Raw genomic sequence first — 56,647 nt, 5'->3', positions numbered from 1 at the left:
AAGGTCAGCCCCGAGCTCTACAACCACCTCGACCCGGCCGTCGTCGGCAATGACATGCGCATCCTCGTGACCGAGATGGCCGGCCGCGCCTCGGTCGAGCTCAAGGGCCGCGAGCTCGGCGTCGACCTCGACGGGCACGCCGACGTCGTGGGCGCGGTCGTCGACCGGGTCAAGGCGCTCGAGGCCGGCGGCTGGTCGTTCGAGGCCGCCGACGCCTCCTTCGAGCTGCTCCTGCGCTCGCAGCTCCCGGGCGCGCCCGAGCCGCTGTTCGAGCTGGAGAGCTACCGGACGACGGTCGAGCACTGGGGCAACGGCGTCGTCGTCAGCGAGGCGACGGTGAAGATCCACGTCGACGGCGAGCGGATCATCAGCACCGGCGAGGGCAACGGCCCCGTCAACGCCCTCGACAACGCGCTGCGCCAGGCCCTGGTCAGCCGCCACCCGCAGCTGGCCGACGTCTCGCTGGCCGACTACAAGGTCCGCATCCTCGGCTGGAAGGGCGGCACCAGCGCCACCACCCGGGTGCTCATCGACACCACCGACGGCGTGGGGGAGTGGACCACCGTCGGCGTCCACGACAACATCGTCGAGGCCTCCTGGCACGCCCTGGTCGACGCCCTCACCTACGCCGTCCGCCACCGCTGAGGCGACTACACCGTCGGCCTACCGGCCGACACCGCGGCCAGGTGCGGTCCCCCAGGTGCGTTGAGCCCAGCCACGGCGTCCCGGCCGGGAGCCTCCGGCCCCGCGACCGGTCCGACGTCCTGCGCAGGGCGGCTCGCGGTCAGTGGTGGGCGTACTCGTCCACCCGCCACCACATGGCCAGGGCCATGGCCGGGAGCATCAGGACGTGGCCGGCGGTCATCAGCACGCCGCCGGACACCGCGCCCAGCCAGAACGGCACCAGCAGGAGCGCGAACGGCACGTACATCGCCGCCGACATCTCCGTGATCGCCGGCCACGAGTGGCCGCGGAAGCGCATCCAGGCGGCCATGCCGATCGCCATGTCGGTCGCCATGACCAGCGCGGCGACGTCGGCCCGGTCGTCCAGCCCGGGCCAGAGGAACCCGTGCACCGGGCCGAGCACGACCATCCCGGCGAGCATGGCGACCACCATCTCGAGGTAGTGGCGGACGAGGTGCCGGGTGCGCCGGCTGCGGGGGGACTGCGTCGTCGTCATGACGGGGAGCGTCGGGCGCGGCGCCGTCCCTGCCAGGTGCCGGAGGTCACGGTCGCCGGTCACGGTCCGGCGTGACCGGCCTCAGATCAGCTCGAGGGCGCGGGCGTGCAGCGCGGCCTGCGTGCGGTCCCGGGCGCCGAGCTTGCCGAGCACGCTGGTCACGTGGTTCTTGACCGTGCCCTCCGCGAGGAACAGCGCGGCCGCGATCTCCCGGTTGCTGCGGCCGTCGGCGAGCAGCCGGAGGACGTCGAGCTCGCGGTCGGACAGCGGCACGACCAGCGGCTGCGGCCGCCTCCGCGGGGCGTCGAGCTGCGCGGCGTCGAGCTGGGCGAAGCGGGCCACGACCTTCGCCGCGACCGAGGGCTGCAGCACCGACTCGCCCCGCGCGGCCGACAGCACCGCCTCGACCAGGCGCTCGGAGGACACGTCCTTGAGCAGGTAGCCCAGCGCCCCGGCGCGCAGCGCGGCGAAGACGTCCTCGTCGTCGTCGAAGGTGGTCAGCGCCAGGACGCGGACGCCGGGCTGCTCCACGCGCAGCCGGCGGGTGGCGCCGATCCCGTCGAGCACCGGCATGTGCAGGTCCATGAGCACGACGTCGGGGCGCAGCGCGGCCGACCGCTCCAGCGCCTGGTGCCCGTCGGCGGCCTCGCCGACCACCTCGACCTCGGGCCGGGCGCCCAGCAGGGTCACCAGTGCCTCGCGGAACAGCGCCTGGTCGTCGACGACGAGCACGCGCACGGGGCTCACCCGGGCACCTCCACCAGCAGCTCGGTGCCCGCGCCGGGCGCCGGCCCCACGGTCACGCGCCCGCCGACCCGCGCCGCCCGTTCGCGCAGGCCCACGAGGCCGAAGGTGCGGCGGTCGGCGTCGGGGGCGCAGAGGCCGCGGCCGTCGTCGCGGACGGCCAGTCGCACGGTGCCGTCCGCGCCGTAGGCCAGCGTCACCCGCGCGCACGTGGCGCCGGCGTGCTTGCGGACGTTGGTCAACCCCTCCTGGGCCGACCGGAACAGCGACTCCTCGGCCTCCTGCGGCAGCGGACGCTCGGGGCCGGTGACCTCGAGCGTGGCGTCCAGGCCCGCGGCCGCCGCCTCGCCGGTCAGCGCCTCCAGCGCCGCCCGAAGCGGCGGGCGGGCGGCCGGCTCGCGCAGCGTGGCCACCGACCGGCGCACCTCCGCCAGTGCCTCGCTCGCCTGGTGCTGCGCCTTGGCGAGGACGGCGTCGGCGCGCGCGGGATCGGCGCCCATCACCGCGCGGGCGGCCTGCACCTGCATCTGGACGACGGTGAGGTGGTGGCCCAGGCCGTCGTGGATGTCGCGGGCCAGCCGGTTGCGCTCGCGCGTGGTGGCGAGCTCGGCGGCCTGTGCGGCGTACCCGCGCAGCAGGTCGTTGGCCTCGGCGAGCTCGGCACGCGCCCGCTGCGCCTGCTGGAGCAGGGCGGTGACGACGGCGGTGAACACCGCGGCGCCGAGCAGCCCGAGGGCGTTGCGGGCGAAGTCGGCCCATCCCATGCCCAGGTGCACCAGCGGCACGACCGCCGTCACCGCGGCCGCCGCGGGCAGCGGGAGCAGCAGCACGCACTGGCTGACCAGCACGAGCAGCAGCAGCGTCGCCCCGACCGCGCCGTGCGCCGCGGCGAACAGCAGCACGCCGAGCGGCAGCTGCAGGCCCACGTGCGCGGCCGTGAGCCAGTACCGGCGGGGCGCCGGCTGGCGGGGGAGCCACCACAGCGAGGCCAGCGCGTGCGCGGCGTACGTCGTCCCGAGGGCGACCGCGAGCAGCGGGTGCGGATGGGCGGTCGCCTCGACGGCGACGGTGAGCAGCGCGAGGCACGTCAGCACCGCGAGGGCGCGGGTCACCGGCCCACTGTCGCGCCGACGCCCGCTCCCGGTCAACGACCCGGACGGGTCACCGCCGCGGCTGCACCTCGCCCATCGGGCCGAAGCCGCTGACGTCGGGGGTGTCGACGTAGATGATCTGCGGCTGCTCGGCGACCAGGTCCGACATCCAGTCGAACGCGGCCTTGGCGTGCGGGGTGGCCACGTGCGAGGCGCCGGCGTCGGAGTCCCGGAAGCCCTCGATGCAGACGAAGGTGTTCGGGTCGAGCACGCTGCGGGACCACTCGAAGAACAGGCTGCCCTCCTCCGCGTTCACCGCCGCGGCGTACTCGTCGGCCTTGGCGCGGAACTCGTCGATCGCGTCGGGCCGGACGGGGAACTTGATGACGATCAGGATCACGGGGACTCCTCTGGTGTCACAACGGGTGGAGCCGGCGGCGCAGCAGGCAGAACGGGTTGCCCTCGGGGTCGGCGAGCACGTGCCAGCTCTCCTCCCCGGTCTGCCCGACGTCGGCGCGGGTGGCGCCGAGGTCCAGCAGCCGCTGCAGCTCGGCGTCCTGGTCGCGGTCGGTGGCGTTGAGGTCGACGTGCAGGCGCGACTTGGCCGTCTCGTACTCACCGACCGGCGTGAAGACCAGCGTCGGGGCCGCGCCGCCGAACCCGGCCTCCGGGCCGATCTCGACCGCGCCGTCCTCGTCGCGGCCGAGCACCCGGTAGCCGAGCACCTCCGCCCACCACGCGGCCAGCGCCTCGGGGTCGCGGCTGTCGATCACGAGCTCACTGAACCGGGCGGCCACCCGGTCACCGTAGGGCGGGCGGCGGGGACGCGCGGGGTCAGTAGCCTCGACGGCGTGCGCATCGTCCGCTTCGCCTCGCCCTCGGGCATGTCCTTCGGAGTCCTCGACGGCGACGGCCAGGTCGCCCAGATCGAGGGCCACCCGTTCGGCACCATCTCCTTCACCGGCCAGCGCTTCGCGCAGGCCGACGTCCGGCTGCTCTCACCGATCCTGCCGAGCAAGGTCGTCTGCGTCGGCAAGAACTACGCCGACCACGTCAAGGAGATGAACACCGGCGACGCGCCCGAGCGCCCGCTGCTGTTCCTCAAGCCGTCGACGTCGGTCATCGGCCCGGGTGACGCCATCCGCATCCCCGCCGGCAGCACCAACGTCCACCACGAGGTCGAGCTCGCCGTGGTCATCGGGGCCCGCGGCGCGCGCAACCTGACGCCCGAGCAGGTCCCGGGCAGCGTCTTCGGCTACACGATCGGCAACGACGTCACCGAGCGGGACATGCAGAAGTCCGACGGGCAGTGGACCCGCGCCAAGGGCTTCGACTCGTTCTGCCCGCTGGGCCCGTGGATCGAGACCGACCTGCGCGGCCTGGGCAAGGACCCCGCCGACCTGGAGATCACCTGCACCGTCGACGGCGAGCCACGCCAGGCCGGGCGCACCAGCCAGCTGCTGTTCGACGTCCCGACGCTCGTCTCCTACATCTCGCAGGTGATGACGCTGCTGCCCGGCGACGTCGTCCTCACCGGCACCCCGGCCGGCGTCGGCCCGATCCGGCCCGGCCAGCGGGTGGAGTGCGCCATCGAGGCGCTGGGCTCGCTGACCAACTCGGTGAGCGGTGCCGACACCGCCTCCACCGCCGGGAGCGCCCGATGAGCACGGTGCGCACCCGCTTCTGCCCCTCGCCGACGGGCATGGTGCACGTCGGCCTGCTGCGCACCGCGCTGTTCAACTGGGCCCACGCGCGGCACACCGGCGGCGCGTTCGTCTTCCGCATCGAGGACACCGACGCCGCGCGCGACTCCGAGGAGTCCTACGGCCACCTGCTCGACTGCCTGCGCTGGCTGGGCCTGGACTGGGACGAGGGCCCCGAGGTCGGCGGCCCCCACGGGCCCTACCGGCAGTCCGAGCGCGCCGAGGTCTACCGCGACGTCGCGGCCCGGCTGCTCGAGGCCGGGCACGCCTACGAGTCGTTCTCGACCAACGAGGAGGTCGAGGCGCGGCGCCGGGCCGCCGGGCAGGACCCCAAGCTCGGCTACGACAACGCCGACCGCTTCCTCACCGACGCGCAGAAGGCCGCCTTCCGCGCCGAGGGCCGCGACCCGGTGCTGCGGCTGCGGATGCCCGACGAGGACCTCGTGTGGACCGACCTGGTCCGCGGTGAGGTCCGCTTCGCCGCGGGCTCGGTGCCCGACTTCGTCCTGGTGCGCGGCAACGGCGCGCCGCTGTACCCCTTCGTCAACCCCGTCGACGACGCGCTCATGGGCATCACCGACGTCCTGCGCGGCGAGGACCTGCTGCCCTCCACGCCCCGCCAGCTCGCCCTCTACGCGGCGCTGCAGGACGTCGGCGTCGCCAGCCGGACGCCGCGCTTCGGCCACCTGCCCTACGTCACCGGCGAGGGCAGCAAGAAGCTGTCCAAGCGCGATCCGCAGTCCAACGTCGACGTCTACCGCGAGCGCGGCTTCCTGCCCGAGGGGTTCGCCAACTACCTGGCGCTGCTGGGCTGGTCGATCGCCGAGGACCGCGACGTGTTCTCGATGGCGGAGATGGTCGAGGCCTTCGACGTCACCCGGGTCAGCGCCAACCCCGCCCGCTTCGACCTGAAGAAGGCCGAGGCCATCAACGCCACCCACGTGCGCGAGCTGCCGGTCGAGGAGTACGTCGACCGCGTGTTGCCCTTCCTCGCCGGCGCCGGCCTGGTGTCCGACCCGCCGTCGCCGGAGCAGGACCGCGTGCTGCGCGCGATCGCGCCGCTGGCGCAGGAGCGCACGGTGGTCCTGTCCGACGCCGTCGGCCTGCTCGGCTTCCTCTTCACCGACGACGTCGCCATCGACCCCGCGGCCGCCGCGAAGAACCTGCGGCCCGAGGACGGCGAGGTGCTCGACGCCGCCGCGGACGCGCTGCGCGACCTGGCCGACTGGAGCGCCGCCGGCATCGAGCAGGCGCTCAAGGCCGCGCTGGTCGACGGGCTGGGGCGCAAGCCCCGGCAGGCGTTCGGGCCGGTGCGGGTGGCGGTGAGCGGGCGCACGGTGTCCCCGCCGCTGTACGAGTCGATCGAGCTGCTCGGCCGCGAGCGCACGCTGGCGCGGTTCGCGGCGGCCCGGGCCTCGACGACGGGCACGCCGGGGTGACCGTCCCGCCCTGGGGCGGCCCGCCCCCGGCCGGCCCCGCCGGCTGGGACGGGGAGCCCTACACCGGCCCGCCGCCCACCGGTCCCTACGGGGCGCCGCCGCTCGTGCCCGGCACGCCGTACGGGCCCGGGGGAGGGCCGTGGGCGCCGGCCGGGGGCGGAGGACCGGGCCCGGTGCCGTGGCCGCTGGGGCCGGTGTCGCTGCCTCCCGGCCCGCACGGCCCGGCCGGCCCCGCGCTGCTCCCGCCCGGCCTCAAGCTCGCCCCGCCGCCCGGCACGCCCCCGCACGACGAGCCGGTGCCCTTCCTGCGGGCCATGCGGGCGCGGGACTGGGCGTGGTGGCGGCCGCTGCTGGGCCTGCTGCTGTTCGGTGTCGCCTACGGCGTCGCGGCGTTCGTCGTCGTCCTGCTGGTCGTGCTGACCGGCGTCTCCCCGGACCTGCAGCTGCTCGACCTGGTCGACCCCGGCGTGCTGCTGCTGACCAACCTCTCGCTCATCGTCGCGATCCCGATCGTCTGGCTGGTCTGGGTGGCCGCGCACGGCATGCGGCCGGGGTGGTCGTCGTCGGTGCTGGCCCGGCTGCGCTGGCGGCTGATCGCGCCGTTCACCCTGCTCGCCCTGGGCACGCTCGGCGTGGGCATCGTCGCGTCGGTGGTCCTGGGCTTCCTGCTGGGTGACTCGGGGGTCACCGGCCCGGTCGACGACGTGGGCTGGCTGCTGCTGGTCGTGGTCCTCACCACGCCGCTGCAGTCGGCGGCCGAGGAGTACGTCTTCCGCGGCTACCTCAGCCAGGCGATCTCGGGCTGGATCCGCAGCCCGCGGGCCGGCGCGATCACGGCCGCGGTCGTCACCGCGGCGCTGTTCTCGCTGGCGCACGCACCCGGCGACGTCGTCACGTTCCTCGACCGGTTCGCCTTCGGCCTGGCCGCCTCCGCCGTGGTGTGGCTCACCGGCGGCCTGGAGGCGGCGATCGTCCTGCACGCGGTGAACAACGTGCTGGTGTTCGTCCTGGCCGGGTTCCTCGGCGACGAGGTCGCCACCGAGGAGGTCCCGGCCGGCGTCGGGGTGCTGTACCTGCTGCTCACGCTGGCGTCGATGGGGGCCTACGTCGCGCTGGTGGCGGCGTCGCGCCGGCGGCTGCACCCGGAGGTGCTGACGGAGGCCCGCGACCTGCGGATCCCGGCGGGCGACCCGCGGACCCGGGGGTGGTGACACGTCGCCGTCAGGCGTCGGGTATCGTTCTCCCCGGCGCCGCGAGGTGCCGGCCAAGCCTTGGGGTATGGGGTAATTGGCAGCCCGACGGATTCTGGCTCCGTTAGTCTAGGTTCGAGTCCTGGTACCCCAGCGAGGAAGCACCACCTCCTCAGCACCACCGCACGACCAGCACCACAGCACCACCGCACGGCCCCGTCGTCTAGCGGCCCAGGACGCCGCCCTCTCACGGCGGTAGCGAGGGTTCGAATCCCTTCGGGGCTACAGCGCAGCGAGAGCCCCCGGTCACCGACCGGGGGCTCTCGCCGTTCCGTGACCGATCGCACGGTCGCCGGGAGCCGGCCCCCGTCGGGCCGCCGCCGGCGCCATGGCAAAATGGAGCACGTCCGGCCCCGTCGTCTAGCGGCCCAGGACGCCGCCCTCTCACGGCGGTAGCGAGGGTTCGAATCCCTTCGGGGCTACAGCACAGCAGGGCCCCCGGCCACCCGGCCGGGGGCCCTGCTGCGTTCCGTGCCCCGGACGGCGGACCCCGAGTGGCCCATGATCGCCAGCGGGCATAGCGTTCCCAGGGCCCCTCCCCAGGGCCGGGAACGGAGGCAGAACTGGTGATCCGGACGAGTCGCCGGCTGGCGGACGGCCGCGAGATCCTCTACTTCGACGCCGACGGCACACCCGCCCGCACGGCCGAGGACACCCGCGACCTCCCGCCGGTGGGCACCCGCTCCCAGCTGCGCTGGGACGCCCTGCTCGGTGAGTGGGTGGTGATCGCCGCCCACCGGCAGACCCGCACCTTCCTGCCCCCGGCCGACCAGTGCCCGCTGGACCCCTCCCGGCCCGGCCGGCCCACGGAGGTGCCGGAGAGCGACTACCAGGTCGTCGTCTTCGAGAACCGCTTCCCGTCCCTGGCCACCGGCGTCGACACCGACGTGGCACCCACCGCGCCCGGCGCCGCGCTCGCCGAGCTGCGCCCGGGGTTCGGCCGGTGCGAGGTGGTGCTGTTCACCAGCGAGCACGACCAGCACTTCGCCGGGCTGGGCCGCGAGCGCGCCCGCCTGGTCGTCGACGTCTGGGCCGACCGCACCGCCGAGCTCGGCGCCCTCGACGGCGTCGAGCAGGTCTTCTGCTTCGAGAACTCCGGCGAGGAGATCGGGGTGACGCTGTCGCACCCGCACGGGCAGATCTACGCCTACCCGTTCGTGACGCCGCGGGTGGAGAAGGTGCTCGCCTCGGTCCGCCGCCACCGGGAGGCCACCGGCGGGGACCTGTTCGCCGAGGTCGTGGAGTCCGAGCGCACCGGCCCGCGGGTGGTGGCCGCCAACGAGCACTGGGTCGCCTTCGTCCCGGCCGCGGCGCGCTGGCCCTACGAGGTCCAGCTGTTCCCCACCCGCCGGGTGCCCGACCTGCCGGCCCTCGACGACGCCGAGCGGGACGCGCTGGCCGAGGTCTACCTCGACGTCCTCGGCCGCTTCGCGCACCGCATGGACACCCCGATGCCCTACATCGCGGCGTGGAACCAGGCGCCGGTGCGCACCGGCCGCGAGGACTGGTGGCTGCACCTGCAGCTGTTCTCGCTGCGCCGCGCACCGGGCAAGCTGAAGTACCTCGCCGGCTCGGAGTCGGGCATGGGGGCGTTCATCACCGACACCAACCCCGAGGACGTCGCCGAGCAGCTGCGCACCGTGGTGGTCCCGTGAGCGAGCTGCCGACGGACGAGGAGGCGGCCGCCCGCGCCGCCGAGGCGTTCACGACGCGGTTCGGCGGCGCCCCCGAGGGCGTCTGGGCCGCGCCGGGCCGGGTCAACGTGATCGGCGAGCACACCGACTACAACGGCGGTCACGTGCTGCCGGTCGCGCTGCCGCACACCACGCGCGCCGCGCTCGCCCGCCGCGACGACGGCCGCGTCGTCCTCGTCTCGGCCCAGCACGCCGACGCCGACGCGGACGTCGCCGTCGTCGACCTCACGCCGGGCACCCCCGGCGGCTGGGCCGGCTACCCGGCCGGCGTCCTCCACCAGCTGCGCGAGCACCTGCCCGGCGGGCTGAGCCTGCTCGTCGACGGCGACGTCCCGGCCGGGGCCGGGCTGTCCTCCTCCGCCGCGCTGGAGTGCGCCGTCGCGCTGGCGCTGCGCGACCTGCTCGGCCTGGACCTCGGCCCCGGCGACCTCGTCGACGTCGCCCGGCGGGCCGAGAACGACTTCGTCGGCGCGCCCACCGGCATCCTCGACCAGTCCGCGTCGGTGCTGTGCACCGCCGGGCACGCGCTGTACCTCGACACCCGCGACCGCAGCAGCGAGCAGGTGCCCCTCGACCTCGAGGCGGCCGGGCTGGCGCTGCTGGTGGTCGACTCGGGCACCACCCACGACCACGCCGCCAGCGGCTACGGCGACCGCCGCCGCGAGTGCGAGGAGGCCGCCCGCCGGCTCGGCGTCGGCCTGCTGTGCGACGTCCGGGACGTCGCCGACCTCGCGTCCCTGGACGACGGCAGCCCCGAGGGCGCGGTGCTGCTGCGCCGGGCCCGCCACGTGGTCAGCGAGGACGCCCGCGTCGAGGAGGTCGTCGGCCTGCTGCGCGCCGGCGGCGACCCGCGGGAGGTCGGCCCGGTGCTCACCGCCGGGCACGCCTCGCTGCGCGACGACTTCGAGGTGTCGGTGCCCGAGCTCGACGCCGTCGTGGAGGTGGCGCTGGCCGCCGGTGCGCACGGCGCCCGCATGGTCGGCGGCGGCTTCGGCGGCAGCGCCGTCGCCCTCGTCGACGCCGCTGCCGTGGACGACGTCGCCGCCGCCGTGAGCGAGCGCGCCGGCGCCCCCCGTTCCTACGTCGTCGTCCCCGCCGCGGGGGCCCGGCGCCTGTCGTGACCCGACCCGAGTGGAGGCCTGAGTGGACGATCTGAGACTGGACGCGACGTTCGTCGACTACCTGCTGGTGGCCGCCTACTTCGGCGTCGTGCTGCTGATCGGTGCCGCCGCGCGGCGGCGGGTGTCCGACAGCCTGGACTTCTTCCTGTCGGGCCGCTCGCTGCCCGCGTGGGTCACCGGGCTGGCGTTCATCTCGGCCAACCTCGGGGCCGTCGAGATCGTCGGCATGTCGGCCAACGGCGCGCAGTACGGCATGAGCACCATGCACTACTTCTGGATCGGCGCGGTCCCGGCCATGCTGTTCCTCGGCATCGTGATGATGCCCTTCTACTACGGGTCGAAGGTCCGCAGCGTCCCGGAGTTCATGCGCCGCCGGTTCGGCACCGGCGCCCACCTGGTCAACGCGCTCAGTTTCGCCGTCGCCCAGATCCTCATCGCCGGCATCAACCTCTACCTGCTCGCCACCATCGTCGAGGCGCTGCTGGGCTGGCCGCTGTGGCTGTCCCTGATCGTCGCGGCGGCCGTGGTGCTCAGCTACATCACCCTCGGCGGGCTGTCGGCGGCGATCTACAACGAGGTCCTGCAGTTCTTCGTCATCGTCGCCGCGCTGCTGCCGCTCACGCTCATCGGCCTGCACCGGGTCGGCGGCGTCGGCGGGCTGGTCGACAAGGTCACCGACGCCGGCCGCGCCGAGGAGCTCACCTCCTGGCCGGCCACGGAGCTGTCCGGGATCGACAGCCCGGTCCTGTCGGTGATCGGCATCGTGTTCGGCCTCGGCTTCGTGCTGTCCTTCGGCTACTGGACGACGAACTTCGTCGAGGTCCAGCGGGCCATGGCGACCAAGACCATGTCGGCCGCGCGGGCGACGCCGGTCATCGGCTCGTTCCCGAAGATGTTCGTCCCGTTCATCGTCGTGATCCCGGGCATCATCGCCACGGTCCTGGTCCCGGAGGTGATCGAGGCCCGGGCGGCGTCGGACACCGAGTTCGACTACAACAACTCGATCCTGCTGCTCATCCGCGACGTCCTGCCCAACGGCCTGCTCGGCGTCGCCCTCGCCGGCCTGCTGGCGGCGTTCATGGCCGGCATGGCGGCCAACATCTCCGCCTTCAACACCGTCTTCAGCTACGACCTGTGGCAGCAGTACGTGAAGAAGGACCGGCCCGACGGCTACTACCTCGCCGTCGGCCGGTGGGCCACCGTCGGCGCCACCGTGGCCGCCATCGGGACGGCGATCATCGCGTCCGGCTACACGAACCTGATGGACTACCTGCAGACGCTGTTCGGGTTCTTCAACGCCCCGCTGTTCGCCACCTTCATCCTCGGCATGTTCTGGAAGCGGATGACGCCGACGGCGGGCTGGATGGGCCTGGTGTCCGGGACGCTGGCCGCGGTCGCCGTCGCCTTCCTCAGCGAGGACGCGTTCGGGACGGCGTCGCTGGGCGTGCTCCCGATCGGCGGTCAGGGTGCGAGCTTCGTCGCCGCGAGCGCCGCGTTCGTCGTCGACATCGTGGTGAGCGTCGTGGTGAGCACGATGACCGCGCCCAAGCCGGTCGCGCAGCTCGCCGGCCTCGTCTACTCCGAGACGCCCAAGGAGCAGCGGACCGACCCCGACGCGCACCGGCTGCCCTGGTACCAGTCGCCGACCAAGCTGGCCGGTATCTCGCTGGTCATGGTCATCATCCTCAACGTGATCTTCCGCTGACGTCAGGAGCACGGTCATGAGCAGCAGCAGCAACCGCTCGGCACCGGCCAAGCAGGCGGCCGGGGCCTTCGACGTCCGCAACGTCATCGCCGCCCTCATCGGCTTCTACGGCGTGGTGCTCGTCCTCGCGGGCATCTTCGGGAACTCGCCGGAGGAGCAGGCCAAGACCGGCGACGTCAACGCCAACCTGTGGGCCGGCCTCGCGATGGTCGTCTTCGCCGCGGCGTTCGCGCTGTGGTCACGGCTGCGCCCGATCGTCGTCGAGACCCCGCCGGACCGGCAGGACCCCGAGGACGACGGCAGCGGCACGACGGCCGGCCCGTCCGTGCGCAAGGACTGAGGGCCGGCCGCCGTCGCGCGGGTCAGCAGGTCGGGAGGAAGGACATCTGGATCGTCATCACGCCGCCGCAGCCGCTGCGGTCCCAGTCCGAGCCGGTGCCCGGCGTGTTCGTCGTCGCCCCGTCGCCGAGCACCACGGCGAGCGCGACGGCCGCGGCGGCGGCCAGGACGACGGTGACGGCGACGATCGCGAGCAGCATGCGGTGGGCGGCGGCCCAGGCGACGGCGGGGGAGTGGACGGCGGTGGTCATCGGGAGCCTCTCCGGGCGCGGCGCGGGACCGCCCCTGGTGGTGCCGGACCCGGGCGGGACGACCCGGTAGCGGCGACGTTCCGCCCCGGCGGGGCGTGGCGGAATACGTCGACGTGCGTATCCCGGAGGCACCCGCGTCCGCCCTAGCGTCGCTCCCACCGGCCGACGGGGGGTGCTGGCCCATGGGCACCGGTCACCTGCACGCGCACGACGCCGACGACCTGCTGACCCTGCTCCGGGCCGCCCGGTCCGAGGACCCCGGACCCGTGCTGCCCTGGGGGCTGCTCGAGGGGCTGGTGCACCTGGTGCCCTGTGCCCTCGTCGTGACCTGCCGGCTGCTCGACCACCGGGACCGCCGGACCGTCGTCGTCCAGGGGGTGCTGGCCGACGGGACGCGGGGTGTCGAGCACGCCGACGCCCGGGCGCTGGAGGGTCCGCACGGCCGGCTGCGCTCGCCGCTGACCGGAGGACCGCGGTGCGTCCGCGCCCTGCGCCGCGCGCTGACCTCCCCGTTCCCCCACCCGGCGAACGGAGGAGGGCCGGCGCACGCGGCGGTGCGGACCGACGTGCCCGGGGAGCTGGTGGTGACCATGCGGTCGCCGGCGGGTCCGGTGGCGCACCTGCTCCTCCTCCGGACCGACGGCGAGCCGTTCCCCGACCGGGACCCCGCGCTCCTGGAGCTGGCCCGCCCGCACCTGGTGGAGGCGTGGACGGCCGCCGAGCGGCGCCGGGCCGGGATCCCGCCGCTGACCGCGCGGGAGTGGGAGGTGCTCGCGCTCGCCGGGGCCGGACTGGTCCCCGAGGAGATCGCCGCGGCCCTGTGCATCGCCGTCGGCACGGCGCGCAAGCACGCCGAGCACGTCCGGGAGAAGTGCGGCGCGCACACCCTGGCCGAGGCGGCCGCGCGGTGCCTGCCCCAGGGCCCGGGGCCCCTGTTCCCGGCCGCCCGGGACGGGCTCAGCTCTCCAGGACTCAGCGCTCCAGGACGGTGACCGGCACCCGCTGCACCAGGTTGTTCGCCATCCCCTGGCGGTTCCACGGCTGCTCGACCGGCTGCAGGCCCTCGGCGTCGGCGGCCCGGACGACGACCTCGTACCTGCCGGGCACGGCGTCCCACGGACACGTCCACGCCCGCCAGGCCCAGGGGTGCGCGGGGTCGGCCGGCGCCAGGTCGGCCGGCGTCCAGCTGTCCCCGCCGTCGGTGCTCACCTCGACCGCGGTCAGCGCGGCGCGGCCGGACCACGCGCGGCCGGTCAGCGTCACCGTGCCGGGGGACACGAAGCGCTCGCGGGTCATGAAGTCGGGGTAGCCCGGCGGGGCCAGCAGCGCCCGCGGCGCGATGCGGGTGACCGGGGCGCCGGCCTCGTGCGCCTCGGTCTTCACCCGATAGGCCGTGGCGTTCTGGAACCCCTCGAAGGGATGCTCGAGCACCTCGACGCGGGTCAGCCACTTCACGTGCGCCATGCCGTACCAGCCGGGGACGAGCAGCCGCAGCGGCGCGCCGTGCTGCGGCGGCAGGGGAGCGCCGTTCACCGCCCACACGAGCAGCACGTCGGGGCGCATCGCCTCGGCCACCGGCAGGCCGCGGGCGTAGTCCTGCTCGACGCCGCGCTCGACGCCGTGGTCGGCGCCGGTGAAGACGACGTCGACGGCCCCGGGGGACACCCCGGCCTCCTCCAGCAGCGGCGCCAGCGGCGTCCCGGTCCACTCGGCGTTGCCCACCGCCTCGAGCAGCCACGGCTGGCTGACCGGGCGCGGCTCGAGCCGGGCGCGGCCGTTGCCCGCGCACTCCAGCAGCACCCGCGCGGTGACGGCCGGGCGGCGGCGCAGGTCGTCGAGGTCCAGTCGCAGCGGCCGCCCGACCGCGCCGGTCACCTCCAGCCGCCACTGGTCGGGGTCGACGGCGGGGATGTCGTAGTGCGTGAGCACGTAGTGCAGGCCCGGCGGCGTGACGTCGTAGCGCAGCGCCTCCAGGGGCAGGCCGTGGTTGCGGGTGGCCAGGGCGAGCTCGTCCAGCCCGATGCCCTCGCCGGGGCCGGCGATCCGGGCGCGCCCGCGGGTGGTCGGCTCCGTCGTCGTCATGCGGGCAGTCTCCGCCCGCGCCCGGACGGGGTGAACCCCTCCGGCGGCGGGTCTCCCGCCCGGCGCCGCGGCGGCCTACCGTCGACGGACACGGGCCGACGGCGGGAGCACCCCATGGGCACCGGTCAGCTGCGCGAGGGCGACGCCGACGCCCTGTCCGACCTGCTGCGGGCCGCCCGGGGCGAGGACCAGGGGCCGGTGCTGCCGTGGGTGCTGCTCGAGGGCCTGCTGCGGCTGGTCCCGTGCGACCTCGACGTCACCTACCAGGCGCACGACCACCGGCACCGGCAGTCCCTGCTGGTCCAGGGGGTGATGCCCGACGGCACCCGGGGGGTCGAGCAGCCGGAGCCGACGGCTCCCGACGACCGCTTCTGGCAGCTGTGGTGGTCGTCGATGTGCAGCTGGCCCCAGCGCACCGGCGACCTCGCCAGCGTGGTCCACACCGGGGACTTCCACCCGACCGAGCGGGCCCGCCGGGCCGACCCCATGCACGCCCAGGTGCAGACCGACGTCACCGCGGAGCTGATGGTGTCGCTGCCCGCGCCACCGGGGGAGGCCCGGCGGCTGCTCTTCATGCGGTCGTGCGGCACGCCGTTCGACGAGCGGGACCGGCGGCTGCTCGAGCTGGCCCGCCCGCACCTGCACGAGGTGTTCCTGCTGGCCGAGCGCCGCCGGGCGGGTGTGCCGCGGCTGACCCGCCGGGAGTGGGAGGTGCTGGCGCTGGCCGGGGCGGGCCTGTCCACCGAGGACATCGCGGCCGCCCTGTGGATCTCCCGCGGCACCGTGCGCAAGCACGCCGAGCACATCCGCGAGCGGTGCAGGACGCACACGCTCGCCGAGGCCGCCGCCCGCGCCCTGCCGCACGCGCCGGCGGCCGTGGCGCAGGGGTGACGACGTGCGCTCAGCAAGCCGCTCGCGCGATGGCGGCCGCCGTCTCCAGCACCGCCCCCACCACCTCGGGGCTCGGGCGGCGGCCCAGCCGCTCGACCGGCCCGGAGATCGACACCGCGCCGAGCACCGCGCCCGCCGGGTCGCGCACCGGCGCCGACAGCGAGGCGACGCCGGGCTCGCGCTCGGCCACGCTGTGCGCCCACCCGCGACGGCGGACGTCGAGCAGCGTGCGGGCGGTGAAGCTGGCCTGCGGCAGCAGCGGCGTCACCTCCTCCGGCGGGGCGAAGGCCAGCAGCGCGTGCGCCGCCGAGCCCGCCGTCATGGGCAGCCGCGCGCCGACCGGGACGGTGTCGCGCAGGCCGTGCGCCCGCTCCGCAGCCGCGACGCACACCCGCGAGCCGCCCTCGCGCACGTAGAACTGGGCGCTCTCCCCGCTGGCGTCGCGCAGCGTGGCCAGGTGCCGCCCGGCGACCCGCGCGAGGTCGGCGCTGCCGTGGCTGAGCTCGGTCAGCGCCGGCCCGGGCGCCCAGGTGCCCGCCGGCGTGCGCCGCAGCAGCCGGTGCCCCTCCAGCGCGACGGCCAGCCGGTGGGCCGTCGCGCGCGGCAGGTCGGTGCGCGCGACGAGGTCGGCGAGCGACGCCGGCTCCTGCGCGACGGCGCGCAGGATGGCCACTGCTTTGTCCAGCACGGCAACGGGGTTAGGCTGTCCCACACAGCGATACTCCCATCCCACGTGATGAGACACCACCGTGGGATGACCCGAACCCGGGAGGGACCCCGTGCCGAAGACCCTGGCGGAGAAGGTCTACGACGCCCACGTCGTGCGCAGCGCCGCGGGTGAGCCCGACCTGCTCTACATCGACCTGCACCTCGTGCACGAGGTCACCAGCCCGCAGGCCTTCGACGGGCTGCGCGCCGCCGGCCGCCGGGTCCGCCGCCCCGACCTGACGATGGCCACGGAGGACCACAACGTCCCGACGCTGGAGGTCCTCAAGCCGATCGCCGACCCGGTCAGCCGGGCGCAGGTCGAGGCGCTGCGCCGCAACGCCGCGGAGTTCGGCATCCGGCTCGCGCCCATGGGCGACCGCGACCAGGGCATCGTGCACGTCATCGGCCCGCAGCTCGGGCTCACCCAGCCCGGGCTGACCATCGTCTGCGGTGACAGCCACACCTCCACCCACGGCGCCTTCGGCGCGCTGGCGTTCGGCATCGGCACCAGCGAGGTCGAGCACGTGCTGGCCACCCAGACGCTGCCGCAGTACCGGCCGAAGCAGATGGCCGTCACCGTCGAGGGCGAGCTGCCCGAGGGCGTCTCGTCCAAGGACGTCATCCTCGCCGTCATCGCCAAGATCGGGACCAACGGCGCCGCGGGCCACGTCATCGAGTACCGCGGCAGCGCCATCGAGGCGCTGTCGATGGAGGCCCGGATGACGATCTGCAACATGTCGATCGAGGCCGGCGCCCGCGCCGGGATGATCGCCCCCGACGAGACGACGTTCGCCTACCTGCAGGGCCGCCCGCACGCCCCGCAGGGCGCCGACTGGGACGCCGCCGTCGCGTACTGGCGGACGCTGCGCACCGACGAGGGCGCGGTCTTCGACACCGAGGTCGTCATCGACGCCACCGAGCTCTCGCCCTTCGTCACCTGGGGCACCAACCCGGGCCAGGGCCTGCCGCTGACCGAGCGGGTGCCCGACCCGGCCGACCTCGCCGACGACAACGAGCGCCGCGCCGCCGAGCAGGCGCTGGCCTACATGGGCCTGACGCCGGGCACCCCGCTGCGCGAGATCGAGGTGGACACCGTCTTCCTCGGCTCCTGCACCAACGGCCGGATCGAGGACCTGCGCACCGCCGCCGAGCTGCTGCGCGGCAAGCGGATCGACGCCAACACCCGGATGCTCGTCGTCCCCGGCTCGATCGGCGTCAAGGCGCAGGCCGAGGCCGAGGGCCTGGACCGCGTGTTCACCGAGGCCGGCGCCGAGTGGCGGGGCGCGGGGTGCTCGATGTGCCTGGGCATGAACCCCGACCAGCTCAAGCCGGGCGAGCGGTCGGCGTCGACCAGCAACCGCAACTTCCAGGGCCGGCAGGGCAAGGGCGGGCGCACCCACCTGGTGTCGCCGTCCGTGGCCGCCGCGACGGCCCTCACCGGCCGCCTCACCGCCCCCGCCGACCTCGCCGAGACCGTGCTGGCCACCCGCCCCACCACCCCGACGGGAGTCTGAGCCCGATGGACGCCTTCACCACACACACCGGCACCGCCGCCCCGCTGCGCCGCAGCGCCGTCGACACCGACCAGATCATCCCGGCCGAGTACCTCAAGCGGATCACCCGCACCGGGTTCGAGGACGGCCTGTTCGTCGCCTGGCGCACCAACGAGCCGGACTTCGTGCTCAACCAGCCGCAGTACGCCGACGCCACGGTCCTCGTGGCCGGCCCCGACTTCGGCACCGGCTCCTCGCGCGAGCACGCCTGCTGGGCGCTGCTCGACGGCGGGTTCCGCGTGGTCATCAGCTCGCGGTTCGCCGACATCTTCAAGAACAACTCGACCAAGTCCGGCCTGCTCACCGTCGTCCTCCCGCAGGCCGACGTCGAGGCGCTGTGGCAGGCGGTCGAGGCCGACCCGACGACGCCGGTGACGGTGGACCTGCAGGCCCGCACGGTCACCTACGGCGACACCACGGTGCCGTTCGAGGTCGACGAGTACACCCGCTGGCGGCTGCTCGAGGGGCTCGACGACGTCGGCCTCACCGAGCGGCACCTCGCCGACATCGAGACCTTCGAGGCGCAGCGCCCGTCCTGGCTGCCGCGGGCGCTGCCCGCCCTCCCTGCCTGACCGACGACCCCGGCGCGCCTACGTGGGCGCGTCGGGGTCGGGGCCGAGGTCGCGGTAGTAGTCGGCGAGCAGCGCGCCGGGACGGCCGCCGAGGGCCCACACGCTGCCCTTCGCCGCCGGCGGGTGCAGCCGCCCGGCGACCCCCTCCCAGCGGACGCCCAGGCTCATCAGCACCGACGGGATCGCCCCGCCCTGGCTGCAGACCACCGCGACACCGGGCTGCTCGCGCGGCTCCAGCAGCCGCTCGATCGCGGCCAGGCCGGCCTGCGGGTCGGCGCTGAACTCCTCCTCGCCCAGCTCCGGCAGGGAGCGGACCGGCAGGCCGGTGCGCTCGGCCAGCGGCTCGAGGGTCTGCCGGCAGCGGACGCGCTCGGCGCTCAGGAGCTCGCACGGGCCGAACACCGGCAGGACGTCGGCGAGCTGCCGCGCCTGCCGCCAGCCCCGGGTCTCCAGCGGCCGCTCGTCGTCGGGGCCGTCCCAGTCGCTGCGGCTGCCGGCCTTGGCGTGGCGCACCAGCAGCAGCGTCGGCGTCGGCGGGACGTCGTCGCGGACGAGGTCGGTGACCACCCGCCGGTCGTGCTCGTGGGTGACCAGCGCCGCGGCCTCCTCGACCGGCAGCCAGCGCAGCTCGTCGACCTCGTGGTTGGGCACGAACGGCTGCTCGGTGCCGACCGCGCGCATGAGCCAGTAGTCCACCTGCTTGGGCCCGGTGGCGACCTCGTAGCGCGTGCGCAGGCTGCGCCGGCCGGCCACCACCTGCAGGCCGGTCTCCTCGACGACCTCCCGCACCGCGGCGGTCAGCGCGTTCTCCCCGGCGTCGAGCTTGCCCTTGGGCAGCGACCAGTCGTCGTAGCGCGGGCGGTGCACGACCACGGTCTCGACCCCGCCGCCGGCGGCCGGCCGCCACACCACCCCGCCTGCGGCCGCGACGACCGCGCCGCGCTCAGTCGGCATGCTCGGTGACCAGGCGCATGAGCCGTGCCTGGTGGTCCCGGGTCCCGGTGCGGGTCCAGCGGCCCTCGGGGCCCAGCTCCCAGCAGCGCACGCCGGGGGCCATGGCGTCGTCGAACATCGCCTGCAGCTGGCGCTGGGCGGTGTCGTCGCAGACCCGCAGCAGCACCTCCACCCGGCGGTCGAGGTTGCGGTGCATGAGGTCGGCGCTGCCCAGCCAGAACTCCGGCTCGCCGTCGTTGGTGAAGGCCATGACCCGCGAGTGCTCGAGGAACCGGCCCACGATCGAGCGCACCCGGATCGTCTCCGACAGGCCGGGGACGCCGGGCCGCAGCGCGCAGATGCCGCGGATGAACAGCTCCACGGGCACGCCGGCCCGGGAGGCCTCGTAGAGGGCGTCGATGACCCGCTCGTCGACCAGCGAGTTCACCTTGATCCGGATGCCCGCCGGCCGGCCCTCGGCGGCGTGCCGCGCCTCCCGGCGGATCTTCTCGACCAGGCCGCTGCGGACGCCGTGCGGCGCCACCATCAGCTGCCGGTAGGCCGTCTGGCGCGAGTAGCCGGTGAGCACGTTGAACAGGTCGGTGAGGTCGGCGCCCACCCGCGGGTCGGCGGTGAGGATGCCGAGGTCCTCGTAGAGCCGCGCCGTCTTCGGGTTGTAGTTGCCGGTGCCGATGTGCACGTAGCGGCGCAGCACGCCGTTCTCCCGGCGCACCACCAGCGCCGTCTTGCAGTGGGTCTTGAGCCCGACCAGGCCGTAGACGACGTGGCAGCCGGCCCGCTCCAGCGACCGGGCCCAGGTGATGTTGGCCTGCTCGTCGAAGCGCGCCTTGATCTCGACGAGGACGACGACCTGCTTGCCCGCCTCGGCGGCGCTGATGAGCGCGTTGACGATCGGCGAGTCCCCGGAGGTCCGGTAGAGCGTCTGCTTGATCGCCAGCACGTGCGGGTCGGCGGCGGCCTGCTCGATGAACCGCTGCACGCTGGTGGCGAACGAGTGGTACGGGTGGTGGACGAGCACGTCGCCCTCGCGCAGCGTCGCGAAGACGCTCTTGGGCGTCTCGCCCTCGGACAGGCGCGGGTGGGTGGCCGGCACGAACGGCTCGTCCTTGAGCTCCGGGCGGTCGATGTCGTACAGCGCCCACAGCGACGAGAGGTCCAGCAGCCCGGGCACCGTGACGACGTCCTGCGGGCTCATCTCCAGCTCGGAGACCAGCACGTCGAGGATCTGCGGGTCCATCGTCTCGGTGACCTCGAGGCGCACCGCCGGGCCGAAGCGCCGGCGTGCGAGCTCGCGCTCGAGGGCCTGCAGGAGGTCCTCGTCGCGGTCCTCCTCCACCTCGAGGTCGGCGTTGCGGGTCACCCGGAACAGGTGGTGGTCGAGGACGTCGAGGCCCGGGAACAGCTGCGGCAGGTGCGCGGCGATGAGGTCCTCGAGCGGCAGGAACGTCGCCTCGGAGTCCACCGGCCCCACGGGCACGAACCGCGGCACGTTGTTGGGCACCTTGAGCCGGGCGAAGCGCGGGCCGCCGGTCTCGGGGTCGCGGACGACGACGGCGAGGTTGAGCGACAGGCCGCTGATGTAGGGGAACGGGTGCGCCGGGTCCACGGCCAGCGGCGTGAGCACCGGGAAGACCTGGTCGCGGAAGTACTCGCGCAGCCGCCGCGTCTGGGTCTCGGCGAGATCCTCCCAGTGCACGATCCGGATGCCCTCGGCCTCCAGCCGCGGGGTGACGTCCTGCTGGAAGCAGACCGCGTGCCGGTGCACGAGCTCCTGGGTGCGCTGGGTGACCCGGGCCAGCTGCTCGCGGATGGTCAGCCCGTCGGGGGAGCGCACGGTCAGCCCGGTGCTCTGCCGGCGCTTCAGCCCCGCGATGCGCACCATGTAGAACTCGTCGAGGTTGCCCGCGAAGATCGCCAGGAACTTCGCCCGCTCCAGCAGCGGCAACGAGGTGTCCTCGGCCAGCTCCAGCACCCGCGCGTTGAAGTCCAGCCACGACAGCTCCCGGTTGAGGAAGCGGTCCGCCGGGAGGGCGGGCGGCTCCTCGGGGGACCGTGCGGGGACCTCGGGCGACGTCGTCTCGGCTGCCACGGCCTCATCGTGCCCCACCGAGGTGAACGGCGAGGAGCGCGCGGGGGACTCAGGCAGCCGGCCGCGGCAGGCGCGGCAGCAGCGCCGCCGTCGCGGTGCCGACGCCGAGGCGCACGGCGGCGGCGAGGTCGGCGGGGGTGTCGACGTCGCGGCGCAGGCCCGGCCACCCGCCGGCCAGCGGCAGCGCGCCGGCGGCGGCGTGCGCGGCGGCCGAGCCCCGTCCGAAGCGCGGGTCCAGCGGCACGCCCGCCGCGGTCAGCAGCGTGGTCCCCGTGCCCGCGGCGTCGGCGACGAAGCAGCGCGGGGCGCCGGCGGCGGCGGCCAGCGCGGCGGCGAGCTCGTCGGGCCGCAGTGCGGGCAGGTCTGAGGACAGGGCGGCCACGGCGTCGCCGCCGCTGGCCCGGGCGCCGTGGGCCAGCGCCGGGTTGAGGCCGCGGTCCGGCTCGTCGGGGACGGTGCGCGCGCCGAGGGCCCGCACGGTGGCGGCGGCGCGCTCGTCGTCGGTGACGACGACGACGTCGGCGACCGCGGCGCAGTCCCGGGCCGCGGCGACGGTGTCGGCCAGCAGCGCGAGCACGAGGTCCGCGTGCACCCCGGGACCGCCGCCGGTCAGCGGGACCAGGCGGGTCTTGGCCGCGCCGAGCCGCTTCGCCGGGACGACCAGGGACCACCGCACGGCGTCCATGTGAGCACACGCGCCCGCCCGCGCGCCGACGCCGGCGACCCCCGGTGCGCACGCCGACCCGGGGGAGGGTCGATCATGTGCCGGTCGTCACGACGAGCGGAGGGGTGCCGGTGACCGAGGAGCAGTCCTCCGGGGCCACGGCTGGGGGTGCGGCGCTCGGGCGCCGCGAACTGCACGTGCGCGGCCGGCTGCCGTGGTCGCTGAAGCTGGCGGTCGTGGTCATCTACCCGATCGCCTCGCTGCTGTTCCGGCTCCGCTACCGCCACGGTGACCGGCTGCCGCGCACCGGTCCGGTGCTGCTCGTGGCCAACCACGTCTCGGTCCTCGACCCGCTGGCCTGCGCGCGCCTGGTCTACGACAACGGGCGGGTCCCGCACTTCCTCGCCAAGGAGGCGGTGTTCAAGGGCCTGGCGGGGAAGATCCTCCGGCACGCCGGGCAGATCCCGGTCTCCCGCGGTTCCGCCGAGGCCCGCGGCTCCCTCGCCGCCGCGGCGGCCGACCTCGAGGCGGGCAACGTCGTCGTGATCTACCCCGAGGGCTCGGTGACCCGCGATCCCGGCTGGTGGCCCATGCAGGCCCGCACCGGCGTCGCGCGGCTGGCGCTGACCACGGACGCCGTCGTCGTGCCGGTGGCGCAGTGGGGTCCGCAGCGGGTGCACGACTACCACACCAAGAAGCTGCACCTGCGGTTCCGGACGCCGACCGAGTACTCCCTCGGCGAGCCGGTCGACCTCGCGGCGCTGCGCGCGGAGGTGCGGGCGGGGAAGGCGCTCACCCCCGACCTGCTGCGGGAGACCACCGACCTGATCATGGGCCGGGTGCGCGACCTGCTGTCCGAGGTGCGGGGCGAGCCCGCGCCGCCGGCCTTCGCCCCCCGCCCGCGGCGCGCGCTGCCGGGGGACGCCGCGTGAGCGCCCGCGCCGCCGTCCTCGGTGCCGGCTCCTGGGGCACCACCTTCGCCAAGGTCCTCGCCGACGCCGGCTGCACGGTGTCCCTGCACGCCCGCCGGCCGGAGCTGGCGAAGGCGATCGCCGAGTCGGGGGAGAACGCCGAGTACCTGCCCGGGGTGGCGCTGCCCGGTGCGCTGACGGCCACCCCCGACGCCGCGGAGGCCCTCGACGGCGCCGACGTCGTCGTCCTCGCCGTCCCCTCGCAGTCGCTGCGGGCCAACCTGCTCGAGTGGACGCCGCTGCTGCCGCCCGACGCGACGCTGCTGTCGCTGATGAAGGGCGTCGAGCTCGGCACGACCAAGCGGATGAGCGAGGTCATCCGCGAGGTCACCGGCGCCGGGCCCGACCGGGTGGCCGCGCTGTCGGGCCCGAACCTCGCCCGCGAGATCGCCGAGGAGCAGCCGGCGGCCACCGTCATCGCCTGCCCGGACCCCGACCGCGCCGCCCGCCTGCAGGCCGCCTGCCTCACGCCCTACTTCCGGCCCTACACCAACGCCGACCTGGTGGGCTGCGAGCTGGGCGGTGCGGTGAAGAACGTCATCGCGCTGGCCTGCGGCATCGCCGAGGGCATGGGCTTCGGCGACAACACCCGCGCCTCGCTGATCACCCGCGGCCTGGCCGAGACCACCCGCCTGGGCGTGGCGCTGGGTGCCGAGCCCGCCACCTTCGCCGGCCTGGCCGGGCTGGGCGACCTCGTGGCCACCTGCAGCTCGCCGCTGTCGCGGAACCGGACCTTCGGGGAGAAGCTGGGCCGCGGCCTGTCGCTGGAGGAGGTGCAGGCCACCACCCGGCAGACCGCCGAGGGCGTCAAGAGCTGCCGCCCGGTGCTCGACCTGGCCCGCGCCCACGGCGTCGACGTGCCGGTGACCGAGGCGGTCGTGCGGGTGTGCCACGAGGACGTCCCGGCCGCGCAGATGGTGAAGGAGATCATGTCCCGCGAAGCGAAGCCGGAGTGAGCGACGCACCTGCAGGCGGAGCCGGAGTGACGGACCTGCCCGCCGGGTGGGGGGACGGGACCCGGTCGGTCCACGCGGGTGACGCGCCGCCGGTGCCGGGCACCCCGCTGCGCCCCTCGCCGGTGTTCGCCGCGCCCTTCCACCTCGGCGACCGGCCGCCGCGCGCCGGCGGCGTCGACGCCTACGCCCGCACCGAGCACCCGACGTCGCGCGCCTTCGAGACCGCGGTCGGCGAGCTCGACGGCGGCCGGTGCCTGTCGTTCGGCACTGGCATGGCCGCGATCACCGCGGCGGTGCTGGCGCTGGTGTCGGCCGGCGACCGGCTGGTGCTGCCCGCCGACGGCTACTACACGACCCGGCTGCTGGCGCGCGACGAGCTCGAGCGGCTCGGGGTGCGGGTCGAGTACGTGCCGACCGTCGAGATCGCCGACGTCGCCGCCCGCGGGGACCTCGACGGCGCGCGGATGGTCTTCCTCGAGACGCCGAGCAACCCCCAGCTCGACGTCTGCGACATCGCCGCCGTGGCCGCCGCGACCCGCGCCGCCGGGGCGCTGCTCACCGTCGACAACACCACCGCCACCCCGCTGGGCCAGCGGCCCCTGGAGCTGGGCGCCGACCTCACCGTGGGCGCCGACACCAAGGCGCTGACCGGGCACAGCGACCTGCTGCTCGGCCACGTGAGCACCACCTCCGAGGAGGTGTTCGACCGGGTGAAGGGCTGGCGCGACCACACCGGCAGCACGCCCGGCGCCTTCGACGCCTGGCTCGGGCACCGCTCGATGAGCACGCTGGACCTGCGGCTGACCCGCCAGGGCGAGACGGCCGCGGCCGTGGCCGAGGTGCTGGCCGGGCACCCGGCCGTGACCGGCGTGCGCTGGCCGTGGCTGCCCTCGGACCCCTCGCACGCGCTGGCGACCCGGCAGATGCTGCGGCCGTTGGGCGTGGTCTCCGCCGAGCTCGCCGACGAGGCGGCGGTGTCCCGGTTCCTCGCCGCGAGCAGGCTGTGGACCGCGGCCACGAGCTTCGGCGGCGTGCACAGCACCGTGGACCGGCGGGCGCAGTGGGGCGGGGACGCCGTCCCCGCGGGGTTCCTGCGCTTCTCCTGCGGCATCGAGGACACCGGCGACGTCGTCGCCGACCTCACCGCGGCGCTCGACGCCGCCGCCTGACCCGCGTGAGCCGCACGACCCTCGACCGCGTCCTGGCCGCCGGCCCGGTGCTGCACCGCGGCCGCGACAGCGACTACCGGGCGCTGGCCTGGGCGGGCGGGGAGCCGCACCGGGTGCGCCGCGAGCTGGTCTGGCCCACCTGGGAACCGCCGCGGCACGGGACGCGGGCGGTGGCCTGCCTCGCGCACGTCACCGACCTGCAGCTGGCCGACGTGTGCTCGCCGGCCCGCTTCGAGTTCTTCCACCGCTTCGAGGCCGATCCGCGGATGCGCGCGCTGGTGCCCATGCACCGTCCGCAGGAGGCGCTCACCGCGCACGCCGTCGACGCGCTCGTGCGCACCCTCAACGGCCTGGCCGGCGGGCCGCGGACGGGGCAGCCGCTGCAGGTCGTCGTCACCACCGGCGACGCGATCGACAACGCGCAGTGGAACGAGCTGGAGCTCTACCTCGCCGTGCTGCGCGGGGGAGTGGTCTCACCCGGCGCCGGGCTGACCGCCTACGACGGCGTGCAGGCCTCCGGCTGGCCGCACGACCTGTTCTGGCGGCCCGACGACGACGGCGGCCTCCACCACCAGCGCTTCGGCTTCCCCGCCCGCCCCGGGCTGCTGGAGGCGGCGTTCGCGGCCTTCGCCGCCGAGGGGCTGCGGCTGCCGTGGCTGGGCTGCCACGGCAACCACGAGGCGCTCATCCAGGGCGTCGGCGTCCCCACGCCCGCGCTGGCCGCGCTGCTCGGCTCCGGGCGCAAGCCGGTCGACGTCGACCCCGCCCTGCCGCTGGACGACGCCCTGCACCTGTTCACGCACTCCTCGGAGGTCTTCACCACCGCCACCTCCCGCGCGGTGACCTCGGTGGCCGACCGCCGGTTCATCGACCGCCGGGCGTTCGTGGCGGCGCACCTCGCCGACGGAGGGGCGCCCACCGGGCACGGGTTCACCGAGGACAACCTGCGCGAGGGCACCGCCTACTACGCGTGGGACGGGCTGCCGGGCGTCCGCGTGGTCTGCCTGGACACCACGCGGGTCACCGGCGGCACCGCGGGCTCGGTCGACGCCGAGCAGGCGCGGTGGCTGGAGGAGCGGCTGCGCGAGGTGTCGTCGTCGGCGCCCGGTCCCGACGGCGGGCGGGTGGCCACCGGCAACGCCGACCGGTTTGTGGTGCTGCTGTCCCACCACGGGTCGAGCACGCTGACCCGCGCCGACGCCCTCGGGCGCCGGCCCGCGGCCGGGGACGACGCCCTCGGCGCCCCCGAGCTGCTGGCGCTGCTGCACCGCTACCCGAACGTCGTCCTCTGGCTCAACGGGCACACGCACGTCAGCGAGGTGCGGCCCTGGGCGCACCCGCACGAGCCCGGCCGCGGCCTGTGGGAGGTCACCACCTGCGCCGTCGTCGACTGGCCCGGGCAGGCCCGGCTGGTGGAGCTGCTCGACAACGGGGACGACACGCTGTCGATGGTCTGCACGATGGTCGACCACGACAGCCCCGCCCGCCCGCCGGCCGCCGAGGACCCGGCCGCGCGCGACCCCGCCGCGCTGGCCGCCCTGCACCGGGAGCTCGCCGCCAACGTGCCGTGGGCCGGGCTCGGGTCGGGGCTGGCCGGCACCCCCGCCGACCGCAACGTCGAGCTGGTCCTGCGAGCCCCCTTCTGAGCCGGCGACGGTGTGCGCTGGCGCCGCGTTCCGGGCCGCGGGATGCCGCGTCCGCGCACACGCTCCGGTCAGGCCGAGGTGATGTGCGTCCGTGGCGCGTTCTCAGGCCCGGATGCGCCACCGACGCACATCACCGGGCCGCGAGCCGGCGACGGTGTGCGCTGGCGCCGCGTTCCGGGCCGCGGGATGCCGCGTCCGCGCACACGCTCCCCGGCGCCGGTGGGCTAGGCGGTGCGGGCGGCCCGGCGGCGGCGGTGGGCGGCGCGGGCGGTGAGCCAGCCGCTGAAGGCGAGGTAGTAGACGACGTAGGCGAACGACAGCACCACCACGACCGGGTGCGGGTCGGGGTACTGCAGCAGCAGCACCGCGTAGGTCACCAGCCAGACGACGGTCAGCGAGAGGCTGACCTGCCACAGCGCCTCGGTGCGCGACGGGTACAGGTAGCGCACCGGCACGAACACCAGCACCGAGCACACGACCAGCACGACGGCGACGACGACCTGCGAGAGGTCGAGCACCACCGCGTAGAAGGCGACGACGTTCCAGTAGCTGGGGAAGCCGAGGAAGGTGTGGTCGTCGGTCTTCGCGTCGACCCGGCAGAACTGGTAGCTCGAGGCCAGCAGCGGCAGCGCGGCCAGCAGCCAGCCGATCCACGAGTGCGACAGCGCGCCGGTGGTCCACAGCAGGACGACGGGCGCGAAGACGTAGGTCAGGTAGTCGACGATGTTGTCCAGCAGCGAGCCGTCGAACCAGGGGATCGTCTCCTTGACCCGCGCGCGGCGGGCCAGCATCCCGTCGGTGCCGTCGATCCACAGCGCCGCCAGCCCGAGCCACAGCGCGGTGACCGCCTCGCCCTCGAACGCGGCGAGCACCACGAGGAGCGCCAGCACCGAGCCCAGCGCGGTGTAGGCGTGCACCGCAGCACCCGCCAGCCGCAGCCAGAGCGGGAAACGGCGCGCCGGGGCGTCCCCGTGCTCGTCCCCCTGGTGCGCCGTCGTCGCCGGAGGCCGGGGGTCCACCGGAGGGGCCGCGTTCTCCCGCATCGCCGACGAGGTTCCCACACCGCGCGGGCGTCAGCCCCGCGGGAGACGCGGAACGCGTGTGGGGCGTCGACTAGGGTCGGCCGCGATGAGCGGGTCAGGCAGGGTGCGTGTCGCGGTCGTGTTCGGGGGGCGCAGCGCGGAGCACGCCATCTCCTGCGTCTCCGCCGGGAGCGTGATGGCGGCGCTGGACCCGGAGCGCTACGAGGTGGTCCCGGTCGGCATCGCCCGCGACGGCCGGTGGGTGCTCGCCGACGCCGGCCAGCGGCTGGCCATCGACGGCGGCCGGCTGCCCGAGGTCACCGGCGGGACGGCGGTGTCCCTGGTCGGCGACCCCGCCGGCCGCGGCCTGGCCGTCCTCGACGCCGCGACCGCGATCGGTCCCGCGCTCACCGAGGTCGACGTCGTCTTCCCGGTGCTGCACGGCGCCTACGGCGAGGACGGGACCATCCAGGGCCTGCTGGAGATGAGCGGCCTGCCCTACGTGGGCTCCGGGGTGTTCGCCAGCGCCGCCTCGATGGACAAGGAGTTCACCAAGAAGCTCCTGGCCGCGGCGGGGCTGCCGCAGGGCGACCACGTCGTCCTCCGCGACGCCGAGGGCGCGCTGACGGCCGACCCCGACGCGCTCTCGGCCGCCGACCGCGAGCGGCTGGGGCTGCCGGTCTTCGTCAAGCCCTCGCGCGCGGGGTCGAGCATCGGCATCACCAAGGTCACCGACTGGGCGCAGTTCCCCGAGGCCGTGGCCACCGCGGCCGCCGTCGACCCGAAGGTCGTCGTCGAGGCCTCCGTGCCGGGCCGGGAGATCGAGTGCGGGGTGCTGGCCGGCCGCGACGGCGGGCCGCCCGAGGCCAGCCTGCCCGCCGAGATCCGGCTCAAGCCGGGCACCGACTGGTACGACTTCGACGCCAAGTACCTCGACGACGCCGTCGAGTTCGACGTCCCGGCCGACCTCACGCCCGAGCAGACGCGCAGGGTGCAGGAGGCCTCCCGCCGCGCCTACCTCGCGATGGACTGCGAGGGGCTGGCCCGGGTGGACTTCTTCCTCGGCGCCGGGCCCGACGGCCGCGAGCGGCTCGTGATCAACGAGGTCAACACGATGCCGGGCTTCACGCCGATCTCGATGTTCCCGCGGATGTGGGCGGCCAGCGGGGTGTCCTACGCCGAGCTGGTCGACCGGCTGGTCGCCTCGGCGCTGGCGCGCGCGGGCCGGCCGGGGGACCTGCGGACCCCCCGGTGACCCCGGGCCGCCGCGCGGCCGTGCTCGCCGGGCTGCTCGCGCTCGGCCCCACCACCGGCTGCACGCCCACCAGCGCCACCCCGGCGGAGGTGGACGCGGCGCCCGCCACCCCGGAGACCGTGGAGGACCTCGGGGAGCTGCTGCTCGAGGAGGTGCCCTCCGGGCTGCCCCGGATTCCCGACGCCGACCTCCGGCCGCCGGCCGGCGCGAAGACCGTCGACGACGTCGCCACGTACGCCGACGACCCCGCCCGCGAGCGCGCGGTGCTGCGGGAGTACGGCTACCGGCACGGCTGGGAGCGCTTCTGGGGGTCGACGACCGGCCCGCTCACCAGCGTCTTCCTCGACCAGTTCGACGACGCCACCGGCGCGGCCACCTACGCCGAGGACCTCGCCGGCAACGACGCCGAGGTCTACGACGGCGTGCTGCGGCGCGGCCCGTCCTCGCTGCCCGACGGCTGCAGCCTGCTCACCGTGGCGCAGGCCGACCCCGCGACGGGGCTGTCCGGCCCGGCGGCCTTCGCCTGGTGCGCGCACGGGGTGTTCAGCGTCGCGGTGACCGCCGTGGCCGGGAACGAGCAGGCCGCCTCCGACGAGGTGCACGCCGCCGTGCGGGCCCAGCTCGACCGGCTGCCGGCCGGCTGAGCGGGCCTCAGCGCGGCGGGAGGGTGTCGCCGATGACGCCGCTGAGCACGGTGACCGGCGCGCTGTCGACGTCGGGCGGCAGCGTCACCTGCACGTAGACGGGGCGGTCGACCGCGGTCCAGGTGGTGGCCTCGTCGGACTGCTCCACGTACCAGGTGACCTGGTCGATCTGCAGCAGGCCCTCGCCGGCGACCAGGCCCTCCGGCTGCGGCACCCCGCACACCAGCACGACCGCCGGGTCGCCCCAGGCGGCGGCGTAAGGGGTGTCGGAGTCGACCAGCCGCGCCGGCTCCCCGGTCAGGTCCAGGGGCAGCGCGCCCAGGAGCGCCGGGCAGTTCGCGTCGGCCTCCGGCGTCGGCGGGGGGACCTCGACCGGCAGCACCGGCAGGTCCTCCGCGCGCTGCGGCGCCGTGGTGCCGCTCACGTCCGCCGCCGGGGTCCCGTCGTCTCCGTCACTGTTGCCGCTCCCGCCGCGGACGTTGACCAGGACGACCAGGACGACCAGCACCGGCACGACGACCGCGGTCGCGACCAGCGCCAGCCGGCGCAGGGGGTCGGGACGTCGGGCGGGTGCCGGAGGGGCCTCGGCGGGGGTGTCCTCGCTCAGCGGCTCAGATGTTGACGACGGGGCAGGTCAGCGTGCGCGTGATGCCGTCGACGGACTGCACGCGGGCGACCACCAGGCGGCCGAGCTCGTCGACCGACTGCGCCTCGGCGGTGACGATGACGTCGTACGGGCCGGTGACGTCCTCCGCCTTGGTCACGCCGGCGATCTCACTGATCGTCGACGCCACCTGGGCGGCCTTGCCGACCTCGGTCTGGATCAGGATGTAGGCGTGGACCACGGGACGACCTTCCTCGGGCGACGCAGCCGGCGGCACTCCGCCGCCGGCAGCCGGACTGGAGCGCAACCTACCCCAGCGACCCGGTGTGCCCGGTGACACGGCCCCGACCCCTGGGCCCCCGCGACGACCTCGCCGACAGCGTGCGGGTCGTCGGCGAGTTCGGCGTCATCGCCCGGGTGCTCGCCCGCTCGGGCTCCGCGCGGGTGGCCGAGGTCGGCCCCGGTGACGACGCCGCGGTGCTGCGGGTGCCCGACGGGCGGGTCGTGGCCACCACCGACGTCCTCGTCGAGGGGCGGCACTTCCGCCGCGACTGGTCCTCGGCCGAGGACGTCGGGCACAAGGCCGCCGCCGCGAACCTGGCCGACGTCGCCGCGATGGGCGGGGTGGCCACCGCGCTGCTGGTCGGGCTGGCCTGCCCCGCCGACACCCCCACCAGCTGGCTCGAGGGCGTCGCCGCCGGCATGGCCGCCGAGTGCGCGCCGCTGGGCGCCGCGGTCGTCGGCGGCGACACGGTGGCCTCGGCGCCCGACAGCGGGTCGATCGTCCTGTCGGTGACGGCGCTCGGCGACCTCGGCGGGCGCGCGCCGGTCCTGCGCTCGGGGGCCCGGCCGGGCGACGTCCTCGCCGTCACGGGGCGGCTGGGCTGGTCGGCGTGCGGGCTGGCGGTGCTGCGCCGCGGCTTCAGCAGCCCGCTCGCCGTCGTCACCGCGCACCGCCGGCCGACCCCGCCGTACGCCGCCGGGCCGGTCGCGGCCGACGCGGGGGCCACCGCGATGTGCGACGTCAGCGACGGGCTGCTCGCCGACGCCGGGCACCTGGCCGCCGACAGCGGCGTCGTCGTGGACGTCGACCGGGCCGCGCTGGTGCGTGCGACCCTGGAACCGCCGGGTCCGCTGCAGCAGGTGGCGGCGGCCCTCGGCGCCGATCCGCTGGCCTGGGTGCTCACCGGCGGCGAGGACCACGCCCTGCTGGCGACCTTCCCGCCGTCCGGAACGCTGCCGCACGGGTGGGCGGCCATCGGACGGGTCGAGGAGGGGGAACCGGGGGTGACCGTGAGCGGGGAGCCGGCGGCCGACGTCGCCGTCGCGGTCGGGGCGGGGAGGACCGGGCATGTCCACTTCGGCTGACGTGCGGCTGCGCGACGGGTCGGTCGCCCGCCTGCGCGCGGTGCCCTACGACGACCCGGTCGCCCGCGACCTCGTGGCCCGGGTGCAGCAGGAGTACGTCGCCCGCTACGGCGGCCCCGACGAGGCCGCCGTCGACCCGGCCGAGTTCGTGCCCCCGGCGGGGGTGTTCCTCGTCGCCGAGGTCGGCGGGCAGCCGGCCGCGTGCGGCGCGTGGCGGCGGCACGTCGAGGGCGACGACCCGACGGCGGTCGAGGTCAAGCGCGTGTACGTGGACCCCGCCTTCCGACGGCGCGGGCTGGCGCAGGTCGTCGTCGCCGCGCTCGAGGAGTCCGCCCGCCGCGCGGGGTACCGCTCCGTCGTGCTCAACTCCGGCGACCGGCAGCCCGAGGCGCTCGCGCTGTACGGGGCCCTCGGCTACACGCCCGTGCCGGGGTACGGCATCTACGCCGGGGGTGCGGGCGCGGTGTTCCTCGGCAAGGAGCTCGAGAGCGCGGAGGAGGAGCGGCCGTGGGCGTCGTGACGATCTCCGCGTCCTACGGCGCGGGCGGCCCGGAGGTCGGGCCGGCCGTCGCCGAGCGGCTGGGCCTGGTCTTCCACGACCGCGCGATCCCGGCGCAGGTGGCCGGCCGTCTCGGCGTCTCGCAGGACGACGCCGAGGCCAACGACGAGCGGGTGGTCCGCGGCCTGTGGCGGCTGGTGGCCTCGCTGGGCGCCATGCCCGACCCGGTCGGCGGCGTCCTCCCCACGACCGACCAGCCCGACGAGCGGGCCTACCGCGAGCACACCGAGCGGGTCCTGCGCGAGATCGCCGACGGCGCCGGCGGGGTCGTCCTCGGGCGCGGCGGGGCGATGGTGCTGCGCGACCGGCCCGACGCCCTGCACGTGCGCCTCGACGGCCCGCGCGAGGCCCGGCTGCGGGCGGCGGTGCGGCGCTACGGCCGCCCGATGGACGAGCTGCGGCGCGAGCTCGAGGCCAACGACACCACCCGCGAGACCTACGTCCGGCACTTCTACCGGGCCGACCCGGCAGCGGCGCGGCACTACCACCTGGTCGTCGACGGGACGGCGCTGCCGCTGGAGACCGTGGTGGACCTGGTGGTGGCCGCGGCGCGGGCGCGGGGGATCGGCACGGCCTGAGCCGGCCCGCCCGCGGTGCGCGCGCGCGAAGGACCCCGGAGGCCGTCGACCTCCGGGGTCCGCCCGGGCGGGGCCGGGGCGTGCTCAGGGGCGGGGGTCCCGCCCGGGCGCACTACGCGCGGGCGACCTTGCCGGCGCGGATGCACGAGGTGCAGGCGTTGATGCGCTTGCGGTTGCCGGGGGCGACGAGCGCCCGCACCGACTGGATGTTCGGGTTCCAACGGCGCGGCGTGCGGCGGTGCGAGTGCGACACCGACATACCGAAACCGGGCCCCTTGCCACAGACATCGCACACGGCAGCCACGGTGGATCACTCCCAGAGAATCGTTCGAAAGACGGCGGCGCACAGACGGCCACCGGAAGACCGTCGACCAGTCTAACCGCTCGCCGGGGAGACCGTCGCCGAGGTCGCCGGTGGCCGGGCGCCGTCGGTTCCCGCAGGTACCCTCCGGCCGTGCTCCAGGCGCTCGACGACGCCGCGGTCGGCCAGTGGTGCCGCGCCGCGGTCACGGCGCTGTCCGGAGCCCGCGGCCGCCTCGACGACCTCAACGTGTTCCCCGTGCCCGACGGCGACACCGGCACCAACCTGCTGCTCACCGCGCAGGCCGCCGTCGCCGAGCTCGACGCGGCCGACGGCGAGTCGGCCTGGACCGCGCTGACCCGCGGCGCCGTCCTCGGGGCCCGGGGCAACAGCGGCACGATCCTCGCCCAGCTCCTGCGCGGCCTGTCCGACCAGCTCGCCGGCCGCGAGCCCGCCGACGGCCCCGACCTCGCCGCGGCGCTGCAGAAGGCCGCCGACACCGCCTACTCCGCGGTCGCCGACCCGGAGGAGGGGACGCTGCTCACCGTCGCCCGCGCCGGGGCCGAGGCCGCCGTCACCGCCGTCGCCGACGGGCGCACCGCCCTGGCCGACGTCGTCACCGCCGCGGCCGACGGCGCGCGCACCGCGCTGGAGGCCACGCCCGGCCAGCTCGACGCGCTGCGCACCGCCGGGGTGGTCGACGCCGGCGGCGCCGGGTTCTGCGTGGTCCTCGACGCGCTCGTGGCCACCGTCACCGGCGTCGAGCCGGCCCGTCCGCCGCTCGTGCCGCGCCGCACCCGCCCGGCCGACCCCGCGGCGGTGCCGCACCAGCCCCCGCCCGGCCCCGGCAGCGAGGTGCAGTACCTGCTCGCCGACGCCGACGAGGCCTCCGTCGCCGTCCTGCACGGCCGGCTGGCCGCTCTCGGCGACAGCCTGGTGGTCGTCGGCGTCGACACCCCGGCGGGCCGGCAGTGGAACGTGCACGTGCACACCAACGACGTCGGCGGCGCCATCGAGGCCGGCATCGAGGCCGGCCGGCCGCACGCCATCGCGGTGACCCCGCTGGCGCCGGTCCGCCCGGCCGCCCCGGTGCCCGGGCTGCGCGCCGTCGTCGCGGTCGTCCCCGGCGAGGGCCTGGCGCAGCTGTTCTCCGGCGAGGGCGTGCGGGTGGTCCCGTGCGGTCCCGGCGGGGTCGACGAGGACGAGATCCTGGCCGAGCTCCTCGCCTCCGGGGCCGGCGACGTCGTCGTGCTGCCCAACGACCCCGCGCTGACGCCGGTGGCCGCCCGCGCCGCCGACCGCGCCCGCGAGGCCGGCCGCGACGTCGCCGTCGTCCCCACCCGGTCCCCGGTGCAGGGGCTGGCCGCGATCGCCGTCGCCGACCCCGCCCGCCGCTTCGGCGACGACGTCATCGCGATGGCCGAGGCCGCCGCCGCGACGCGCTGGGCCGAGGTCACCGTCGCCGAGCAGGAGGCGCTCACCATGGCCGGGCCCTGCCGGCCCGGCGACGCGCTGGGCTCGGCCGAGGGCGACGTCGTGGTGGTGGGCCAGGGCCTCGCGGCGGTGGCCTGCGAGCTGCTCGACCGGCTGCTGTCGGCCGGCGGGGAGATGGCGACGCTCGTCGTCGGCCCCGACCCCGCGCTCGGCGACACGGTCTGCGCGCACCTGGCCGGCGCCCACCCGACGGTCGAGGTCGTCCGGTACGACGCCGGCGCGGTGATCCCGCTGCAGGTGGGGGTGGAGTAGTCGTGGCGGTGACCCTGGACACCGACCTGGCGCGCGTGCTGGGCGCCAAGACGGCCAAGGCGATGGCCGAGTCCCTCGAGCTGCGGACCGTCCGCGACCTGCTGCGCCACTACCCGCGGCGCTACGCCACGCGCGGTGAGATGACCCGCCTCGACGACCTGCAGGTCGGGGACCGCGTCACCGTGCTGGCCCAGGTGCGCCGGGTGGTCAGCCGCAAGATGCGCAGCCGGCCCGGCACGCTCACCGAGGTCACCGTGGGCGACGGCGCCGGTGAGATGCAGCTGGTGTTCTTCAACCGGCGGCACGGCCAGCTCCAGCAGGGCGCCTGGGGGCTGTTCGCCGGCACGGTCGGCCAGTACCGCAACAGCAAGCAGTTCGCCCACCCCGACTTCCACCTCATCACCGGTGACGACGACGAGGACTGGGCCCGCGCGCTCATCCCGATCTACCCGGCCAGCAAGGACGTCTCCAGCTGGGTGATCCAGAAGTCGGTCCGCCTGCTGCTCGACGCCTCCGGCGGGTTCGGCTTCGTCGAGGACCCGCTGCCGGAGGACCTGCGCACCCGCCACGGCCTGCTGAGCCTCCCCGCCGCCCTCCTCGACATCCACCGGCCCACCACCGCCGACGACGTCGAGCGCGCCGCGGAGCGGCTGAAGTGGGACGAGGCGCTGATCCTGCAGCTGGTGCTCGCCGCCCGCCGCCGCGCCGCCGCCCTGGAGCCGGGCACCGCCCGCCCGCGCAGCAGCGGCGGCCTGCTCGACGCCGTCGACGCCGCGCTGCCCTTCGCCCTGACCGAGGGCCAGCGCGACGTGGGGGAGGAGCTCGCCGCCGAGCTGTCCCGCGACCACCCCATGCACCGGCTGCTGCAGGGCGAGGTCGGCTCGGGCAAGACCGTCGTCGCGCTGCGGGCGATGGCGCAGGTCGTCGACGCCGGCGGGCAGGCCGCGCTGCTGGCGCCCACCGAGGTGCTCGCCGCGCAGCACGCCCGCAGCATCTCGGCGATGCTCGGCCCGCTGGCCCGCGCCGGCGAGCTCGACGGCGACCCCGCGGGGACGAAGGTCGTGCTGCTCACCGGCTCGCTCAAGGCCGCCGCCCGCCGGGCCGCGCGCGCCGCCGTGGCCGACGGCAGCGCCGGGATCGTCGTCGGCACCCACGCGCTCCTGCAGGAGGGCGTCGACTTCGCCGACCTCGGCCTGGTCGTCGTCGACGAGCAGCACCGCTTCGGCGTCGAGCAGCGTGACGCCCTGCGCGCCAAGGGCACCCGCCCGCCGCACGTGCTGGTCATGACCGCCACGCCGATCCCGCGCACGGTCGCCATGACCGTCTACGGCGACCTGGAGACCTCGGTGCTGCGCCAGCTGCCCAGCGGCCGCGGCGGCGTGGCCAGCTCGGTGGTCCCGGTCAGCGACAAGCCGGCCTGGCTCGACCGCGCCTGGGAGCGGCTGCGGGAGGAGGTCGACGCCGGCCGGCAGGCCTACGTCGTCTGCCCGCGGATCGGCGACGACGACACCGGCACCGACGACACCGAGGCCCCCGACGACGCCGACGGCGCCCCGGAGAAGGGAGCGGGTGACGACGACCGGCGCCCGCCGCTGGCCGTGCTCGACGTCGCCGAGGCGCTGCGCGAGGGCCCGCTGGCCGGCCTGCGCATCGACGTCCTGCACGGACGCCTGACGCCCGAGGACAAGGAGGCGCGCATGCGTGCCTTCGCGTCCGGAGGAACGCAGGTCCTCGTCGCGACGACGGTCGTCGAGGTCGGCGTCGACGTGCCCAACGCCACCGTGATGGTCGTCATGGACGCCGACCGCTTCGGCGTCAGCCAGCTGCACCAGCTGCGTGGCCGGGTGGCCCGCGGGAAGCACCGGGGCCTGTGCCTGCTGGTCACCGAGGCCCGCCAGACGACGGCGACCGGGCAGCGGCTGGCCGCGGTGGCCGGCACCTCCGACGGCTTCGAGCTGGCCCGCCTGGACCTCGAGACCCGCCGCGAGGGCGACGTGCTCGGCGCCGCCCAGTCCGGCAAGCGCTCGACGCTGCGGCTGCTGTCGCTGCTCGAGGACGAGGAGCTCATCGCCACCGCCCGCGCCGAGGCGACCGGGCTGCTGGCCACCGGCGGCGGGCTGGCCGACCACCCGGGCCTGGCCGCCGAGGTCGCCGCGCTGGCCACCGACGAGCGCGCGACGTACCTCGAGAAGGCCTGAGGGAGGCGGGCGGGTGACACGGCTGATCTCCGGCGTCGCCGGGGGACGGCGGCTCAAGGTGCCGCCCAGCGGTGTGCGGCCCACCGGGGACCGCGCCCGCGAGGCCCTGTTCAACAGCCTGTGCACGCTGCTCGACCTCGAGGGCGCCCGCGTCCTCGACCTCTACGCCGGCTCCGGGGCGCTCGGCCTCGAGGCGCTCTCCCGTGGCGCGGCTGAGGTTGTGCTCGTCGAGAACGGGCAGCGGGTGCTGCCGGTGCTGCGCGCCAACGTCGCCGCCGTCGGCCTGCCCGGCGCGCGCGTGGTCTCCGGGTCGGTGCCCACCGTCGTCGGCGGCGCGCCGCCGGCCCGCTTCGACCTCGTGCTCGCCGACCCGCCCTACGCCGTCCCCGACGAGGAGGTGCGCGGCGTGCTCGCCGCGCTGGTCACGGGCGGGTGGCTCGCCCCGGACGCGGTCGTCGTCGTCGAGCGGTCCTCCCGCGGGGAGCCGTTCGGGTGGCCGACACCCCTCACCGGGATCCGCGACCGCCGCTACGGAGAGGCCCTGCTCCGGTACGGTCGCCTCCCGTGAGGCGAGCGGTGTGTCCCGGGTCCTTCGACCCGGTGACCAACGGCCACGTCGACGTCATCGCCCGGGCCGCCGCGCTCTACGACGAACTCGTGGTCGCCGTGCTGGTCAACCCCGGCAAGGCCGGGCTGTTCACCGTCGACGAGCGCATGGAACTGCTGCGCGAGGCGGTCGCCGACCTGCCGAACGTCGTCGTCGACAGCTTCAGCGGCCTGCTGGTCGACTACTGCCTGGCCCACGACATCCCGGTGGTGGTCAAGGGCCTGCGGGCGGTCGGCGACTTCGAGTACGAGCTGCAGATGGCGCAGATGAACCGCGAGCTGGCCGGCATCGAGACGCTGTTCGTGCCCACCGCCCCGCAGGTCGGGCACCTGTCCTCCAGCCTGGTCAAGCAGATCGCGACCTTCGGCGGCGACGTCTCCCGCCTGGTGCCCAAGGGCGTCCTCGACCGGCTCCTGGCCAAGCGGGCAGAGTCGTGACCGAGGTCGTGTACCGGCTCTACGAGACCGTCGACGAGCTCAGCCGGGTCATCGAGAACGCCCGCAGCGTGCCCATGTCGGGCTCGTGCATGGTGCCGCGCGACCACCTGCTCGACCTGCTCGACGACCTGCGGGAGAACCTGCCCGACGAGGTGCACGCCGCCGGCGCGATCGTCGAGCAGCGCACCGAGATCCTCGAGCAGGCGCAGGCCGAGGCCGAGCAGCTCACCGGCCGCACGCGCGAGGAGGCCGACCGGCTGGTCGCCGCCGCGCGCCGCCAGCGCGAGGAGGTCCTGGGCACCGCCCGCCGGCAGCGCGACGAGATCCTCGCCCGCGCCCAGGCCGAGGCCGAGGGCCTGCTGGCCCAGGCCGAGGCGGAGGCCGACCGGCTGGTCGCCGAGGCGCAGGCCCACCACGAGGCGGTGCTCGCCGACGCGCAGGCGCAGCAGGCGGAGATGCTCGCCGCCGCGCAGGCCGAGCACGAGCGGCTGGTCACCGAGACCGAGGTCTACCGCGGCGCGGTGAGCCGCTCCGACGAGCTCGGCGCGCAGACCGTCGCCGAGGTCAACCGGATGCGCGCCGAGGTCGACGAGTACGTCGACACCCGGCTGGCCGACTTCGGCACCACCCTCGAGCGGATGCTGCGCTCGGTCGAGAAGGCGCGCGAGACCCTCCGCGAGCCCTAGAAGGACCCCGCTGCCCCCCACGCCTCGCTGACGCTCGGCGCGGGACCCTGCAGCGGGGCCGCCTCCGGTCCCTCACCGGGGCGGACGGCGACTGGCGCGGATCGGGTAGTCTCGGTTGCTGGTCCACCGGTGACCTCCCCGGACCGGATCCCCTCCCACTGACGACCGCGAGTACCGACATGTCTGCCGCACCGCACCGCTCAGGCGCCGCGTCCCCGGACGCCCGGCGTCCCGCCGTCAATCCCTGGGCCGTGGAACTGCGCGAGCTCGGCCGCCGCGCCGGCTCGATGCAGGAGCTCGACCGCACCCTGCCCGCGCCCGCGGGCTGGCGGCTCGAGCTGATCGGCGTGCCCGAGGGCGCACCGGTGCACCTGCGGCTGCGCCTGGAGTCGGTCATGGAGGGCGTGCTCGTCTCCGGCGACGTCGAGGTGCCCGTCGAGGGCCAGTGCGCGCGCTGCCTGGACCCGGTCGAGGACACCCTCGAGCTCGACGTCCAGGAGCTCTACGCCTACTCGGGCAGCACCACGGAGGCCACCAGCGAGGAGGACGAGGTCCGCCTCGTCGAGGGTGAGCGCATCGACCTCGAGCCGATGGTCCGCGACACCGTCGTCCTGGCCCTGCCCCTCTCGCCCACCTGCTCCGAGGACTGTGCCGGCCTGTGCTCCGGCTGCGGCCAGCGCCTCGACGACCTGCCGGACGACCACTCCCACGAGCTGGTCGACCCCCGCTGGGCCGGCCTCGCCGGCCGTTTCACCACCGGAGCGGTCACCGACCGTCCGGGCGACCCTGAGGAGAACTGACCGTGGCCGTCCCGAAGCGGAAGATGTCCCGCGCCAACACCCGCGCCCGCCGGTCGCAGTGGAAGGCGACCGCCCCCACGCTCTCGCCGTGCCCGAACCGCGCCTGCGGCCAGCTCAAGCCGCCGCACCAGGCCTGCCCGAACTGCGGCCAGCACGCCGGCCGTCAGGTCCTGTCGGTCTGACCCGGCACTGACCCGGACACCTGGGGTGGGCAGCGGTACCCGCACGCCGGTGATCCCCGACGGCGGCTCGCCGGCGGGGCAGGCCCACGCCGACCGCGCGGCCGCCTGGCTGCTCGACGCCCTCGGCGTCGAGCTGCCCGGCGGCCTGCTGGCGTTGGCGCTGACCCACCGCTCGTACGCGTACGAGAACGGTGGCCTGCCGACGAACGAGCGCCTGGAGTTCCTGGGTGACGCGGTCCTCGGCCTGGTCGTCACCGACGAGCTCTACCGCAGCCAGCCCGACCTCCCCGAGGGGCGGCTGGCCAAGCTGCGCGCCTCGGTGGTCAACATGACCTCGCTGGCCGGCGTCGCCCGGCGGCTGGGTGCCGGGGGCCTCGGCCCGCACCTGCTGCTCGGCCGCGGCGAGGAGACCACCGGGGGCCGGGAGAAGGACTCGATCCTCGCCGACGCCCTCGAGGCGCTCATCGGCGCGTGCCACCTGGGCCTGGGGCTCCCCGCGGCCGGCGCGATCGTGCACCGCCTGTTCGACCCGCTGCTGGTGGAGTCCGCAACCCGCGGCGCCGGCCTGGACTGGAAGACCAGCCTCCAGGAGCTCGGCGCCGCCCACGGCCTGGGCGCGCCCGTCTACGACGTCACCGACGAGGGCCCGCCGCACGCCAAGACCTTCACCGCCGCCGTGTCGCTGGCCGGCGTCGTGCGCGGCCGCGGCAGCGGGCGCACGAAGAAGGCCGCCGAGCAGGAGGCCGCCGAGGCCGCGTGGCACGCCGTCTCCGCCGGCGGGCCGTCCGCCGGCCGGACCCCCGCCGGGGGCTGAGCCGTGCCCGAGCTGCCCGAGGTCGAGGTGGTGCGGCGCGGCCTGGAGCGCTGGGTCGCCGGGCGCACCGTGGCCGCCGTCGAGGTGCACCACCCGCGTGCGGTCCGCCGGCACCTCGAGGGGACCGACCACTTCGTCGCCGCGCTCACCGGCCGCACCCTCACCGCCGCGCACCGCCGCGGCAAGTACCTGTGGCTGCCGCTGGCCGAGCCCGACGGCACGCCCGCGGGCCGGGCGCTCGTCGGTCACCTCGGCATGAGCGGGCAGCTGCTGGTGGAGAAGCCGTCCCAGCCCGACGAGACCCACCTGCGCGCCCGGTTCACCTTCACCGACGGCGGCCGCGAGCTGCGCTTCGTCGACCAGCGCACCTTCGGCGGGCTGGCGGTCGAGGAGGCCGACGGCGAGCGCATCCCGCAGCGCCTGGCGCACATCGCCATCGACCCGCTGGACCCCTCCTTCGACGAGGCGGCCTTCACCGCGGCGCTGCGGCGGCGGCGCACCGAGGTCAAGCGGGCGCTGCTGGACCAGACGCTGATCGGCGGCGTCGGCAACATCTACGCCGACGAGTCGCTGTGGCGGGCCCGCCTGCACGGCACCCGGCCCACCGACAGGCTGGCCAGCGCCCAGGTCGCCGACCTGCTCGACGGCGTGCGCAGCGTGCTGGGGGAGGCGCTGGCGCAGGGCGGCACCTCGTTCGACTCCCTCTACGTCGACGTCAACGGTCAGAGCGGCTACTTCTCCCGGTTCCTCGCCGTCTACGGCCAGGCCGATCGCCCCTGCCCCCGCTGCGGGACGCCGATCGTCCGCGAGTCGTTCATGAACCGGTCGAGCTACAGCTGCCCGACCTGCCAGCCCCGGCCGAGGAGCCGCAGGTCGTGACCGATGTCCGGGTGTCCGTATCGGTCTCCGGGCACGTGCAGGGCGTCGGCTACCGCTGGTTCGTCCGCGGCCTGGCCGAGGACGCCGGACTGGCCGGATCGGCGCGCAACCTGCCCGACGGCCGCGTCGAGGTCGAGCTCGAGGGACCGGCCGACGACGTCCGCGCCGTCGTCGCCGCGCTCGACGGACCGGGCGCCCCCGGCCGGGTGACCGGCGTGGTGACGGAGGACCGCCCGGTACAGGGGGGACACGGCTTCACCACCGCGTGACGAAGACGACATCCCCCCGACACGGCGACGCCCTGCTCCTGCCGTTGACCTGCGTGTCCGGGGGTGTCACCCTGGGGACACCGAGCCCGCGCCGACCGACCTCCCGGGGCGGCGGGCACCCCCTCTCGCTGTCGGAAAGGCCGTTTTCGCCATGGCCAAGGCCCTCTTCGGTTCCGTCGTATCGCCCGCGGAGCTCCGCGTGATGGACGAGAACGCGGCCCTGCGCGCCAAGGTGCGCCGCCTGGAGCAGGAGCTGACCGAGCTGCGGGCCCAGCGCGACGCCGTCATCGCCCACGAGCTGCTCAGCCTGACCCACGACAAGGCCGAGCCGGCCCTGGCGTAAGCGCCCCGCCCGTCCTCCCCGCCTCGTCCGTCCCGGCCTCCTGCGCCGGCGGGGCTAGGCTGCTGTCCCCGTGCACCTGTCGAGCCTGACGCTCAAGGGCTTCAAGTCCTTCGCGTCCCCGACGACGCTCCGTCTGGAGCCGGGCATCACCGCCGTCGTCGGCCCCAACGGCTCGGGCAAGTCCAACGTCGTCGACGCCATCGCCTGGGTCCTGGGCGAGCAGGGCGCCAAGTCGCTGCGCGGCGGCAAGATGGAGGACGTCATCTTCGCCGGCACCGCCGGCCGCCCGGCCCTCGGCCGGGCCGAGGTCACCCTCACCATCGACAACGCCGACGGCGCGCTGCCGATCGACTACACCGAGGTCTCGGTCACCCGCCGGATGTACCGCTCCGGCGAGAGCGAGTACGAGATCAACGGCGACAAGGTCCGCCTGCTCGACGTGCAGGAGCTGCTCAGCGACGCCGGCATCGGCCGCGAGATGCACGTCATCGTCGGCCAGGGCCAGCTCGACGCCGTCCTGTCCGGCCGCCCCGAGGACCGCCGCGCCTTCGTCGAGGAGGCCGCCGGCGTCCTCAAGCACCGCAAGCGCAAGGAGAAGGCGCTCCGCAAGCTCGACGCGATGCAGGCCAACCTCGACCGGCTGGCCGACCTCACCGCGGAGCTGCGCCGTCAGCTCAAGCCGCTGGGCCGCCAGGCCGAGGTGGCCCGCCGCGCCGCGGGCGTGCAGGCCGACCTGCGCGACGCCCGCCTCCGGCTGCTCGCCGACGACCTGGTCGCGCTGCGTGACGCGCTGGCCAAGGACGTCGCCGACGAGACCGCCGCCCGCGAGCGGCGCGCCGTCGTCGAGGCGGAGCTGGCCGGGGTGGCGCGGCGGGAGAGCGCGCTGGAGTCGGCGATGGCCGCCGACGCGCCCCGGCTGGGCGCCGCGCAGGACACCTGGTACCGGCTGTCGGCGCTCACCGAGCGGTTCCGCGGCATCGCCCAGCTCGCCGCCGAGCGGCACCGCCACCTCCTCGCCACCGCGCCCGCCGCGACCGGCGGCCGCGACCCCGAGCAGCTCGAGGCCGAGGCCGACCGGGTCGCCGCCACCGAGGCCGAGCTCGCCGCCGGGCTGGAGGCCGAGCGCGGCCGGCTGGCCACCGCCGTCGCCGCCCGTGCCGGGCTCGACGAGGCGCTGGCCGCCGAGGAGCGCGCCTGGGTGGCCGCCACCCGCGCGCTGGCCGACCGCCGCGAGGGGCTGGCCCGGCTGTCGGGGAAGGTCGCCGCCGCGCGTTCCCGCGCCGCCGCCGGGCAGGCAGAGGCCGAGCGGCTGGGCCAGGCGGCCGCGGAGGCCACCGCGCGGGCCGAGGCCGCCGAGGCCCGGCTCACCGAGCGGCGGGCCGGCGTGGCCGACGCCGACGACGAGGACACCGCGCTGGTCACCGCGCACACCGACGCCGTCGCCGCGCACGCCGCGGCCGCGCGCACGGTCACCGAGCTGGCCGACGCCGAGCGGGCCGCCGAGCGCGACCGCGCCTCCTGGGCCGCCCGGCGCGACACCCTCGCCCAGGGCCTGGCCCCCGTCGACGGCGCGGCCGCGGTGCTGTCCGCCGGGGCGTCGGGCGGGCTGGCCGGTGTCCTCGGGCCGGTCGCCGAGCGGATCACCGTCGCACCGGGGGCGGAGGTGGCGCTGGCCGCGGCGCTGGGCGGGCTGGCCGAGGCCGTCGTCGTCACCGGGGTCACCGCCGCCGTCGACGCGCTGGCGCACCTGCGCGACGTCGGCGGCGGGCGGGCCGGGCTGCTGGTCACCGGCGGCCCGGGCACGCTGCCGCGCGAGGACCGGCCGGAGCTGCCCGAGGGCGTGCGCTGGGCCCTGGACCTGGTCGAGGCCCCGGAGGAGCTGCGCGCGGCGCTGGCGCGGGTGCTCGACCGCGTCGCCGTCGTCCCGACCCTGGGCGCCGCCGCCGCCCTGGTCGCCGCGCACCCCGAGGTCCGCGCGGTCACCGCCGACGGCGACCTCGTCGGCGCCGACCGCGCCACGGGCGGTGCCTCCAACGCGCCCTCCGGCCTCGAGGTGCGCGCCCGCGTGGACGAGGCCGAGCGCGAGCTCGCCGACGCCAGCGCCCGCGCCGCCGACCTCGCCGGCCGGCTCGCCGCCGCCCGCGAGACCGTCCGCGCGCGCTCGGCCGACGTCGACACCGCGCTGGCCGCCCGGCAGGCCGCCGACCGCAGCCGCTCGAAGCTGGCCACCGAGCTGGCCGAGCTCGGTGCCGCGGCCCGCTCGGCCACGGCCGAGGCCGAGCGCACGGCCGCCGCGCAGCGCCGGGCGGAGCGGGCGCTGGAGGAGTCGCAGGCGGCGCTGGCCGAGCTGGAGGCCCGGCTGGCCGAGGCCGAGGCCGCACCGGTAGAGCAGGAGCCCGACCCCGCGCAGCGCGACCGGCTGCGGCTGGAGGTCGCCGCGGCCCGGCAGGCCGAGACCGAGGCCCGGCTGGCGGTGCGGACGGCGGAGGAGCGGGCGCGCGCCCTGTCCGGGCGGGCCGAGGCGCTGCGCCGCCAGGCCCGGCAGGAGCGCGCCGCCCGCGAGCGGGCCGAGGCCGCCCGGCTGGCCCGCCGCCGGGGCGCGGAGGTGGCCGCCCGGGTGCGCGCCGGCGCCGAGGTGGCGCTCACCGCGCTGGCCGGGTCGCTGGAGCGGGCCGCCGCCGAGCGCGACGAGCTGGCCCGCCAGCGCACCGCCCGCGAGGCCGAGCTGCTCGACGTCCGCACCCGGGTCCGCGCCGCGACCGCCGAGCTCGAGCGGCTCACCAGCGAGGTGCACCGCGACGAGGTGGCCCGCGCCGAGCAGCGGCTGCGCATCGAGGCGCTGGAGGAGCGGGCGGCCGAGGAGTTCGGCGTCGACCTGCCCACGCTGGTGGCCGAGTACGGGCCGGCCGCACCGGTGCCGCCCACGCCCGCGCAGCTGGCCGCCGCCGAGGCCGCGGGGGAGCCCGAGCCTGTCCCGGAGCCCTACGACCGCGCCGCCCAGGAGCGCCGCGCGGCCCGGGCCGAGCGCGACCTCGCCACGCTCGGCAAGGTCAACCCGCTGGCGCTGGAGGAGTTCGCGGCGCTGGAGGAGCGGCACACCTTCCTCGCCACCCAGCTGGAGGACCTGCGGGCCACCCGGCGCGACCTGCTGACCGTCGTCCGCGAGGTCGACGGGCGCATCCACGACGTCTTCGCCGCCGCGTTCGCCGACGTCGCGCGGGAGTTCGAGGGCGTGTTCGCCACGCTGTTCCCCGGCGGCCAGGGCCGGCTGGTGCTCACCGACCCCGAGGACATGCTCACCACCGGCGTGGAGATCGAGGCCCGCCCGCCGGGCAAGAAGGTCAAGCGGCTGTCGCTGCTGTCCGGCGGGGAGCGGTCGCTGACCGCCGTCGCGCTGCTGGTGGCGATCTTCCGGGCCCGGCCCTCGCCGTTCTACGTGCTCGACGAGGTGGAGGCGGCCCTCGACGACGTCAACCTCGGCCGGCTGCTCACCCTCGTCGAGCAGCTCCGGGCGACGTCGCAGCTGATCGTCATCACCCACCAGAAGCGCACGATGGAGATCGCCGACGCCCTCTACGGCGTGAGCATGCGCGGCGACGGCATCACCGGCGTCATCAGCCAGCGCCTCCGCGAGCCCGACCCGGTCTGACCCTCAGGCGGCAGAGATGGCCATTTCTGCCGCCTACACGCCGGAGGGGACGAGCAGGTCGACGGCGAGCGGCAGGTGGTCCGACGCGCCGGCGCCGTCGAGCACCCGCGCGCCGCCCACGCCGATGCCCTCGGTCACCCACACCTGGTCGATGCGCACGTGCGGGGAGCGCGCCGGGTGGGTGAGGCCCTCGTCGCGCTGCCAGAACCGCCAGCGGGCCTGGTCGTCGCGGTCGGGGGCCAGCTCCCAGGCGTCGCGGAAGCCCTCCCGCAGCGCGGCGAGCTCCGGGGCGTCGGGCGCGGCGTTCAGGTCGCCGACCACCACGCCGGTGGCCATCGGGTCCTCGAACAGGCCGCGCAGCAGGGCGACCTGCTCGGCGCGCTCGGCCGCCGACCGGGTGGTCAGGTGGGTGGTGGTCACCCACAGCGCGCCGCCGTCGAGCTCGACCAGGGTCCGCAGCGCGCTGCGCGGCTCGCCGCTGCCGGGCAGCGGGTGCACGTCGCTGATGAGGATCGGCAGCCGGGACAGCAGCGCGTTGCCGTACTGGCGACGCCGCCCCTCACCCGGGCGCGGCTCGTCGATGGCCGGGCCCCACGCCAACTGCATGTCCAGCGCGCGCGAGAGCAGCAGCGCCTGGTCGACGTCCTCGCTGCGGTCGCCGAAGTGCCGGTCGACCTCCTGCAGGCAGATGACGTCGGCCTCGGCGGCCGCGAGCACCTTCGCCAGGCGGGGGAGGTCGTGCCGGCGGTCGTCGCCCACGCCGTGGTGGGTGTTGAAGGTGACCAGCCGCACCGGGATCGGCGGCTGGTCGGGACCGGGGGCCGGCTTGACGCCGTGGGGATCGGTCACCCCGTCAGCCTGTCACCCCCGCGGTCGGGGCCGCAGTGGGCACCGGGTCGGCCAGCGGCAGGTCGAGCACCTGCTGCAGGCACTCCTCGCCGTCGGGCCGGTGGTCGCTGACGTGCAGCACGAACCGCGCCTCCCGCCCGTCGAGGACCAGCTCGCCCACCTGGTTGCCGAAGAACGGCCCGGCCGCCTTCGCCCACTCGACCGAGGCGGGGCGCACCCGCGCCGCCCGGGCGATCGCGCCGGTGAACCGCCGCGCCCAGCGGCTCCAGCCGATGCGGAACCCGACGCGGATCGGGTGCGGCGCCTGGTTGTGCAGCGGCGAGACGGTGAGCTGGTGCACGCGCGCGGACAGCCCGCCGGGGGAGACCACCTCGGCGGCGTAGGCGTGGTGGACGTCGCCGGAGAGCACCACCGCCGTCGCCGGCGCCCGGCCGTGCTCGCCGCGGGCCACGGACAGCAGCGCGGCGCCCAGCCGGTCGAAGGAGGCGCCGAAGGCCGCCCAGTGCTCGAGGTCGGCGGCCTGCCGCAGCTTCTCGGCGGCGCGCCCCAGCAGCCGGCCCTCGTGCCGGACCGCCAGCGCCTCGTCCCACCGCTCGATCGAGTCGATGGCGTGGGGGAGCAGCCACGGCAGCGAGGTCCCCACCAGCAGGTGGCTCACGCCGTCCTCGACGGCCTGCCGCATCTGGTCCTCGACCCAGGCGAACTCCAGGTCGTCGACCATCCGGCGGCCCTGCTCCTCGAGCACCCGCCCGGCGCGGCTGTCGACCATCAGCAGCCGCGCGTCGCCCCAGTGCCGCACGTAGCTCCAGCGCACCGTGTGCGGGTCGCGGTCGGCGGCGAGGGCCATCTCGCGCAGCAGCGGCTCGGCGTCGGCACCCTCGGGCAGCGCGCGCACGGCCTGCCACGTCGCGTTGTCCGCGAGCTCGGCGGGGGAGAGGTTGCCCAGGTGCTGGTAGACCCAGTAACTGGCCAGCCCGCCGGCGATCCGGTCGTCCCACCAGTCGGTCGTGGTCACCTCGCGGCGCCAGGCCGCCGAGGTGTTCCAGTCGTCGATCATCTCGTGGTCGTCGAACACCATCGACGACGGGATCGTCGACAGCAGCCAGCGCACCTGCGGGTCGTTCCAGGACTCGGCGTAGAGGCGGGTGTACTCCTCGAAGTCGCGGGTCTGCCCGTCCTCGGGGACCGGCTCACCCCGGCGCAGGCCCAGCCAGGTGCGCGTCGCGGTGGTCAGCTCGTCGGCGTAGACCTGGTCGCCGAGCATCACCAGCGCGTCGGGCCACCGGTCCTCCGGCAGTGACGCCACCCGCTCGGCGTAGGCGTCGAGCGCGTCGGGCGGGATGCCCTCGTCGAGGTCGACGGTGCTCGGCGCGGCGTAGCGGCAGGAGCCGAAGGCCAGCCGGAAGGGCCCCGGCCGCCCGGGCGTGCGGATCCGGCTCGCCGGGAACGGCGAGCTCTCCTCGGGCCACACCCGCGCGCCGTCGAGGCGCACCTCGTAGGGCGTCGTGCTCCCGGGCTCGAGCCCCTCGACGACGACCAGGGCGTAGTGGTGCCCGCCCGCGCGGAAGGTGCGGACGGTCCGCCCGAGGACGTCGACGGTGCACGGGCGGTCGGTCTCCACCCACACGGTGGCCGACACGGGGTCGACGTGCCGCAGGAGCGGACCGATCAGGAGGGTCGGGGTGTCCCCCTCGGGCAGCGGCATGCCGTCAGCGTGGCCCACCGACCTGCCTTCCGCCCAGAGCCCGCTGTGCGCGGGCTGGGAAGATGACGGCCATGGAGTTCGTGCTGATCGCGATCGCGATCGTCCTCGTGGCCCTGGTCGCCGGGGTCAGCCTGCTCGTCGGCCGCGGCCGCCGCACCACCCGCCTGGACGACGACGCGGTCTCGGGCACCACGCTCACCCGCCCGCGCCCGCCGGCCGCCCCGCCGGAGACCGACCGGCCCGCGGGCGCCACCGCCTCCGGCCAGGGGCTCGCCCCCGTCGAGCCGGTCTCGCCGGAGGCCCCGCCCGCCGTCGAGCTGCCGCCGGCCGAGCCCGAGCCGGGTCTCGCGTTCGAGACGCCGCCGCCGTCGGCCGGCCGCCTGGTGCGGCTGCGCTCCCGGCTGGCCCGTTCGCAGTCCTCGCTGGGCCGCGGCCTGCTCACCGTGCTCGCCCGCGAGCGGCTGACCGAGGACGACTGGGAGGAGGTCGAGGAGACGCTCCTGGCCGCCGACGTCGGCGTCGCGGCCACCACGCAGATCGTCGAGCGGCTGCGCACCCAGTCGATGGTGCTGGCCACCGCCACGCCGGCCGACCTGCGCGCGCTGCTGGTCCGCGAGCTCACCGCCGTCCTCGGTCCCGACCTCGACCGCCGCCTGGGCACCGACCGGCACGAGGGCCGGCCCGGGGTCGTCCTCGTCGTCGGCGTCAACGGCGCGGGCAAGACGACGACGGTCGGCAAGATCGCCCGCGTCCTCGTCGGCGACGGGAAGAGCGTCGTCCTCGGTGCCGCCGACACCTTCCGCGCCGCGGCCGCCGACCAGCTCGAGACCTGGGGCGAGCGGGTGGGCGTGCTCACCGTGCGCGGCCGGGAGGGCGGCGACCCCGCGTCGGTGGCGTTCGAGGCGGTGCGCACCGGGGTGGAGGCCGAGGTCGACACCGTCGTCGTCGACACCGCCGGGCGGCTGCACACCAAGTCCGGCCTCATGGACGAGCTGGGCAAGATCAAGCGGGTCGTGGAGAAGCAGAGCCCGGTCACCGAGGTGCTGCTCGTCCTCGACGCGACCACCGGCCAGAACGGCATCGTCCAGGCGCGTGTGTTCACGCAGGCCGTCGACGTCACCGGCGTGGTGCTGACCAAGCTCGACGGCACGGCCAAGGGCGGGATCGTCGTGTCGGTGCAGCGCGAGCTCGGCATCCCGGTGAAGCTGATCGGCCTGGGGGAGGGCGCCGACGACCTGGCGCCGTTCGAGCCCGAGGCCTTCGCCGAGGGCCTCGTCGGCGCAGGGGACTAGCGGACCTCGGCCGACCAGCGCTGCTCGATCCGGCCGAACCGCCAGATCGCCGCGGCGACCGCCCAGGTCACCACGAACAGCCCCACGATCGCGAAGCCGACGTACTCCAGGTCCAGCGAGGCCAGCCAGGCCAGCGGGCCGCCGTCGACGTGCAGCCGCTCGGCGAGCAGGCCGGCCAGCACGAGGACGCCGATGACGAGCGCGACGGTCACCGACAGCACCGTGATGGTCAGGTTGTAGAAGACCTTGCGGACCGGCTTGAGGAACGCCCAGCCGTAGGCCCGCGACATGAGGACGCCGTCGGCGGTGTCGAACAGGCTCATCCCGGCCGCGAACAGGACCGGCAGCACCAGGATCGCGTACCAGGGCAGCACGAACGCGGCCGAGCCCGCGGCCAGCACGAGCAGGGCGACCTGCGTGGCGGTGTCGAACCCCAGCCCCATGAGCAGGCCGACGGGGTAGAGGTGCCACGCGCGGCTGACCCGGCGGGTGACCCGGTTCAGCAGCCGGGCGAGGAAGCCGCGGTTGTGCAGGTGGTGCTCGAGCTCGGCCTCGTCGTACTCGCCGCGGCGCATCCGGCGGAACACGCGGGCGATGCCCACGGCCGAGCCCAGGTTCATCAGGCCGATGAGCAGCAGGAAGGCGCCGGCCACGAGCGTGCCGACCAGCGCCAGCGTCTCGCCGACCGCGTTGCCCTCGTCCTGGACGACGCCGGCGACCGAGCGGACCCCGGCCACCAGCAGCAGGCTCGCCACGAACACGACCGACGAGTGGCCGAGGGAGAACCAGAAGCCCGTGCTCACCGACGGGCGGCCGTCCTCGACCAGCTTGCGGGTGGTGTTGTCGATCGAGGCGATGTGGTCGGCGTCGAAGGCGTGCCGCACGCCGAGCATGTAGGCGGTCAGGCCCACGCCGACGCCGAGCACCCCGGTGGTGCCCAGCCGGTACTCCTGCGGCGCGACGGCGAGGACGAGCACGCCCCAGCCCACGACGTGCAGCAGCAGCACGAACGCCGACATGCCGGCGATGGAGCGCCACTCGCGGGGGGAGAAGGAGCCCCGGAGCCGGCCCGGGCGGAGCGGCGCGGCCGGCGGTGCGGCGGCGGCTCGGGCGGGGACGCTCACGGTTCCTCCAGGAGGGCGGTCGATCGGACGCCGAGGACCTTATTGCAGACAGTTTGCAACTGCATGGGCCTCGCAGCAAGAACGCCCACCCGGACGTGACGGCGGACACGTCCCGGGGCGCCGGCAACACGGCCGACACACGCCCCCGGGACACGCGGCGCGGAGTTCACCGTCCGGAAACAGGTCGACGACGCCTCCGGAAACACCCGCCCGGCACCGTGAACGCCGCGTCGCCGCCAGGGAGGGCTGCGACCGCGACCCGTCCGACCCCGGCCTGCCGGGGCCCGTTCCCTCGTTGCGGCCCTCGGCCCACGACCCACCTCAGGAGGTTGCCGTGGTCAACACCGGCGACACCGCCTGGATCCTCACCAGCGCGGCGCTCGTGCTGCTGATGACGCCAGGCCTGGCGCTCTTCTACGGCGGCATGGTCCGCGCGAAGAGCGTGCTCAACATGATGATGATGAGCTTCGGGGCCCTCGCACTGATCACCGTGCTCTGGGTGCTCTACGGCTACTCCGTCGCCTTCGGCGACGACGTCGGTGCCGGCCTGCTCGGCAACCCCGGTGAGTTCTTCGGCCTCGCGGGCCTCATGGAGGACACCACCAGCGAGGCCGGCGGCCTGCCGTCCATGGCCTTCGTCGGCTTCCAGGCCGTGTTCGCGATCATCACCGTCGCGCTGATCTCCGGCGCGATCGCCGACCGCGCCAAGTTCGGCTCCTGGATGGTCTTCGCCGGACTGTGGGCGACGGTCGTCTACTTCCCGGTCGCCCACTGGGTCTTCGACTTCACCCTCACCGGCGACGACGGCGTCGTGACCCACACCGGTGGCTGGATCGCGAACAACCTGGCGGCGATCGACTTCGCCGGCGGGACCGCGGTGCACATCAACGCCGGTGCCGCGGGCCTGGCGCTCGCGCTGGTGCTCGGCAAGCGCCGCGGCTTCGGCCGCGAGGCGATGCGGCCGCACAACCTGCCGCTGGTCATGCTCGGCGCGGGCCTGCTGTGGTTCGGCTGGTTCGGCTTCAACGCCGGCTCGGCGCTGGCGGCCAACAACACCGCCGCCGTCGTCTGGGTCAACACCCTGGCCGCCACCGCCGCCGCGATCCTCGGCTGGCTGCTCACGGAGAAGCTGCGCGACGGGCACGCCACCTCGCTGGGTGCCGCATCCGGCGCGGTCGCCGGCCTGGTCGCCATCACCCCGGCCTGCTCATCGGTCTCGCCGATCGGCGCGATCGTCCTGGGGATCGTCGCCGGTGTCCTCTGCGCCCTCGCCGTCGGCCTGAAGTACCGCTTCGGCTACGACGACTCGCTCGACGTCGTCGGCGTGCACCTCGTCGGTGGCCTCTGGGGCACCCTCGCCATCGGCTTCCTGGCCACGGCCGACGCGCCGGCCGGCGTCGACGGCCTGTTCTACGGAGGCGGCGTCGACCAGCTCTGGCGGCAGGCCGTCGGTGCGGTCGCCGTCCTGGTCTTCTCCTTCGTCCTTACGCTGGTCATCGGCTTCGTGATCCAGAAGACGATCGGCTTCCGGATCGCCGAGGAGGACGAGGTCACCGGGATCGACAACGTCGTGCACGCGGAGTCCGCCTACGACTTCGCCTCGCTCGGCAGCAGCGGCTCCACCGCCCCACTGGCCGGCCAGGCGCGCGCCGAGGCCCGCAACACCGAGAGGACGCTGGCATGAAGCTCGTCACCGCGATCATCAAGCCCTTCAAGCTCGACGACGTGAAGAACGCCCTCGAGCTGATCGGGATCACGGGACTGACCGTGAGCGAGGTCCAGGGCTTCGGCCGCCAGCGCGGCCACACCGAGGTCTACCGCGGTGCGGAGTACCAGGTGGACTTCGTGCCCAAGGTCCGCATCGAGGTCGTCGTCGGTGAGATCGACGCCGCCCGCGTGGTGGACGCCGTCGTCGAGTCGGCCTCGACCGGCCAGATCGGCGACGGGAAGGTGTGGGTCACCACGATCGACGAGATCGTGCGGGTCCGCACCGGCGAGCGCGGCGAGGACGCGCTCTAGGCCCGGTAACGCCGGAGATCGACCGTCGGCCGGGGTGGTGGGAGGCCCCCACCGCCCCGGCCGACGCCGTCCCGCCCGCCACCACCCAGGGGGATCCCGTGCCCGACCTCGGGTCGTTGCCCGACCTGCCCCGCGCCGAGCGGGTGCGGCTGCTCGACGCCTGGCTCGGCGGCCTGCTGGCCGACGCCGTCGCCGGGACGCCGCCGCCCCGGCAGTCCCGCGGTGCCACCGCGCCGCGGACGGGCACCGACGGCATCGCGCTGGTGGCCGTCGGCAGCCTCGGCCGGCGCGAACCCCCGCCGCACGGGGACCTCGACCTCGTGCTCGTCCACGACGGCCGGCCGGAGGTGGCCGCCCTCGCCGACGCCGTCTGGTACCCGATCTGGGACGCCGGTGCCCGGCTGGACCACTCGGTGCGGTCGGTGTCCGAGGCGGTGTCGGTGGCCTCGACCGACGTCAAGGCGGGACTGGGCCTGCTCGACGCCCGGCTGGTCGCCGGCGACGCCGCGCTCGCCGCGTCGCTGCGCACCGCCACCCTGGCCAGCTGGCGGCAGTCGGCGTCGAGGCTGCTGCCGCAGCTGCGCGACCTGCGCCGCGGCCGGGCCCGCCAGGTCGGGGAGCTGGCGTTCCTCCTCGAACCCGACCTCAAGGAGGCCTACGGCGGCCTGCGCGAGGGACAGGTGCTGCGCGCGGTGGCCGCCGCCCAGCTGGTCGACGAGCCCTCCGCCGAGGTGGAGGCGGCCTACTCCTTCCTGCTCGACGTCCGCGACGAGCTCCGGCGCCGCTCGGGCCGGTCCACCGACGTCCTCGTCCGGCAGGAGCAGCGGCCGGTCGCGGTGGCGCTCGGGCTGGCCGACGAGGACGTGCTGCTGCGCGAGGTGAGCCTCGCCGGGCGCCGGCTGGCCTTCGTCGCCGACGACACCTGGCGGCGGGTGGAGGCCGCGCTGGTCCGCCGCCCCCGCGCGCGCTACCGCCGGGTGCGGCGCGAGCCGCTGGCCGACGGTGTGGTGCGCCAGGGCGACGAGGTGGTGCTCGCCCGCGACGCCCGCCCGGCCGCCGATCCCGGGCTGGTCCTGCGCGGCGCCGCCGCGGCCGCCCGCGCCGACCTGCTGCTCTCGCCCTACACGCTCAAGGTGCTCGCCGTGCACTCCCCGCCGGTGCCCGAGCCGTGGCCGGCCGAGGTCCGCTGGTCGTTCCTGCGGCTGCTGGCCAGCGGGCGCTCGGCGGTGCCGGTCCTCGAGCAGCTCGACCAGGAGGGCCTGCTGTCGCGGCTGCTGCCCGAGTGGGACCGCGTGCGGTCGCTGCCGCAGCGCCACCCGTGGCACCGGTTCACCGTCGACCGTCATCTCGTCGAGGCCGCCACGGCCGCCGCCGAGCTCACCCACGACGTCGACCGCCCCGACCTGCTGCTCGTCGCGGCCCTCCTGCACGACGTCGGCAAGGGCTGGCCCGGCGACCACAGCGTCGTCGGGGAGCCGATCGCCGCCGCCGTCGCCGAGCGCATGGGCTTCGCGCCGGCCGACGTCGCCGTCCTCGGCACCCTGGTGCGCCACCACCTGCTGCTGCCCGACACCGCCACCCGCCGCGACATCGACGACCCCGCGACCATCGAGCGGGTCGCCGACACCATCGGCCGCGACGCGCAGGTGCTGCAGCTGTTGCACGCCCTCGCCCAGGCCGACGGCGCGGCCACGAGCGTCTCGGCGTGGTCGCCGTGGAAGGCCCACCTGGTCGCGCACCTGGTGGCCCGCGTGCAGGCTCACCTCGGCGGGACGCCGGTGGCCGAGCCCGACCCCGTCCTGCACCCGACCGAGCCCTCGGCGGCCCAGGCGGCCGAGGACGGGACGGTGACCGTCGGGGTCGAGGACGTCGCCGACGGCCAGCAGGTCACCATCGGCGCCCCCGACGCGCCCGGCCTGTTCAGCCGGCTGGCCGGGGTCCTGGCGCTCAACCAGCTCGACGTCCGCGCCGCGAAGGTCAACGTCGCCGGGCACCGGGCGACCGCGGTGTTCGCCGTCCGGCCCCGCTTCGGCCGCGCCCCGCAGCCGACGATCCTCGTCGACGCCGTCCGCGCGGCCCTGGAGGGGACGCTGCCGCTGGCCGAGCGGCTGCGTCAGCGCGAGGCCGACTACCGGCAGGACGCCGCCCGCTCGGCGCCGCCGCGGATCTCCTGGCACGACTCGGAGGTCAGCGGGGAGGCGACCAGCATCGTGGAGGTGCGCGCCGGGGACCGGGCGGGGCTGCTGTACCGGCTGACCGCCGCGCTGGCCGCCGAGGGGCTCGACGTCACCTCCGCGCGGATCGAGACGCTCGGGGCCGACGCCGCGGACTACTTCTACGTGTGCAACGCGGCCGGCTGCCCGATCGACGCCGAGCAGCGGGGCCGCGTCGAGACCGCCCTCGCCGCCGCCACGCGCGGTGCCGTACCCGACCCGGCGCACAGCGGGCGGTCCGACACGCCGGACTGAGGAACGCCGGAACTGTCGGTGCCGCGTGCGACCGTCGGGCTGACGCGGGACGGACCGGTCCCGCGACCGACGACGCCGAGGGGGAGCACCCGTGACCGCTCAGACGTGGCCCTGCCCGACCTGCGGCGAGGACCGGCTGTTCGAGCAGCCGCCCTGCGCCGACGGGCACACCGACGACGACGGCGAGTGCCCCGAGTGGGCGTGCACCGACTGCGGCGGCGCGTTCCTGCTCGGCGGCCTGGAGACGGTGGTCGCGGCGGCGGTGCGGCGCGCGGCCTGAGCGGCGCGCACGGCCGGGGGCGGTCGCCCGGGTCGATACCCTGGGGTCAGGTGGCGCGGCCCGTCCGCGCCCGTGACTGCTGAGGACTGCTCGTGTTCGAGACACTCTCCGACCGCCTCGACAAGGTCTTCGCCGGCCTGCGCGGCAAGGGCCGGCTGACCGACGCCGACATCGACGCCACCGCGCGCGAGATCCGCATCGCGCTGCTGGAGGCCGACGTGGCGCTGCCGGTGGTGCGCGCCTTCATCGCCGCGCTCAAGGAGCGGGCCCGCGGCGCCGCGGTCTCGCAGGCGCTCAACCCGGCCCAGCAGGTCATCAAGATCGTCAACGAGGAGCTCGTCGAGATCCTCGGCGGCGAGACCCGCAGGCTGCGCTACGCCAAGCAGTCGCCCACGGTGATCATGCTCGCCGGTCTGCAGGGCTCCGGTAAGACGACGCTGGCCGGCAAGCTCGGCCGCTGGCTCAAGGGGCAGGGCCACGCGCCGCTCCTCGTGGCCTGCGACCTGCAGCGCCCCAACGCGGTCAACCAGCTCTCGATCGTCGCCCAGCAGGCCGGCGTCGACGTCTACGCGCCCGAGCCCGGCAACGGCGTCGGCGACCCGATCCGCGTGGCCGCCGACTCGATCGAGCACGCCCGCCGCACCATGCACGACGTCGTCGTCGTCGACACCGCCGGCCGGCTGGGCATCGACGCCGAGCTGATGGCGCAGGCCGCCGGCATCCGCGACGCCGTGCAGCCCGACGAGACGCTGTTCGTCGTCGACGCGATGATCGGCCAGGACGCCGTCACCACCGCCGAGGCCTTCCGCGACGGCGTCGGCTTCTCCGGCGTCGTCCTCACCAAGCTCGACGGCGACGCCCGCGGTGGTGCCGCGCTCTCGGTGCGCTACGTGACCGGGCAGCCGATCATGTTCGCCTCCACCGGCGAGAAGCTCACCGACTTCGACGTCTTCCACCCCGAGCGGATGGCCTCGCGCATCCTCGGCATGGGCGACGTGCTCACCCTCATCGAGCAGGCCGAGCAGGCCTTCGACGCCGACCAGGCCGAGAAGATGGCCGGCAAGCTCGTCAGCCGCGAGGGCTTCACGCTCGAGGACTTCCTCGAGCAGATGATGGCCATCCGCAAGATGGGCCCGATCGCCAACCTGCTCGGCATGCTGCCCGGCGCGGGCGCGATGAAGGAGCAGCTCAAGCAGG

General features: G+C 75.6%; 57 protein-coding genes and 3 tRNA genes (2 of these 60 only partly in view). 42 read left to right on the top strand and 18 right to left on the bottom strand.

All coding sequences use genetic code 11. The annotated features are described in order from the left end of the window. Nucleotides 1-645, top strand: partial view of a citramalate synthase gene (gene cimA, locus FN207_RS14030; protein ID WP_142459122.1) — the end only. The gene continues 927 nt to the left of window position 1, outside the view; 645 of the gene's 1,572 nt are visible here — the last part of the coding sequence; its start codon lies beyond the left edge, outside the window; its stop codon occupies nucleotides 643-645. Between the two features lie 139 nt (nucleotides 646-784). Here cimA and FN207_RS14025 read toward each other — a convergent pair whose 3' ends face one another. The 5 genes from FN207_RS14025 to FN207_RS14005 all read right to left on the bottom strand — a co-directional run bounded on the left by FN207_RS14025 (nucleotide 785) and on the right by FN207_RS14005 (nucleotide 3,812). Next, nucleotides 785-1,180, bottom strand: coding sequence for a hypothetical protein (locus FN207_RS14025; RefSeq protein WP_142459121.1), 396 nt, complete (start codon nucleotides 1,178-1,180; stop codon nucleotides 785-787). 81 nt (nucleotides 1,181-1,261) lie between these two features. Further along, nucleotides 1,262-1,927: a response regulator gene (locus FN207_RS14020; protein ID WP_142459120.1), complete on the bottom strand. Its 666-nt coding sequence runs from the start codon at nucleotides 1,925-1,927 to the stop codon at nucleotides 1,262-1,264. After that, a complete protein-coding gene (locus tag FN207_RS14015) occupies nucleotides 1,924-3,036 on the bottom strand; it encodes a sensor histidine kinase (protein WP_142459119.1) in 1,113 nt (370 codons plus the stop codon). Before FN207_RS14015 ends, FN207_RS14020 begins: the two co-directional genes overlap by 4 nt. Before the next feature lie 49 nt (nucleotides 3,037-3,085). Next, nucleotides 3,086-3,415 carry a putative quinol monooxygenase gene (locus tag FN207_RS14010; RefSeq protein WP_142459118.1) on the bottom strand — a complete coding sequence of 110 codons (330 nt, stop codon included), beginning with the start codon at nucleotides 3,413-3,415 and terminating at the stop codon, nucleotides 3,086-3,088. A gap of 16 nt (nucleotides 3,416-3,431) precedes the next feature. Next, on the bottom strand, nucleotides 3,432-3,812 hold the full coding sequence (locus FN207_RS14005; RefSeq protein ID WP_142459117.1) for a VOC family protein: 381 nt from the start codon (nucleotides 3,810-3,812) through the stop codon (nucleotides 3,432-3,434). Between the two features lie 54 nt (nucleotides 3,813-3,866). On the opposite strand from FN207_RS14005, the gene FN207_RS14000 reads away from it, so the two are divergent. From FN207_RS14000 to FN207_RS13955, 10 genes are all read left to right on the top strand, one after another. After that, nucleotides 3,867-4,679, top strand: coding sequence for a fumarylacetoacetate hydrolase family protein (locus FN207_RS14000; protein WP_142459116.1), 813 nt, complete (start codon nucleotides 3,867-3,869; stop codon nucleotides 4,677-4,679). Further along, nucleotides 4,676-6,157 carry a glutamate--tRNA ligase gene (gene gltX, locus FN207_RS13995; protein ID WP_142459115.1) on the top strand — a complete coding sequence of 494 codons (1,482 nt, stop codon included), beginning with the start codon at nucleotides 4,676-4,678 and terminating at the stop codon, nucleotides 6,155-6,157. Before FN207_RS14000 ends, gltX begins: the two co-directional genes overlap by 4 nt. Further along, nucleotides 6,154-7,368, top strand: coding sequence for a CPBP family intramembrane glutamic endopeptidase (locus FN207_RS13990; RefSeq protein WP_142459114.1), 1,215 nt, complete (start codon nucleotides 6,154-6,156; stop codon nucleotides 7,366-7,368). The genes gltX and FN207_RS13990 overlap by 4 nt, the downstream gene beginning before the upstream one ends. Before the next feature lie 61 nt (nucleotides 7,369-7,429). Further along, a tRNA-Gln gene (locus tag FN207_RS13985) sits at nucleotides 7,430-7,501 on the top strand. A gap of 58 nt (nucleotides 7,502-7,559) precedes the next feature. Next, a tRNA-Glu gene (locus FN207_RS13980) sits at nucleotides 7,560-7,632 on the top strand. A 124-nt stretch (nucleotides 7,633-7,756) separates the two neighbouring features. Next, nucleotides 7,757-7,829, top strand: a tRNA-Glu gene (locus FN207_RS13975). A gap of 144 nt (nucleotides 7,830-7,973) precedes the next feature. Further along, nucleotides 7,974-9,062 carry a galactose-1-phosphate uridylyltransferase gene (gene galT / locus FN207_RS13970; protein ID WP_142459113.1) on the top strand — a complete coding sequence of 363 codons (1,089 nt, stop codon included), beginning with the start codon at nucleotides 7,974-7,976 and terminating at the stop codon, nucleotides 9,060-9,062. Continuing rightward, a complete protein-coding gene (gene galK, locus FN207_RS13965) occupies nucleotides 9,059-10,222 on the top strand; it encodes a galactokinase (protein ID WP_221888197.1) in 1,164 nt (387 codons plus the stop codon). Before galT ends, galK begins: the two co-directional genes overlap by 4 nt. Before the next feature lie 22 nt (nucleotides 10,223-10,244). Further along, nucleotides 10,245-11,927 carry a sodium:solute symporter family protein gene (locus tag FN207_RS13960; protein WP_142459112.1) on the top strand — a complete coding sequence of 561 codons (1,683 nt, stop codon included), beginning with the start codon at nucleotides 10,245-10,247 and terminating at the stop codon, nucleotides 11,925-11,927. Between the two features lie 16 nt (nucleotides 11,928-11,943). Then, a complete protein-coding gene (locus FN207_RS13955; protein WP_221888196.1) occupies nucleotides 11,944-12,267 on the top strand; it encodes a hypothetical protein in 324 nt (107 codons plus the stop codon). Between the two features lie 22 nt (nucleotides 12,268-12,289). On the opposite strand, the gene FN207_RS13950 is transcribed toward FN207_RS13955, so the two are convergent. Continuing rightward, nucleotides 12,290-12,517 (bottom strand): hypothetical protein, encoded by a 228-nt coding sequence (locus FN207_RS13950; RefSeq protein ID WP_142459111.1) that lies wholly within the window; start codon nucleotides 12,515-12,517, stop codon nucleotides 12,290-12,292. 182 nt (nucleotides 12,518-12,699) lie between these two features. On the opposite strand from FN207_RS13950, the gene FN207_RS13945 reads away from it, so the two are divergent. Beyond that, a complete protein-coding gene (locus FN207_RS13945) occupies nucleotides 12,700-13,509 on the top strand; it encodes a helix-turn-helix transcriptional regulator (RefSeq protein WP_142459110.1) in 810 nt (269 codons plus the stop codon). On the opposite strand, the gene FN207_RS13940 is transcribed toward FN207_RS13945, so the two are convergent. Further along, nucleotides 13,490-14,599 carry a sulfite oxidase gene (locus FN207_RS13940; protein ID WP_142459109.1) on the bottom strand — a complete coding sequence of 370 codons (1,110 nt, stop codon included), beginning with the start codon at nucleotides 14,597-14,599 and terminating at the stop codon, nucleotides 13,490-13,492. The two genes, FN207_RS13945 and FN207_RS13940, sit on opposite strands and share 20 nt — an antisense overlap. 114 nt (nucleotides 14,600-14,713) lie before the next feature. Between FN207_RS13940 and FN207_RS13935 the strand changes: the two genes are divergently transcribed. Next, nucleotides 14,714-15,490 (top strand): helix-turn-helix transcriptional regulator, encoded by a 777-nt coding sequence (locus FN207_RS13935; protein WP_142459108.1) that lies wholly within the window; start codon nucleotides 14,714-14,716, stop codon nucleotides 15,488-15,490. A 10-nt stretch (nucleotides 15,491-15,500) separates the two neighbouring features. Here the strand turns inward: FN207_RS13935 and FN207_RS13930 are convergent, their stop codons facing one another. Further along, a complete protein-coding gene (locus FN207_RS13930; RefSeq protein ID WP_246066047.1) occupies nucleotides 15,501-16,178 on the bottom strand; it encodes an IclR family transcriptional regulator in 678 nt (225 codons plus the stop codon). A gap of 91 nt (nucleotides 16,179-16,269) precedes the next feature. On the opposite strand from FN207_RS13930, the gene leuC reads away from it, so the two are divergent. Both leuC and leuD read left to right on the top strand, forming a co-directional pair. After that, on the top strand, nucleotides 16,270-17,712 hold the full coding sequence (gene leuC, locus FN207_RS13925) for a 3-isopropylmalate dehydratase large subunit (protein ID WP_142459106.1): 1,443 nt from the start codon (nucleotides 16,270-16,272) through the stop codon (nucleotides 17,710-17,712). Nucleotides 17,713-17,717: 5 nt separating this feature from the next. Then, entirely contained in the window at nucleotides 17,718-18,323 is a 606-nt protein-coding gene (gene leuD, locus FN207_RS13920) for a 3-isopropylmalate dehydratase small subunit (protein WP_142459105.1), read from the top strand. Nucleotides 18,324-18,341: 18 nt separating this feature from the next. On the opposite strand, the gene FN207_RS13915 is transcribed toward leuD, so the two are convergent. The 3 genes from FN207_RS13915 to cofC are packed head-to-tail and all read right to left on the bottom strand — an operon-like array spanning nucleotide 18,342 to nucleotide 22,051. Further along, nucleotides 18,342-19,277: an NUDIX hydrolase gene (locus tag FN207_RS13915; RefSeq protein WP_142459104.1), complete on the bottom strand. Its 936-nt coding sequence runs from the start codon at nucleotides 19,275-19,277 to the stop codon at nucleotides 18,342-18,344. After that, nucleotides 19,267-21,366, bottom strand: a complete 2,100-nt coding sequence (locus FN207_RS13910) for an RNA degradosome polyphosphate kinase (RefSeq protein ID WP_246066046.1) — start codon at nucleotides 21,364-21,366, stop codon at nucleotides 19,267-19,269. Before FN207_RS13910 ends, FN207_RS13915 begins: the two co-directional genes overlap by 11 nt. Before the next feature lie 49 nt (nucleotides 21,367-21,415). Then, on the bottom strand, nucleotides 21,416-22,051 hold the full coding sequence (gene cofC / locus FN207_RS13905) for a 2-phospho-L-lactate guanylyltransferase (RefSeq protein WP_142459102.1): 636 nt from the start codon (nucleotides 22,049-22,051) through the stop codon (nucleotides 21,416-21,418). 110 nt (nucleotides 22,052-22,161) lie between these two features. On the opposite strand from cofC, the gene FN207_RS13900 reads away from it, so the two are divergent. Genes FN207_RS13900 through FN207_RS13885 form a run of 4 tightly spaced genes read left to right on the top strand, consistent with a single transcriptional unit; the run spans nucleotide 22,162 to nucleotide 26,772 of the window. Then, nucleotides 22,162-22,962 carry a lysophospholipid acyltransferase family protein gene (locus tag FN207_RS13900; protein ID WP_221888195.1) on the top strand — a complete coding sequence of 267 codons (801 nt, stop codon included), beginning with the start codon at nucleotides 22,162-22,164 and terminating at the stop codon, nucleotides 22,960-22,962. Beyond that, complete coding sequence (locus tag FN207_RS13895; protein ID WP_142459101.1) at nucleotides 22,959-23,957, top strand: NAD(P)H-dependent glycerol-3-phosphate dehydrogenase; 999 nt, start codon at nucleotides 22,959-22,961, stop codon at nucleotides 23,955-23,957. The genes FN207_RS13900 and FN207_RS13895 overlap by 4 nt, the downstream gene beginning before the upstream one ends. A gap of 26 nt (nucleotides 23,958-23,983) precedes the next feature. Then, nucleotides 23,984-25,126, top strand: a complete 1,143-nt coding sequence (locus tag FN207_RS13890; RefSeq protein ID WP_142459100.1) for a cystathionine gamma-lyase — start codon at nucleotides 23,984-23,986, stop codon at nucleotides 25,124-25,126. Nucleotides 25,127-25,131: 5 nt separating this feature from the next. After that, on the top strand, nucleotides 25,132-26,772 hold the full coding sequence (locus FN207_RS13885) for a TIGR03767 family metallophosphoesterase (protein ID WP_185938341.1): 1,641 nt from the start codon (nucleotides 25,132-25,134) through the stop codon (nucleotides 26,770-26,772). A gap of 224 nt (nucleotides 26,773-26,996) precedes the next feature. Here FN207_RS13885 and FN207_RS13880 read toward each other — a convergent pair whose 3' ends face one another. Continuing rightward, nucleotides 26,997-27,791 carry a CDP-alcohol phosphatidyltransferase family protein gene (locus FN207_RS13880; RefSeq protein WP_246066045.1) on the bottom strand — a complete coding sequence of 265 codons (795 nt, stop codon included), beginning with the start codon at nucleotides 27,789-27,791 and terminating at the stop codon, nucleotides 26,997-26,999. A gap of 109 nt (nucleotides 27,792-27,900) precedes the next feature. On the opposite strand from FN207_RS13880, the gene FN207_RS13875 reads away from it, so the two are divergent. Next, on the top strand, nucleotides 27,901-29,049 hold the full coding sequence (locus FN207_RS13875; protein WP_142459098.1) for a D-alanine--D-alanine ligase family protein: 1,149 nt from the start codon (nucleotides 27,901-27,903) through the stop codon (nucleotides 29,047-29,049). After that, nucleotides 29,046-29,693 (top strand): hypothetical protein, encoded by a 648-nt coding sequence (locus tag FN207_RS13870; RefSeq protein WP_142459097.1) that lies wholly within the window; start codon nucleotides 29,046-29,048, stop codon nucleotides 29,691-29,693. Before FN207_RS13875 ends, FN207_RS13870 begins: the two co-directional genes overlap by 4 nt. Before the next feature lie 7 nt (nucleotides 29,694-29,700). Here FN207_RS13870 and FN207_RS13865 read toward each other — a convergent pair whose 3' ends face one another. After that, complete coding sequence (locus FN207_RS13865) at nucleotides 29,701-30,207, bottom strand: DUF3515 domain-containing protein (protein WP_246066043.1); 507 nt, start codon at nucleotides 30,205-30,207, stop codon at nucleotides 29,701-29,703. A 97-nt stretch (nucleotides 30,208-30,304) separates the two neighbouring features. Next, nucleotides 30,305-30,538 (bottom strand): Lrp/AsnC ligand binding domain-containing protein, encoded by a 234-nt coding sequence (locus tag FN207_RS13860; protein WP_110005665.1) that lies wholly within the window; start codon nucleotides 30,536-30,538, stop codon nucleotides 30,305-30,307. 92 nt (nucleotides 30,539-30,630) lie between these two features. Between FN207_RS13860 and FN207_RS13855 the strand changes: the two genes are divergently transcribed. The 3 genes from FN207_RS13855 to FN207_RS13845 are packed head-to-tail and all read left to right on the top strand — an operon-like array spanning nucleotide 30,631 to nucleotide 32,802. After that, nucleotides 30,631-31,665: a thiamine-phosphate kinase gene (locus FN207_RS13855; protein ID WP_142459095.1), complete on the top strand. Its 1,035-nt coding sequence runs from the start codon at nucleotides 30,631-30,633 to the stop codon at nucleotides 31,663-31,665. Further along, nucleotides 31,649-32,185, top strand: a complete 537-nt coding sequence (locus tag FN207_RS13850) for a GNAT family N-acetyltransferase (RefSeq protein ID WP_142459094.1) — start codon at nucleotides 31,649-31,651, stop codon at nucleotides 32,183-32,185. Before FN207_RS13855 ends, FN207_RS13850 begins: the two co-directional genes overlap by 17 nt. Beyond that, nucleotides 32,173-32,802 (top strand): cytidylate kinase-like family protein, encoded by a 630-nt coding sequence (locus tag FN207_RS13845; RefSeq protein WP_142459093.1) that lies wholly within the window; start codon nucleotides 32,173-32,175, stop codon nucleotides 32,800-32,802. The genes FN207_RS13850 and FN207_RS13845 overlap by 13 nt, the downstream gene beginning before the upstream one ends. 112 nt (nucleotides 32,803-32,914) lie before the next feature. On the opposite strand, the gene rpmB is transcribed toward FN207_RS13845, so the two are convergent. Next, the gene (gene rpmB, locus FN207_RS13840) at nucleotides 32,915-33,097 is read right to left on the bottom strand and encodes a 50S ribosomal protein L28 (RefSeq protein WP_425459849.1); all 183 of its coding nucleotides are present in this window, start codon (nucleotides 33,095-33,097) and stop codon (nucleotides 32,915-32,917) included. A gap of 159 nt (nucleotides 33,098-33,256) precedes the next feature. Between rpmB and FN207_RS13835 the strand changes: the two genes are divergently transcribed. From FN207_RS13835 to smc, 12 genes are all read left to right on the top strand, one after another. After that, nucleotides 33,257-34,849: a DAK2 domain-containing protein gene (locus FN207_RS13835; RefSeq protein WP_142459092.1), complete on the top strand. Its 1,593-nt coding sequence runs from the start codon at nucleotides 33,257-33,259 to the stop codon at nucleotides 34,847-34,849. A 2-nt stretch (nucleotides 34,850-34,851) separates the two neighbouring features. Further along, nucleotides 34,852-37,047 (top strand): ATP-dependent DNA helicase RecG, encoded by a 2,196-nt coding sequence (gene recG, locus FN207_RS13830; RefSeq protein WP_142459091.1) that lies wholly within the window; start codon nucleotides 34,852-34,854, stop codon nucleotides 37,045-37,047. A gap of 13 nt (nucleotides 37,048-37,060) precedes the next feature. Beyond that, on the top strand, nucleotides 37,061-37,615 hold the full coding sequence (gene rsmD, locus FN207_RS13825; protein ID WP_142459090.1) for a 16S rRNA (guanine(966)-N(2))-methyltransferase RsmD: 555 nt from the start codon (nucleotides 37,061-37,063) through the stop codon (nucleotides 37,613-37,615). Then, the gene (gene coaD / locus FN207_RS13820) at nucleotides 37,612-38,091 is read left to right on the top strand and encodes a pantetheine-phosphate adenylyltransferase (protein ID WP_142459089.1); all 480 of its coding nucleotides are present in this window, start codon (nucleotides 37,612-37,614) and stop codon (nucleotides 38,089-38,091) included. The genes rsmD and coaD overlap by 4 nt, the downstream gene beginning before the upstream one ends. After that, the gene (locus FN207_RS13815) at nucleotides 38,088-38,777 is read left to right on the top strand and encodes an SPFH domain-containing protein (protein WP_142459088.1); all 690 of its coding nucleotides are present in this window, start codon (nucleotides 38,088-38,090) and stop codon (nucleotides 38,775-38,777) included. The genes coaD and FN207_RS13815 overlap by 4 nt, the downstream gene beginning before the upstream one ends. Nucleotides 38,778-39,028: 251 nt before the next feature. After that, nucleotides 39,029-39,577: a YceD family protein gene (locus tag FN207_RS13810; protein ID WP_246066041.1), complete on the top strand. Its 549-nt coding sequence runs from the start codon at nucleotides 39,029-39,031 to the stop codon at nucleotides 39,575-39,577. A 2-nt stretch (nucleotides 39,578-39,579) separates the two neighbouring features. Continuing rightward, nucleotides 39,580-39,759 (top strand): 50S ribosomal protein L32, encoded by a 180-nt coding sequence (gene rpmF / locus FN207_RS13805; RefSeq protein WP_110905337.1) that lies wholly within the window; start codon nucleotides 39,580-39,582, stop codon nucleotides 39,757-39,759. Nucleotides 39,760-39,784: 25 nt separating this feature from the next. Beyond that, nucleotides 39,785-40,573 carry a ribonuclease III gene (gene rnc / locus FN207_RS13800; RefSeq protein WP_246066039.1) on the top strand — a complete coding sequence of 263 codons (789 nt, stop codon included), beginning with the start codon at nucleotides 39,785-39,787 and terminating at the stop codon, nucleotides 40,571-40,573. Nucleotides 40,574-40,576: 3 nt separating this feature from the next. Further along, a complete protein-coding gene (gene mutM, locus FN207_RS13795; protein WP_142459086.1) occupies nucleotides 40,577-41,452 on the top strand; it encodes a bifunctional DNA-formamidopyrimidine glycosylase/DNA-(apurinic or apyrimidinic site) lyase in 876 nt (291 codons plus the stop codon). Beyond that, nucleotides 41,449-41,721: an acylphosphatase gene (locus FN207_RS13790; RefSeq protein WP_142459085.1), complete on the top strand. Its 273-nt coding sequence runs from the start codon at nucleotides 41,449-41,451 to the stop codon at nucleotides 41,719-41,721. The genes mutM and FN207_RS13790 overlap by 4 nt, the downstream gene beginning before the upstream one ends. A gap of 199 nt (nucleotides 41,722-41,920) precedes the next feature. Then, nucleotides 41,921-42,064: a hypothetical protein gene (locus tag FN207_RS13785; RefSeq protein WP_246066038.1), complete on the top strand. Its 144-nt coding sequence runs from the start codon at nucleotides 41,921-41,923 to the stop codon at nucleotides 42,062-42,064. 70 nt (nucleotides 42,065-42,134) lie between these two features. Next, complete coding sequence (gene smc, locus FN207_RS13780; protein WP_142459083.1) at nucleotides 42,135-45,713, top strand: chromosome segregation protein SMC; 3,579 nt, start codon at nucleotides 42,135-42,137, stop codon at nucleotides 45,711-45,713. Nucleotides 45,714-45,746: 33 nt separating this feature from the next. Here smc and FN207_RS13775 read toward each other — a convergent pair whose 3' ends face one another. Together FN207_RS13775 and FN207_RS13770 are read right to left on the bottom strand one after the other, a co-directional pair. Then, complete coding sequence (locus FN207_RS13775; protein ID WP_142459082.1) at nucleotides 45,747-46,562, bottom strand: endonuclease/exonuclease/phosphatase family protein; 816 nt, start codon at nucleotides 46,560-46,562, stop codon at nucleotides 45,747-45,749. A 4-nt stretch (nucleotides 46,563-46,566) separates the two neighbouring features. Continuing rightward, a complete protein-coding gene (locus FN207_RS13770) occupies nucleotides 46,567-48,267 on the bottom strand; it encodes an alkaline phosphatase D family protein (protein WP_142459081.1) in 1,701 nt (566 codons plus the stop codon). Between the two features lie 71 nt (nucleotides 48,268-48,338). Here FN207_RS13770 and ftsY point away from each other — a divergent pair, with 71 nt between their 5' ends. Next, nucleotides 48,339-49,559 carry a signal recognition particle-docking protein FtsY gene (ftsY, locus tag FN207_RS13765; protein ID WP_142459080.1) on the top strand — a complete coding sequence of 407 codons (1,221 nt, stop codon included), beginning with the start codon at nucleotides 48,339-48,341 and terminating at the stop codon, nucleotides 49,557-49,559. Here ftsY and nicT read toward each other — a convergent pair. Further along, nucleotides 49,556-50,683, bottom strand: coding sequence for a Nickel transporter NicT (gene nicT / locus FN207_RS13760; RefSeq protein WP_221888194.1), 1,128 nt, complete (start codon nucleotides 50,681-50,683; stop codon nucleotides 49,556-49,558). The genes ftsY and nicT overlap by 4 nt on opposite strands. 334 nt (nucleotides 50,684-51,017) lie before the next feature. Here nicT and FN207_RS13755 point away from each other — a divergent pair, with 334 nt between their 5' ends. The 5 genes from FN207_RS13755 to ffh form a co-directional block, all read left to right on the top strand. Then, nucleotides 51,018-52,367, top strand: a complete 1,350-nt coding sequence (locus FN207_RS13755; protein WP_142459079.1) for an ammonium transporter — start codon at nucleotides 51,018-51,020, stop codon at nucleotides 52,365-52,367. Next, on the top strand, nucleotides 52,364-52,702 hold the full coding sequence (locus FN207_RS13750; protein WP_110005683.1) for a P-II family nitrogen regulator: 339 nt from the start codon (nucleotides 52,364-52,366) through the stop codon (nucleotides 52,700-52,702). Before FN207_RS13755 ends, FN207_RS13750 begins: the two co-directional genes overlap by 4 nt. A gap of 98 nt (nucleotides 52,703-52,800) precedes the next feature. After that, complete coding sequence (locus tag FN207_RS13745; RefSeq protein WP_142459078.1) at nucleotides 52,801-55,170, top strand: [protein-PII] uridylyltransferase; 2,370 nt, start codon at nucleotides 52,801-52,803, stop codon at nucleotides 55,168-55,170. Between the two features lie 91 nt (nucleotides 55,171-55,261). Then, entirely contained in the window at nucleotides 55,262-55,450 is a 189-nt protein-coding gene (locus FN207_RS13740; protein ID WP_110005685.1) for a hypothetical protein, read from the top strand. A gap of 92 nt (nucleotides 55,451-55,542) precedes the next feature. Continuing rightward, nucleotides 55,543-56,647, top strand: partial view of a signal recognition particle protein gene (gene ffh, locus FN207_RS13735; protein WP_110905325.1) — the 5' portion only. The gene runs 464 nt beyond the window's last position; 1,105 of the gene's 1,569 nt are visible here — the first part of the coding sequence; its start codon is at nucleotides 55,543-55,545; its stop codon lies off the right edge, out of view.

The sequence above is a fragment of the Geodermatophilus aquaeductus genome, assembly GCF_900182545.1.
Classification (GTDB): domain Bacteria; phylum Actinomycetota; class Actinomycetes; order Mycobacteriales; family Geodermatophilaceae; genus Geodermatophilus; species Geodermatophilus aquaeductus.
Note: the sequence above shows the minus strand (reverse complement) of the source record. Positions and strands in the feature narration are given on the sequence as shown.

Coding starts and splice junctions, on each gene's coding strand:
- FN207_RS13915 (WP_142459104.1), bottom strand. CDS start 19,277: ATGCCGACTGAGCGCGGCGCGGTCGTCGCGGCCGCAGGCGGGGTGGTG.
- leuD (WP_142459105.1), top strand. CDS start 17,718: ATGGACGCCTTCACCACACACACCGGCACCGCCGCCCCGCTGCGCCGC.
- FN207_RS13750 (WP_110005683.1), top strand. CDS start 52,364: ATGAAGCTCGTCACCGCGATCATCAAGCCCTTCAAGCTCGACGACGTG.
- FN207_RS13940 (WP_142459109.1), bottom strand. CDS start 14,599: ATGACGACGACGGAGCCGACCACCCGCGGGCGCGCCCGGATCGCCGGC.
- FN207_RS13950 (WP_142459111.1), bottom strand. CDS start 12,517: ATGACCACCGCCGTCCACTCCCCCGCCGTCGCCTGGGCCGCCGCCCAC.
- FN207_RS14025 (WP_142459121.1), bottom strand. CDS start 1,180: ATGACGACGACGCAGTCCCCCCGCAGCCGGCGCACCCGGCACCTCGTC.
- FN207_RS13955 (WP_221888196.1), top strand. CDS start 11,944: ATGAGCAGCAGCAGCAACCGCTCGGCACCGGCCAAGCAGGCGGCCGGG.
- FN207_RS13770 (WP_142459081.1), bottom strand. CDS start 48,267: ATGCCGCTGCCCGAGGGGGACACCCCGACCCTCCTGATCGGTCCGCTC.
- gltX (WP_142459115.1), top strand. CDS start 4,676: ATGAGCACGGTGCGCACCCGCTTCTGCCCCTCGCCGACGGGCATGGTG.
- FN207_RS13945 (WP_142459110.1), top strand. CDS start 12,700: ATGGGCACCGGTCACCTGCACGCGCACGACGCCGACGACCTGCTGACC.
- FN207_RS13935 (WP_142459108.1), top strand. CDS start 14,714: ATGGGCACCGGTCAGCTGCGCGAGGGCGACGCCGACGCCCTGTCCGAC.
- cofC (WP_142459102.1), bottom strand. CDS start 22,051: ATGGACGCCGTGCGGTGGTCCCTGGTCGTCCCGGCGAAGCGGCTCGGC.
- FN207_RS13875 (WP_142459098.1), top strand. CDS start 27,901: ATGAGCGGGTCAGGCAGGGTGCGTGTCGCGGTCGTGTTCGGGGGGCGC.
- ftsY (WP_142459080.1), top strand. CDS start 48,339: ATGGAGTTCGTGCTGATCGCGATCGCGATCGTCCTCGTGGCCCTGGTC.
- FN207_RS13850 (WP_142459094.1), top strand. CDS start 31,649: ATGTCCACTTCGGCTGACGTGCGGCTGCGCGACGGGTCGGTCGCCCGC.